The organism is Streptomyces sp. NPDC024632 (genome assembly GCF_055559175.1).
In genome coordinates, this window is record NZ_JBVHLD010000004.1 from 53,070 (window position 1) to 94,266 (window position 41,197).

Below are 41,197 nucleotides of genomic sequence, written 5' to 3' on the forward strand. Positions count from 1 at the left end.
CCCGCGCCTGTGGTGGTGTTTCCCCTGGTGACCACCCAGCCTTTCCTCCCCGTGGTCCCGGTCCTTTAGGTGACAAAGCCCCCGACGCCCCCCCGCCCCCCCCCTCGGTGGCCGCCCCCCCTCCCCGGGCCCGCCCGCCGCCCGAAACGGAAGGCCACCGCCGCAGCCATGCACGCCCAGTCCGAACAGCGCCGGACCGCGTCGGCGCTCACCTACGACCAGATGCTGGAAACCGTCCGTTACGACGGCGCCTACCCCACCCGCGAACGCGCAGAGCAGGCCGTCCACGCCGTGCTCGCGGCCCTGGGAAGCCAGCTCGGCGACGACCTGCGCACCGCGCTCGCCGCCCATCTGCCCCGTCAGGCCGCTGACGTCCTCACCGCCCAGGCGCCCACCGCGCAGCCCCGCACCGGCTGGAGCTTCGTCCAGGACATCGCGGCCCGCACCGGCGTCACCCCCGCCGTCGCCCGCTGGGACACCGGCGCCGTCCTGAGCACCGTCGCCGCCCTCCTGCCCGGCGACCTGCTCACCCGCACCATCAGCGAACTCCCCGCCGGCTACGCCCTGCTGTTCGGCCGCGCAGAACTCGCCCGAGCCGCCTGACCCCCCGTCGCGCCGTCCGGGCCGTGCCATTCGCAGAACAGGACGGTGGCGTCGTCCTCGAGGCGTCCGTGGTGGTACTCCATGACGGTGCGCATCAGGCGGCGCAGCGTCTCGTCGACGGGAAGGTTGTCCGCGTGGTGGCGGGTGATGAAGTCGGTGAAACGCTCCACACCGAATTCCCGGCCGTCGCTGTCGCGGGCCTCGGTGATGCCGTCGGTGAACAGCAGCAGCCGGTCTCCGGGCTCCAACTGCTCGGTGCGCTGCTCGACCGGCAGGTTGAATCCGCTGCCCATCGGCCCGGCCGGAGGGCAGTACAGGGTGCTGGACCACCGGCCCCCGCGGATCAGTACCGGCAGCAGGTGGCCCCGGTTGACCCAGCTGAACTTGCCGGTGTCCAGTTCCAGGTCCGCCAGGACGCCGGTGGCGTACCGGGTGTGTCCGAACTGCCCGACCAGCGTGTCTTCGATGGCTCTGCTGGCGTCGGGAATGGTGGCGCCGGCGCGGCGGTGGCTGCGGCAGGTGGACATCGCCAGAGCGGCGGTCAGTCCGGCGGAGGTGTCGTGCCCCATGGCGTCGAAGATCGCCAGGTGCAGGATGTCGTCCGCCAGCGCGTACTCGAAGGCGTCCCCGGCCACCTCGTAGGCCGGTTCCATGAAGGCGCTGACCGTGGCCCGCTGGTCGGAGAAGGTCCGTGGCGGCATCAGCGCCCATTGGAGTTCGGCGGGCACGCCCATCGGCCGGGTGCGGGTCAGCCGGGCGTGGGAGTCGCTGTTGGCCCGCTTGGAGACCAGCAGCAGTCCGGCCATCGACGCCAGCGCCAGCGCCACCTCACCGTCGGGCGTGCCCGTGTCGTCGGGGCCGGGCTCGACGTGCAGGACGCCCAGACGTTCCGTGCCGTCCCGCACCGGCATCCAGCACGCCCCGCCGGACGCCGGGGCGGTGACCTGTGTGATCTGGTAGGCGCGACCGGGCAAGGTGCCCTCGATCCGGTGCTCCTCGCCGCCCTCGCCGGCGTTCAGGCCGGTCCCGGTCACCTCGCGCAGTACCTCCTCCTGGAGATCCGCCACGAAGAGCCGGGCCCCGCCCGCGCCGGCCTGCTTGGCCGCGGTGTCCAGCAGACGCGGCAACCGCTCGAACGGCGCCGTATGGCTGGCCTCCAGCAACCCGGCCAGTGCGCGCGCCAGACCGTGCGCGGTCATGCCCACCGCTTCGGACCGGAACGCACCCTGCCGGCATCAGTCTCTTCCGCCATGACTCAATCCCCTCACAGCGCGGGACCACGAGGTCGCGCACATCGACCAGCACATGCCACCGGGGACCACAGGGCACACGCCCGAGGGAACGACACCAGCGCGACCACCCCACCCGGCCACTCCGCGGCGGCCGGGACGACGGTCCCCACAACCCTGCCACCCAGGCCCGTCCCCAACAAGCGGCTCCCGCCGGGAGCGGCGAGGACACGGCTCGGGCCTCCGCCGGGAGCACGCGGAATGCCGGGCCACGGCGCGTCGGAGTCGTTCAGGCAGCGAGTCGTTCAGGTAGGGAGTCGCTGAGGTCGGGAGTCGTTCAGCCGGTGGCCCGGTCGCGGGGCTCGGAGGAACTCAGCTCCTCGTTGATGCGCTGGGCCTCCGCGAGCTGGTCCTCGAGGATGACGATGCGGCACGCCGCCTCGACGGGGGTGCCCTGGTCGACGAGCTCGCGGGCGCGCGCGGCGATGCGCAGTTGGTAGCGGGAGTAGCGGCGGTGTCCGCCCGCGGAACGCAGCGGGGTGATCAGGCGGGCTTCGCCGATCGCGCGGAGGAAGCCTTGGGTGGTACCGAGTATCTCGGCTGCTCGGCCCATGGTGTACGCGGGGTAGTCGTCGTCGTCGAGTCGGCCGAACGAGTCGTCTGCTGTCATCTCGCCTCTCTGTGGAACGCGCTTGAGGGGCCTTGGTGCCGAACGGCACCAAGGCCCCGAAGGAACTGCTACACCATCTACCGGCTTACGTACTGCGCCGGCTCTCTGTGTCCGCATCGCCACCGGGAGGGGGTTGGCGGCTGATGCGGGGATCGCGGTTGCTTGACCGGAGACCACCTCACTATCGATGTCCTGCGGTACCCGGGCCCGAAAATCCGCCCGGGCGATCCTGATGGCGCTCGGCTCCTCCGTTCTTCCCTCGGGATCAACCCTCTGAATCATCTCTTGGCACTGCGGTACTGCTCGTGGCGGCCCCTGATCACCTCGGGCCACCCGGTCCGGCGGTCAGTCCCATCGCCCGTCTGGCAACAACCCCGGCTCTGGAACTCCACCACCGCACCGTCCTGCGTCCTGCACTTCGCGTACTGCTGCCCGGCAGTTCGTGTCTGCCGGGCCTTGCTGATCTCGGCTACGAGAGAAACCATAACCACGTCACCGCCGAATGTCTACTCCGGCCGACATAGATTCTGCGTGTCCCGAGAGGGAGATAACCTCCGGCGGCCACGCGGCACGCCTTATACCCGACCGCCCGCTCGTACGTCCGGTACTTCTGCGACAGCCACTCGTACGTGGGCGGAAAGTTGCCGTTTCGGGTGATACCGAACAGCATGATTACGCAGGAGACCGACCGCGTTCTCCGGAAAGGTCTGGTGCACCATGGGCCTTTACTTCGCGAACGAGATCGACGACCTCGTCGTGGACTCCCTGGCCGGTTTCGAACGGGCGCACGCCGACAGCGTCGCCTGGGACGAAGCGAACGGCTTCGTACGGGCGCTGACCCCGTCGCCCGCGCGACGCGTGGGCCTGGTGTCCGGTGGCGGCTCGGGGCACGAGCCGCTGCACATCGGCTATGTGGGCGCGGGCATGCTGGACGCCGCCTGTCCCGGCCGCGTCTTCGCCTCGCCGCACAACCGCCAGATCTTCGCCGCCTCGCTCGCCGTGGCGCGGGAGAACGGTGTGCTGCACCTGGTGAAGAACTACACCGGCGACAAGATCAACTTCGGTATCGCCGCCGAACGGCTCGCTCGTGAGGGCGTCGACTGCGCGCGGGTCCTGATCGACGACGACGCCGCCTCGGACTCCGCGGAGGTCGTGAACGGCCGCCGGGGCACCGGCGCGACGGTGCTGGTCGAGAAGATCCTCGGCGCGGCGGCGGACACCGGGATGGGCCTGAAGGACCTGGCCGCCCTGGGCGTGGACGTGGTGGGCCGCTGCCGCAGCATGGCCGTGGCCTCCGCCGCCCACACCGCTCCCGCCACCGGCCTGCCCGCCTTCGACCTGCCGGCCGGCGGTCTCGAGTACGGCGTCGGCATCCATGGTGAACGGGCCCGTCGCACGCTGCGCGAACGCCCGTTGCGCGACCTGGCCGCGGACATGGTCGGCACGCTGGCCGACCCCCTGGGCCTGGTCCCCGGCACGTCGGTGATCGTGCTGGTCAACGGCCTCGGCGGCATCACCAGGATGGAGCTGTACGCCGTCCTGCACGAGGTCACCAAGGTGCTCGACGGGCGCGGCGCGGCCGTCGAGCGCACGCTGGTCGGCGACTTCGTCACGGCCCTGGACATGCGCGGCTTCTCGCTGACGTTGCTGGTGGCCGACGCGGACACCCTCGCCTACTACGACGCGCCCGCCCACACCCCCGCCTGGCCCGCGACCGCACCGGTCGTATAGGAACCCCGCGACTCACGAGTTCCCCGGAGGCAGTCATGGCCGCACCGTCCCGCACCGCGTTCACCGATGCCTGGATACGCCGGTTCGCCGCCTCCGCGGAGGCCACCGAGCCCGAACTGACCGCACTGGACCAGCAGGTCGGCGACGGTGACTTCGGCGCGAACCTCGTCGCGGGCCTCCGGGCGACGCTGCGACGTCTCGACGACCCGATCGGCCCGGAGGCGTGGAAGGCCGCCTCGAACGGCGCACCGGAGCGGGTCAGGCCCCCCGAGGCGAGCTGCGCCGGCCCGCTGGACGCCGCCGCGGCCGCTTTCCTCGATGAGGTCGGCGGCACCAGCGGGCCCCTGTTCGGCCTGCTGTTCCATGAGATGGCGGCGGCGCTCGCGGTGAGCGAGGGGGGACCCGACGCCGGAGCGCTGGCCGCCGGTGTCGGCAACGGCCTCGCGGCCATTCAGCGGGTCGGAGAGGCGACCGTTGGCGACAAGACCCTGGTCGACGCGCTCGCCCCGGCCTCCGACGCGCTGACGGCGCAGCCGCCGGGGACCGACCCGGCCACCGCCGTGGCCCACGCGGCGCGGGCCGCGTGGGAAGGCGTCGGCAACACCGCCCGGCTGACGGCCAGGCGCGGCCGCGCGAGCTACCTCGGCGACCGGGCGGCCGGCGTCCCGGACCCGGGCGCGGTGGGGATCGCGCTGCTGTTCTCCTCCGCGCGCGGAACCGTCTCCCGGCTGGGCCCGCTGCTCGCGGCGGCGGGGGACGTACCGGAGGAACAGAGTGCCTGACCGGCCACGCGGCTGACGGACGACCGGCGGACCCGGCGGGTGACCCGCGGGCGGACGGGGCAGCGGGGGAGTGGGCCGGTCCGTCCGGAGGACACGGGGCGGGAGACCCGCCGGTCCGCGGCGGGTCGGATCAGACCGGCAGCCGCTGGGCCATCCGGCGCGTCGCCCACTCGAAGATGCCCGGCTCGTCGAGCGTCGCGACCCACAGGTCGACCCGCGCCGCGATGTCCTCGCCCGGCCAGGGGCCGACGCCGACGACGCGCAGGCCGCCGCGTACGGCCGCCTCCACCCCGCAGGCGGAGTCCTCGACCGCCAGTGTGTCGCCCGGCGCGGCGCCGCAGAGCCGGGCCGCGGTCAGGTAGACGTCCGGGTGGGGCTTGGGCCGGTTGTCCTCGTCGGCGACCACGATGTGGTCGAAGTGGTCCCGGAGCCCGGCGTGGTCGAGGCAGGTCTCCACGACGTCCAGGGGGCAGTTGCTGGCGACCGCGAGCGGGGCGAACTTGGCGGCCGTCTCCACCAGCTCCCGCGCGCCGCGCATGGTCTGCGGTTCGCGGGCCACCAGCGCGCGGAAGTGGTGCAGCAGGCCGGAGGTGAGCTGGACGCCGAGCTCGGGGCGGCCTGCTTCGTCGGCCATGAGCTGACCGCACTCGGTGAAGTGCAGGCCCTTCGCCCGTTCGGCGAAGCCCTCGGCGGGGGCGACCCCGACATCGTTCATGGCCAGTTCGCGGGCCTGCTGCCAATGGCGTTCGGTGTCCATGAGTGTGCCGTCGCAGTCGAAGACGATGGCCGCGGGTGTCCACGAAAGAATGGGATGAGAGTTCATCGGGGATTTCCTTTTCAGGAATGCCTGAATGTGCCGGCGATGCGACGTCGCATTCCTCGCGGCGGGGTCGGCATACCGGTGAAAGCAGACGGGCGCGGGCCCTCGGCGGACGCGGCCCCGTAAAAGGGCCGTCTGGGAGACCGCCAAGAACATATCGATCGTTACGTTATGGATGTCAACCCAACGTAGTCAAGTGAGTCCTCTGCGTAATCACCCGAGTCGCCGTATCCGAGTACGCCGAAAGCGGCGCGCTCGGCGCCGTTGTGGATGCGGAAGACGCAGGTCCGGTGGTGCGGGACGCACTCCACGCTGGCCCGCGGCGTGAACTCGGCGAACCGCGCCGCCACCAGACGGCCGCACGTCGGATGGAGTAGTACGCCGCCGCTGACCTCGGCGGCTGCCTGCCGCGCCGCCTCCAGGAGCACCATGCCGGGGACGTGGTCGGTCGGGTGGTCGAAGAAGAACGGGTGGCAGGGGTCGGCCGGGTCGATCTCGACCGTGCCGGCGCGGTGGGTGATCAGCACATCTCTGAGGTGGGCGACGGCCAGCGCGGCGGGCGCGGGGCGCCCGTCGGCCGTCGGCGTCGGCTGGCGTGCCGTGAGGCGTTCGGCGCGCAGCGCCGCGTATCCGTGAGCGCTCAGGAAACGGGCACCCCCGTTGGCCTGCGCGAACGCTCGGCCGTCGGCGAGGTAGGTGACGTCGAGCCGCAGGCCGGTGGTGACGCCGTCCGCCCCCTGGCGGCGACCGCCGACCGCGATCCGGCACGTCACCTCGGTGCAGCCGTGGCCCGCCCGCGGCGCGCGTCCGGGCCGCAGGTCGAACGACAGGTCGGTGATGAGCAGGTGGCTGGTGGGCGGGACCCCGTACCAGCGCAGGGGTATGTAGATGCCGAGTTGCCGCAGGGTCTCCACCAGGACCAGCGGGCTGTGCCGGTCGGTCCCGTCGAGGGGGAAGGTCGTATGCGATCGGGGCCAGGCGGCGGCGGCCTCGAACGCGTCGTCCGCCGTCGGCCGTACGTCGGTCAGGAGAACCTCGGCGACGGACGCGCGGTGCACTGTCTCGCGGGGGACCGTCCGGGACCAGGTCAGCGGACGGGCACGACCGCCGACCCCTGTCGGAGAATTCATACCATAAGGAGAACTCACGCCCTGGGGATTTGCACGCGCATTGCTTCGTGGATGTTGCGCGGAGGTAGTAGATTGCCTGCTGTTGGTGACGGCGCGGCAGGCGGAGTGAACGTGCAGGAGCGGGCGGAGACGACACGGCGGTTTCTGCTGGAGGCCGCGGCGCGTCTGTTCGACGAACGTGGTTATGCGGGGACGAGTATCAGCGACATCAGCGCGCTGTCCGGCCGCACCAGCGGAGCGATCTACTTTCATTTCGCCAACAAGGAGAAACTCGCGCTGGCCGTCGTCGAGGCGCACTTCGCGACCTGGCCGGAACTGGTCGACCGCGCCCGGACGGCCGACGCGCCCGCGCTGGAGAAACTCGTCGCGCTCAGCTTCACCGTGGCGCGCGCCTTCCGCGACGATGTCGTCGTGCGCGCCGGGTCCCGGCTGTGGATGGAGCGCAAGGCGATCGACGCGAGGCTGCCGACCCCGTTCAGTCCCTGGATCGAGACGGTGACCGCGTTGCTGGAGGAGGCAGGCCGCCGTGGGGAACTGGCCGACGGTGTCGCCCCGGCGGTCGCGGCCCCCGGTGTCGTCTACGCCTTCTTCGGCCTCCACACCGTCTCCGACGCGCTGGACGGCCGCGACCAGATCGAGGAGCGGCTGCACGACCTGTGGGTGCTGCTGCTGGGGGCGCTCCAGCGGGTGCCGGAGGCGGCGGGGCTGCTGGGGCGAGTCAGGAACGGGAAGGCCGAGCCGGTGGGGGAGCGGGTCGCCTCGCCCGCGTAGCGGCGGTGGAGCAGGCGGATTCCGCTGAGCCGGGCCATGGTTCTCCGCACGGTCCCGCGTCCCGCGTCACGCGGGGCCGGGGCCGCGCGTGCGGTGATGCGTCCGTTGGCCACGGCCGCCGCGCGGCGACGTCCCGACCGTGATCTGATGGAAAGGCGCTCTCGCCGCCGAGCGCGACCCGCGGGCGAAGAGGTCCGCCGACGGATCGGGCGTCTCGCCCCCCGATCACTTTCCAGCGCCTGAACGAGGCCGCTATGAACCAGCTCCACCACTTCCACATCGAACACGCCGGACACTCGATCAGCGTGGACGTCAGCGGCGGACACCACCGAGAGGTCGAACTCCTCGTCGACGGGCGGGAAGTGGGCCACCGGGAGGACGGGAACGCCGACCGGCTCACGCTCTCCGGGGAACTGCCGGAGGACCCGCCCCGGCCCTTCGCCGTCCGCGTGGAGGGGCGACCGCACCACCGATCCCAGCCTCCGACCTGCACGCTCGTGCTCGCCGGAGACGAATTCCCCGTCCCCGACCGGACCCCTGTGCGGCGTCCTGACCACCGCGTCCGCTGAGCCGGGGCAGGAGCAGGATTAAGGCCGGAGGGGGAGCAGGACCGGGGCCGGAGCGGGACCGGCGCCGGGGTCACGCGGGTCGTCCGGAAAGAACGGGCCCCTGTGGCAACAGTTCGGCGGCCATGAAGGAGATCACGGAGGCGAGGACGATGACCGGCACGGAGCCGGAGTGGCCGAGCATGATCGCGACCAGTACGACGCTGCTGACCGGCAGCCGCAGCGCCGATGTGGCCGCCGCCGCCATCCCGGCCGCCATCGCGGGTACCAGGCCGAGCCCCGGCAGCGGGGCGAGCAGCGCGCCCGCGGCTCCGCCCAGGAAGAGGGCCGGGAAGACCGGGCCGCCGCGCAGGCTCCCCAGGCACAGGACGTAGGCGGCCCCCTTGAAGACGAGCACCGCCACCAGCGCCCCCACCGACCAGGCATGCGGGTCCTTGGCCAACTGCGACAGCGTCGCCTGGCCCGACAGCGCCGCCTCGGACGGCGAGCGGCCGGTGCTGACCGCGAAGAGCGCGACGCACCCGCCGGCCGCCAGCGCGCAGAGCGTCGTGTGCGGCAGCAGTCGGCCGGACACGAAGACCGCCACGTACCGTCCGCCCACCACGAGTACGTGGACGGCCGCTCCGATGACCAGTCCCATCAGCAGCGACCAGACGACGTCGCCGGTGTCCAGCACGGGAGGGGCGGGCAGACCGACCGCCAGGCTCCCGGTCTTGAAGCCGGTCCACTGGCCGAACCCGCTGAAGATCACCGATCCGATGCCGCTGGCCAGCAGGGCCGGCAGCATCACGGCGAAGAGCTGCGGCCCGCCCACGCCCGCCACCTCCATCAGCAAGATGCCCGCCACCAGCGGGTTGCCGAAGATCGCGGAGATCGCCGCCGCGGAACCGGCGGCACCGAGCAGGGCGGTGCTCCGCGGTGAGGCCGGCGCGCGCGCCAGGTCACGGAAGACCAGGGCCAGCCCACCGCCGAGCGCGATCAGCGGGGCCTCGGGTCCCAGCACCGCCCCCAGCGGCAGGCTGAACAGCGCCGCGATGATCACACCGGGAATCGCTGCCCTCGTTGGCCCACCTGAGTGCAACCCGGCCGCCGGTACGTGTCCGCCGCGGCCGGGCAACCGGCCCGCCACCAGCGGGACGACCAGTCCCGCCAGCGCGAACGCCGGAAAGGGCCACCACCAGGGTGCGTGCGGCCACCCCAGATCCTTGGGCCAGTCCGTCCAGACCAACTGCTCCAACTCGTGCAGCGCCGCGAGGAACCAGAAGGCCAGCGCGGACACCGGAATGCCGATCAGGGCGCAGAAGAGCAGCGCTCGCCGGTAGGCGGGGTCGCGCAACATCGTCCGCAGCCGCTCGGCCTCGGGCGGCTGGGTTCCGGGGGAGGCCCCCGCGGTGGCGGCCTTCGACTCGGCGATAGGTCATCTCCATCGGTCGGCGCGCAGGCGGAACTGCACCCGGGGCAGCGCGAGACTACCCACCCCGACCCCGCCGCCCCCGGCGGCCACGGCCCCGTGACCTGGAATTCCCCTGAGTGGCGGTACGGACGGACCGCGCGGCGTCGTCATGGTGACGACGGGGGCGCCGGGGTCTTCGTCCGGTGCGCGTCACCGATGGTCTGCCACAGCCGCAGTGCACGTTCGTGGTGGCGGTGTGCCAGGTGGTGGGCTCCGGCGGCGGCGTCCAGGTCGCCGAGCAGTTGCCAGCACGCGGCTTCGTCGTGGCGGTCGCCGTGTCGTTGGAAGATTCCGGCCGCGCGCTCCAGCGCCGGGCCTGCCCGGTCCCGGTCGTGCCGGCCGGCGTGCACGCGGCCGACTTCCAGCAGTGTGTACGCGGCGCACCGCTCGTCGGCCAGTTCCTCGAAGGCGGCCAGCGCCTGCCCCAGGCAGCGCAGCGCCTCGTCCGGATCGCCGCGCCGGTCGTGCAGCCGGCTGAACCGCCGCAGCACGACCGCCACCCGATGCCCGTCGTCGAGCGCCCTGGCCTGGCGCAACGCCTCGCCGAACCAGGACTCCGCCTCGTCGAGTTCGTCCTGCATGAGCCGCATCACGCCCATCGAACACGACAGTTGGGCTTCGAGGTGGCGGTCGCCCTCACCGACCGCGATGGACAGGGCCCGCTCGATACGGGCGGCGGCTTCGTCGTAACGGCCCTGCACCCGGCTGATCGTGCTCAGCATGGCCATCGCCAACGCCTGGCCGCGCTTGTCCTCGCCGTTCTGGCACAGGGCGGCGGAGGACTCCAGGGCGCGGGTCGCCTCGTCGAACTCGTCGCGGTAGATGTTCAGTTGGCCAAGGCCGCGCAGCAGCACCGACGCACCGCGCGTATTGCCCGCGGCCTCGGCCGCTTCCCACGCGAGCAGGTGCCCGTGCTCCCAGTCCTGGTAGAGGCACCGGTGGTCGTAGTAGGTCGCGGGACCTGCCGCCAACTCCCAGGCCAATTCGTCCAGTCCCCAGTCCACGGCCAGCCGGACCGCGCCGAGCAGGGTGTCGCGTTCGGCGTCGAACCAGGCGACCGGGTCGGCCATCAGCCGGTCCACGACCGCGTCCGGCAGCGAACGGCGCGGCGCGGAACCGGGTTCGGCGACCAGCAGCCCTGCGGGCAGCCGCTCGGTGGCGCGCCCGGCCAGATCGAGCCAGGTGGCCAGCACGCGGACCATCGCGTCCCGCCTGTCCGCCTCCGGCAGCTGTGCGGCGAGCTCCACGGCACAGGTCCTGATCAGGTCGTGCAGCCGGTAGCGCGGCTGGCCGATGGCGTCGGTGGCGGTGAGACGGACCAGGCTGGCGTCGACGAGGGTGTCCAGCACGTCGTCGGCGTCGCGGCGGTCCAGCAGCGGGCCGACCACCCAGCCGGGCAGGGTGGACGCGCCGAGCAGCCCCAGTAGACCCAGCGCGCGTACCGCGTCGGGCGGGAGCAGTCGCACGCTCAGTTCGACGTTGGCTCGCACGCTGAGGTCCCCGATCCTCAGCTCGGCCAGTCGGCGGGACTCGTCCTCGATCCGTTCCCGCAGCACCCGCAGCGACCAGGCCGGGCGGCCGGTGAGCTTGGCGCCGGCGATCCGGATCGCCAGCGGCAGGTTGTCGCAGCAGGCGAGGATCGCGTCGGCCTCCGCCGGTTCCCGCTCGACCCGCCGCCGCCCGACGATGCCGGTGAACAACTCCCGCGCCTCCGCCAGGCTCAGCACGTCCAGGTCGATGTGCTGGGCGCCGGGAAGCTGCGTCAGCAGCATGCGACTGGTGATGAGCACCGCGCAGCCGTCGGCGCCCGGCAGCAGGGGCAGCACCTGACTGGCGTGACCGGCGTCGTCCAGTACCACCAGCATCCGGCGGTCCGCCAGTAACGACCGGTAGAGCGCGGCCCGTTCGGGCAGGCCGGTCGGGATCGCGCTGCCGCCGACCCCGAAGGCGCGCAGTGCCTCGGCCAGCATCAGCGCCGGGTCCCGTGGCGCGTCCGACGTTCCGGCGAGGTCGAGGTAGAGCTGGCCGTCGGGAAAGGAGGCGCTGGCCAGCCGCGCGGCGTGCGTCACCAGGGAGGATTTGCCGACACCGGGACCGCCCACGACGACGGCCACCGGGGCCCGGTCGGGCGCCGACACGTCCAACTGCCGTGCGACTTCCGCCAGCGCGTCGGCTCGGCCCACGAAGTCGTGCACGCCTAAGGGAAGTTGGCGTACCGGCAGCGCCATGGCCGGTTCGGCGGCGGCGCCGGGCCCGTCCGGTCCGGTGGCCGCGGGGCCGCTCGCCGGGGCGGGTGCCGCCAGGGACGGGTCGGCGGCCAGAATGCGCTGGTGCAGGGCTTGGAGCGGCGGGGTGGGATCGACGCCGAGTTCGTCCGCGAGCGTCCGGCGCAGCCGCTCGTACACCTGTAACGCCTCGCCCTGCCGCCTGCACCGGTACAGGGCGACCATCAAATGCTCGGCGACCTGCTCGTCGAAGGGGAACACCCCTAGCAAGGCGGTCAGTTCCTCGATGACCTCACGATGGCGCCCCAGGCCGACCTCGATGCTCAGGCAGAGCTTGTGCGTGGCCGCGCGCTTCTCGTTCAGCCGTGCCGCGTCCAGCTCCAGGACCCGGCTCGCCATGCCGACCAGGGCGTCACCGCGCCAGCAGGCCAGCGCGCGCCGCAGCGCGACGGCGGTCTCCAACGGTGAGGTGTGCCGCTCGGCGAGCTGCCGCTGGTGGTCGAATTCCAGCAGGTCCAACTGCTCCCGTTCCAGGTGGATCTGGTAGCCGCCGCGCCGGGTGCTGATCAGGGAACGCGACGCCCCGCACGCGGCCAGGTTGCGGCGCAGTCCGGACATGGCGTCCTGGACCTGGCGGACCGCGGTGGCGGGGACCTTCCCGTCCCACATCACGGCAACGAGCTGTTCCATGGTGACGAGGTTGTTCGCGTCGACCAGAAGCGCGGCAAGCATCTTCGCCTGCCGCGCTCCGTCGAGTCGGACTTCGCACCCCGCGACCTGGGCGTGCAACGGCCCCAGCACGCCGAATCTCATGCCCCCGGCACTCCACGATCAGTGCCGGACCCCCGTCTGACCCGGCATCAGAACCGATCCTAGCGCCGCCCCGTGGCCCGCAGGGGTGCAGGTTCAGCCATACGCCGCGAGGAAGCACGCGGACGTCAGAACGTCATAGTTCCTGTCATTGACGTCCTTTATCGTGGCGGCCAATGCGGGCACACAGGCGACAAAGGCGTTCTCCGCGTTGACGAAGGCGGCGACAGCGGTCGTGTTGCAGATGATGATCCGCGTCGTGGTGGCCGCGTAACCCCACTGCGTGAGCGTGCTGATGCAGGAGTTCGGGTTGGCGTCGGGCTTCACCTGCGCCGCGGGCGCGCCGGCAGGGGCCGTGGCGGCGGAGGCGGCAGGCGCCATCGCCAGACCACAGCCCGCGAGAGCGACCGCGGACAGCGCGGCGGCGGCGAGGCGGCGGCCGGAGAGCGGCTTTCTCATCTGTTACCCCGTTTCATGGGAAAAGGTGCTGATGGTACGGACGGTGTCCGTCACCAGACGGACGACGACCTTGGACAGGGGACTTCCTTCGACGGTGGGCTTTCGTCGACAGGGGGACTCAGGTGGCCACGTCGAAGACGAGCCACGCCTGGTATCCCGAGTCCTGGGACGTTCCATTGCACGGATAGCCGCGCAGGCCGTACTGGAGGGAGAGATCGGCGCACATGTTGGCGTGGTCTTCCTGGTACCGCCCGTTCTGGAGCACGACCTGGGTGATGCCGTGAGCCTGGCGGGTGACGAGCCGCCACTCCTGCCATCCCCCGGTGTAGCTGGTGTTGTAGCAGGGGAAACCGCGCAATCCGTATTCCTGGGAGTAGTCGAGGCAGTTGCTGCTGCCCACGTTCTCCAGGTTCGCCCAGCCGTTGGCGTTGATGACGACCTGCCACCGGTACGACGTGTCGTAGAGATCGCACGGAGCGTTGCGGACCCAGTCGACCGGATGCCCGTGATAGGTGGTCAACTCGCGGGAGTCCTGCATGCAGGTGTTGCCCGCGTCCGGCGACAACGATTCGAGCCGGTAGATGTGGCCGGTCTGCCACGACCAGGCGGGCGCGGCGTCGGCGGATCCCGTGGTGGCCAGGATCAGTCCCGCGGCCATCGCCACCGCGGCGGCGATACGAGGCAGGGGTTTTCTCATGTGGGCTCCTATCAGCCGGGTGACGGGACTCCCCGCCCACCGGCGCGGCGGGCTCACAAGCTAGGGAAACGGGTCCTTCCGACGTCCTTGACTCGTCCTAGCGCGAGGTCGTGGGGGCCATCGGGAAGCGTCGCTGATGTCGCCGCGTGCGGCGCGCCGGACCCGGACCCGGCGCCGGACCCCTGCCCGGTGCCGGACCCAGCCGCGGCCCCGGGCCTCAGGGTTCGACGAGGCCGGCCCGGATCGCGTACCGGGTGAGGTCGATCCGGTCGCGCATGCCGAGCTTCTGGAGGATGTTCGCCCGGTGCCGGTCGACGGTCTTCACGCTGATCACCAGCGTCTCGGCGATCTCCTTCGCCGAATTCCCCTCGGCGATCAGCTTGGTGACCTCCTCCTCCCGCGGCGTCAGGATGCTTTCCGGCAGCTTCTCGCCCTGCCTGGCCCGATGCAGGTAGTCCCGGATCAGCGCGGTGATCGCGCCGGGATAGAGGAACGGCTCGCCGCGCATCGCCGACCTGACCGCCTCCAGCAGATCCCGGTCGGCGACCGACTTGAGCACGTATCCCGACGCGCCGGCCCGGAGCGCCTCGAAGAAGTACTGCTCGTTGTCGTGCATCGAGAGCATCAGGATGCGTACACCGGGGGCTCGCCGGGAGATCTCACGGGCCGCTTGCAGGCCGGTCATCCGCGGCATCGCGATGTCCAGAATCGCCAGGTCGATCTCGGACCCGCGGATCATCTCCACCGCTTCCGCCCCGTCGGCGGCCTCGGCGACCACCGTCATGTCGGGCTCGGCGTCGAGAATCAGTCGCAGGCCCCGCCGGACCAGTGCGTGGTCGTCCGCCAGCATGATCCGGGTCTTGGTCGTGGACACGCTTACCCCCGCTTCCTCTGCGCCGCCGACGGAATCGGGCCGTCGGCGGGAACGGTCAGCCGGACCTCGGTGCCGGTGCCGGGCACGGCGGTGATGGACAGCCGCGCGTCGATCAGCAGCGCCCGTTCCCGCATTCCCCGGATGCCGGCGCCCTCCCGGCTCACCTCGCCGAGGCCGTCGTCGGCGACCCGCAGCACGACCGTGTCCGCCTCGGGCCGCAGCGACAGCTCGACCCGGCCGGCCCGGGCGTGCCGGGCCACGTTGGTCAGGCTCTCCTGGGCGATCCGGTAGATCACCAGTTCCTTCTCCGTGCTCAGCGCGGGCAGGTCCGGCTTCGCCCGCCGGACCACCGGCACCCCGCTGACCTGCGAGAATTCCGTCGCCAGCGCGTTCATCGCGCTGAGCAGCCCGAGATCCTCCAGCACGTCCGGGCGGAGCCTGCGGGCCACCCGTCCCACCTCGTCGAGGCTGGACCGCACCGTCTCCTGCACGGCGTGCAGGTCGTCGCGCAGGTCGTCCGGGGCCCGGTCCACGGCCCGCTTGAGGCCGAGCAGCACGACCGTGAGACTCTGCCCGATCTCGTCGTGCAGTTCCCGCGCGATCCGCTGCCGCTCCGCCTCCTGGGCGGCGAGCGCGTCCGCGCTACTGGCGCTGCGTTCGGCCCCCAGCCGGTCCAGCATCGCGTTGAAGGTCGCGATCAGGTCCGCCAGGTCACCGTTGCCGGAGTCCGCCAGCCGGTCCCCGCCGCGCAGCAGGTCCACCCGGCGCATCAGCGCGGTCAGCGCTTCGAGCGGGGCCAGGCTGGCCCGCAACAGCAGGGCGTTCACCGTCAGGATGAGCGCCAGTCCGACGATCAGCACCGGGATCTCGGCCAGCCGTACCCGTGAGGAGACAGTGGCCGGTGAGAGCGCGAGCACGAGCGTACCGATCGTGAAGACCAGGCCGTTCAGCACGACCAGGCGGCGGAACAACGCCTGGGCAGGTGCCCTGCGGCCGGGCTCGTCCCGGCGCCCGTCCTTGCCTCGGCGGTCGGCTTCTTCTCGGTGCCCGGGCTCCTCTCGGCGGCCGGGCTCGGGGATGGCTGCCCGGTCAGCGGAATTGGTCACCGTGCCAGCCTCGCTCGGGAGCGGCCCGTTTGTCCATCGGGTCGCTCACCCATCCACAACCCCTTTCACCTGCATGTTCCGCGCGGGCAGAGATGGGTGTCGGACCCCATGGCCGGGTCGGCCGAATTCCCGAAACGTAGAGGGGGACCAGCCTCCCTTGCTCGAATGACCCGAAGGAGCCCTCAGTGGAGATCACCCGCACCAGTGTTTTCGGCGTCGGCGTCGTCAACCACTTCTCGACCCGTGAAGGGCAGCGCTTCGGCGTACTTGTGCATCAGTCCGGACGCCGATCGCTGCTCTGCTACGGCGCGGGCGATCCGGACGTACCGGTCAACCAGATCGAACTGGACCTCGACGAGGCCGACCAGGTCGCCGAGGTGCTGCACAGCGTCTCGGTCGCCGACCGGCTGGCGAGCCTGGAACGCCGGCTCGCCGAGCTCCAGGGCGGGTTCGCGTGATCAGGACGTATCCGAAGGTTGGTCCAGGCCAGGGGAGTTGGTGGAATGCAGGCACAGCAGATCGCCGTGACCGTACCGACGGTGACCGTTCGGGACTCCGTGGCCCACGCGGTCCGGTTGATGGCGCTACGCCGGTTGCCCGGCATGATCGTGGTGGACGACAGGGGCCGACCGCGTACGGTGCTGCCGGGCACGCAGGTGCTGCGGATGGCGGTGCCCGACAGCTACCGGGCGGACCGGGCGTTGGCCCGGGCCATCGACGAGGCGCACGCGGATCACTACTGGGACGAACTCGGCGACCTGACCGTGGGCGACTGCCTGCACCAGGGGCTGGCCCGGGTGGTCACGGTCGGCCTGGACGGGACGCTGCTGGAAGTGGCCGCCCTGATGGCCGGGCAGCGCAGCCCGCTGGTGGCGGTGGTCGACCACGCCGGTGTGCTGGTCGGGGCGATCACGCTGGAGCGGGTGATCGCCGAATTCGCGGTGGCCCACCCGGACGTCTGATCGCGCCCGGACGTCTCATGGGGCCGGGACGGCTGATCGCGCCCGGACGTCTGCTCCCGCCGGGACGGCTGAGTCCGGCTGGACGTCTCATGGCGCCGGGACGGCTGATCCCGTTGTGCGGCGGCGCGAGCCGGTCGGGGGGTGACCGGTGAGCGCCGTCGTCGCGCTATCCATCTTCTCGGTGGCGTTCTTCTTCATCGCCACCGAGAAGGTCGACAAGGTCAAAGTCGTACTGGTCGCGGCCGCCGTGATGCTGGTGTTCGGCCTCGCGCCCGGAGCCGAGGTGTGGTTCTCCCAGCACGCCGGGGTCGACTGGGAGGTCATCCTCCTGCTGCTCGGGATGATGATCATCGTCGGGGTGCTGAAGCAGACCGGCCTCTTCGACTACCTCGCCATCTGGTCCGCGAAGCGGTCGGGCGGCCGGCCGTACCGGCTGATGGTCATGCTGATGCTGATCACCGCTGTCGCGTCGCCGTTCCTGGACAACGTCACCACGATCATGCTGGTCGCCCCGGTGACGGTGGTGGTCTGCAACCGGCTGCACATTCCCGCGCAGCCGTACCTGATCGCGGAGATCCTGGCCTCCAACATCGGCGGCGCCGCAACCCTGATCGGCGATCCGCCGAACATCATCATCGGCAGCCGCGCCGGGCTGACCTTCACGGACTTCCTGGTGCACATGGCCCCGATCGTCGTCGTGATCTTCGCGGTCTTCGTGCTCTTCACCCGGGTGCTGTTCCGCAAGTCGTTCCGGTACAACCCGGAGCACGTCAACGCTGTCCTGGCGTTGCAGGAGCGGCGGGCGATCACGGACGTACGGCTGCTGGTGCGCTGCCTGGCCGTACTCGCGCTGGTGGTGGTCGCCTTCTCGCTGCACTCCGTGCTGCACCTCGACCCGTCGGTGGTGGCGCTGGTCGGCGCCGGGCTGATGCTGCTGGTCTCCCGGATGGACGTCACCGAGGTGCTCAACGAGGTCGAGTGGCCCACCCTGGTCTTCTTCATGGGCCTGTTCGTGATGGTCGCCGGTCTGGGGCACACCGGGGTGATCAGTACGTTCGGCGATTGGGTGGTCGGCCAGGTGGACGGCAACTTCTTCGGCGCCGCGACCGCCCTGCTGTTCGGTTCGGCGATCCTGGGGGCCTTCTTCGACAACATCCCGTACGTCGCCTCCATGGCCCCGGTGGTCGAAGGGCTGGTCGCCGAGGCGCCCGACGAGCGCACCGGTCAGGCGATCTGGTGGGCCTTCGCCCTCGGCGCGGACTTCGGCGGCAACGGCACGGCGGTGGCGGCCAGCGCCAACGTGGTGGCGATCGGCATCGCCGCCCGCAGCGGCCACCGCATCTCGTTCTGGCAGTTCACCCGTTACGGCATCATCGTGACGACCATGAGCTGCGTGATCGCCTGGCTCTACATCTGGCTCCGCTACTTCCTCTGAGCGGGCCGAGGCTTCTCTGAGCAGGCCGCATTCCCTCCGAGCGAGCCCGCCGACCGGGCAGGACATCCCGTCCTGCCCGGTCGGCGCGCTGCCGTGCGGCCGACCGACCGCGGCCTCACCTCGCCCCGGCCTCACCTCGCCCCGGTGTCCCCGGCAGCCCCTCCCGCCATCCTCCGACGCCCCTGACGCATCACTGAACTCACTTCTTTTCAGGCTGAGTTAGGGAAATTTCTTTCACTTGCCCGGCTTATTGCGCGACTGTGTCGCCGAACCTACGATCGGTGGCGCGCGGAGACCCCGCCCCGTCCCACGGATGCTGCTTCCGGCTCGTTCCGCTCCCCCCGCCCACCGAAGGGACAACGACCTGTGAGAAAGCTCCGTCTGACCGCCGCCGCGTGTACCGCGGCCCTGGCCGCCCTGCTGGTACCGGGCGCCGCCACCGCGTCCGCGAGCACCACGGACTGGCCCAGCGGCTGCCAGTACTACACCGACTTCGACTTCATCTACGGCCAGCTCTCGATCTACAACAGCAAGGTCTGCAACGGCGTCAGCCAGCCCGCCTACGCCGTGATCGAGAAGGTCAGCAGTACGGGCACGATCACCGCGGTGGCGTACGGCGTCGGCATCGTCCGCTACACCTGCCAGGGCACCGCCGTGAACACCTTCCGCTTCGACGGTGACCTCAGCCACCAGGTGACCCTGACCCCGGGGGCGCTTCCCTGCGGCTGACCACCGCGCACCCGTCCGCCGCCTCCCCCTCCGGCCGACGGTGAAGACGGGTCCTGTCACGGCGGTGGCAGGACCCGTCCACCGGCGGGCGCCCGCGCGGAGCCGGTGATCCCATGGGCTCACAGGCCGTGGCAGACGTGCGGGGCCGCCGACGGCCTGCCATGATCCGCAGGAAGAGGCAGCGCGTCGCCGAATCCGCGTTGGCCGTCGCGCGGCGGGAGGCTCGAATGACACGCGGAGCGAGTGAAGGCGCCGTCGACGTGGTGGTCGTCGGCGCGGGTGTGGCGGGGCTGGCCTGCGCGCAGGACCTGGTGGCCGCGGGGCTGCGTGTGCGAGTGCTGGAAGCGTCGGACGCGGCGGGCGGCAGGATGCGTACCGACGTACGCGACGGGTTCCGCTTCGACCGCGGCTTCCAGGTGGTCAACACCTCCTACCCGCAGTTGCGCCGTCGCCTGCGGCTGAGCGAGCTGCGCCTGCGGCCGTTCACACCCGGCCTTCTGGTGCACACCCCCCAGGGGAAGCTCCGCCTGGGCGACCCGACGCGCCACCCGCGGATGGCGGCCGACCTGCGGCCCGGGCGGTTGGGCACGCTGCGTGATCTCGCCGGACTCGCCATGATGAGCGGCCGCGACCTGCTGGCGCCGCCCCGCGTCCTCAAACGCCAGACGGACCGCACGACCCGCACCGCGCTCGCGCAGGCGGGCATCGGCGACGAACTGGTCGAAACCCTGTTCCGCCCGTTCCTGTCGGGAGTCTTCCTGGAGGACGAGCTGGAGACCTCCAGCCGGTTCTTCCATCTGGTGTGGCGCTCCATGCTGCGCGGCACCCTGTGCCTGCCCGCTCGGGGAGTCGCCGCGGTGCCCGAGCTGATGGCGGCCACGCTGCCGGACGGCACCGTCGCCTTCGACGTCCCCGTGGAACGGCTCACCGACGACGGGGTGCTGACGGCCCGCGGTGACGAACTGGCCGCGCCCGCGGTGGTCGTCGCCGCCGGCCCGGCCGCCGCGGCCTCACTCGTACCCGGCCTGCGCGTACCGGCGACGCGATCGGTCACCACGTACTACCACGCGGCTCCTGAACGACCGCGGGCCGAACCGACGCTCATCGTGGACACCGCACGGCGCGTGCTCAACACCGTCGTGCTCAGCGAGGTCAGTCCCACCTACGCGCCGCCCGGCCGGGCCCTGGTCTCCACCTCCGTGCTCGGAGTCGACGAGACCGAGGGCGGCGAGGCGGAGGTGCGCCGGGTACTGGCCGAGCTCTACGAGACCGACACCACGACGTGGGAGCCGGTGGCCGCCTACCGCGTCGCCGAAGCGCTGCCCGCCATGCCGCCGCCGTGGCCGCTCAGCCGTACCACGCGGGTCTCGCCCGGCCGCTACGTCTGCGGCGATCACCGGGCCACCGGCTCGGTCCAGGGGGCGATGGCCTCCGGCGCCCGCGCGGCTCGCGAGCTGCTCGCCGATCGCTGAGACCGTTCGATCGCTGAGGTCGGTCGGGCGTTGAGGTCGTTCGGGCGGGCGAGTCGGGGCCTGAGGTGTGGGCGCGGGGCGGGCGGGCACGCGACCGTCTGAGTACGCGTCACCGGCGAGCAGATGCCGCGACGGCATTCTCGTCACTCGGGGCGCGACGTTTCCGATGGAGGAGCCGCGACATGAGGGACAACATCTGGGGCTATCAGCACACCACCGGCCATACGGCGGGGACCGACCTGATCGGTTACCAGGTCGAGGCGACGGACGGTCACATCGGCAAGGTCGACAAGCACTCCGACGACTTCGACTCGGCGTATCTGGTCGTCGATACCGGCGTGTGGATCTTCGGCAAGCACGTACTGCTCCCCGCGGGCACCGTACGGTCGATCGACACGGCGGACCAGAAGATCTTCGTCGATCTCACGAAGGACCAGATCAAGAGCTCCCCGGAGTTCGTCGTGGACGAGCACACCGGTGATACCCACTACCGCGAGCTGGTGGCTCGGTACTACGAGAACCACTACAACATCTGACCCGCCGTCGGGGCGGCGGGGCCGGGCGGGGTGACCGCGGCCGTCCATCCCCGGTCGAGCAGGAGCATCGCCTGGTCGATCGCGGCGACGGGATCGGGACGGGAACCGGCGAAGGCGAGGGTTTCCAGGGTGAAGCGGGCGTAGGCGGCGCAGAGCAGGTCGTCGTGGGGGCGGCCGGTCTGCTCGGCGAGGGCGACGGCCAGGGCGTTCTCGTGGCGCAGGGTCATCGCGCGGGCGTACTCGCGCAGGGCCGGGGTCTGCCGGACGAGCTCCTGGAGGTCGGCGAAGCGCGGGTCACGCGTGTGGGGCGAGGTGGCGAAGCCCGTGAAGTGCGCGCGCAGGGCCTCGGGGATCGTCCGGTCCGCGGGGCGGTCGGTCACCGCGGCGACCAGGCGGGCCTCGTTCCCGGCGTCCTCGTCGAAGACCAGGGCCTCCTTGCCGCCGGGGAAGTAGTTGAACACCGTCGACACCGACACATCGGCGGACTCGGCGATCTCGCGGACGCTCACCTGGTCGTATCCGCGCTCCAGGAACAGCCGCAGCGCGGCGTCGGCGATCGCCTGCCGGGTGGCGGCCTTCTTGCGTTCGCGCCTTCCGGCGGGGGCGGCCCGGTCGGTGGTGTCGTCCATGCGCCGACCGTACCCCGAAAGTTGCCATCGCACCATTATTGGAGTCGTTGTATGTTTGGAGGCATTCGAATAATGTGACGGCGCCGGACATGCCTGCGGCATCGGGCCGCGGCCCTCCGGCGTCGGCGAGAGGAACCACCCATGAACCCCACGAACCCCGTAGCACCGGCCCAGGCCAGGATCAGCGTCATCGGCGCGGGACCCGGCGGCCTGACCTGCGCCCGCATCCTCCAGCGGCGCGGCCTCGCCGTCACCGTCTACGACCGCGAAGCCGGTCCCGACGTCCGCGACCAGGGCGGCTCCCTGGACCTGCACGCCGACAACGGCCAGATCGCCCTGCGCGAGGCCGGTCTGCTGGAGGAGTTCTTCGCGCTGTCCCGGCCCGAGGGCCAGGAGATGCGGCTGCTGGACCCGGACGGCACGATCACCGCCCGGCACGTCCCGGAAGCCGACGAGCTGTTCAAGCCGGAGATCGACCGCGGGGTGCTGCGCGACCTGCTCCTGCGGTCGGTCGAACCGGGAACGATCCGCTGGGGAAAGGGACTTGAGTCCGTCGGCGGTCCCGCCGAGGGACCGCGGCTGCTGCGCTTCACCGACGGCACCACCGTGGAGACCGACCTGGTCATCGGCGCCGACGGCGCCTCGTCACGCGTACGCCCGGCCGTCTCGGCCGCCGTCCCCGCGTACACGGGGGTGAGCTTCCTGGAGGCCTGGTTCGACGACGTCGACGACAGCCACCCCGAGATCGCCGAACTGGTCGGCCAGGGCATGGCCCACGCGGGCGACGGCGAACGCGCGCTGGTGGCCCAGCGCAACGGCGGCGACCACATCCGCGTCTACATCGTCCAGCAGGTCCCGGCCGACTGGATCAGCCGCGGCGGCCTGGCCGCCGACGACACCGACGCCGTCCGCGCCCTGCTCCAGGAGCGGTTCGCCCACTGGTCGGCGCCCATGCGCCGGCTCATCACCGACAACGACGGCCCCTACGTCCAGCGGCCGATCTTCGCCCTGCCGGTCCCGCACACCTGGGAGCCGCACCCCACCGTGACACTCCTGGGCGACGCCGCCCACCTCATGCCGCCGCTGGGCGTCGGCGTCAACCTCGCCATGCTCGACGCCGGCGAACTCGCCGTCGCCCTGGCCACCGAGGCCACCGTCGCCGACGCCGTCCGCGCCTACGAGAGCACCATGCTCCCCCGCTCCACCGAGACCGCCGAACTCCTCGACGGCGCCGTCGCGGACCTCCTCACCCCCGACCTCCCCGACTTCGCCGACGCCCCCGCAAGGCCCTGATCCCGCAGGGACCTCTCACGGCCCTGAGCCGCGAGGGCGGATTCCGTCATACGAACCCCGGCGCTCCGTCGGTGGCGGGACGGAGCGCCGCGGGCCCCGGTCAGCAGCTCGTGAAGGCGACGCGGGCGTTGTCGTAGGAGCAGACGTCGAGAACGAGGCCGGGCACCCCCCTTGCGGGCCCGGCAGGCCCGTACTTCACCAGATAAGGAGCGCACCGTCAGCCCTTTGTGCAAACCGGACGCACCGTTACTCTCGGGCGCGGGAAGCGGGCGGGCGGGCGGCTGTGACGGCGGACACAGGAACTCGGCCGGTGCTGCGGAGAGTAATGAGTGTGACGCAAACAGAACCAGCGGAGCCGTTGCGTGGGCGGATCCGTGCCGGAGACCGTTCCGCGTTCGCCGAGCTGTACGAACAGAGCGCGCGGGCGGTCTACAACCATGCGCTGCGGCTGACCGGGAGTTGGCCGGAGGCCGAGGACGTGATGTCCGAGACCTTCCTGGCCGCCTGGCGCGGGCGGGAGACCGTGGAGCCGGAGGGCGGGTCCCTCACGCCATGGCTCCTGGGCATCGCCACGCACAAGGCGCACAACGCCAACCGCGGACGGTGGCGCAGGCTCGCCTTCCTCGCGCGCAGCCCGGAGCCCCGCGCTGTCGAGGACTTCGCGGAGGAGGCGATCGGCCGGATCGACGACGCGCGACGGCTGGCCGCCGTCCACGAGACGCTGCGCCGACTGCGCCGCCAGGACAGGGAGGTGATCGCCCTGTGCGTGGCGGCCGGGCTGGACTACCGGCAAGCCGCCGAGGCACTGGGCATCCCGGTCGGCACCGTGCGCTCGCGGCTCTCGCGCGCCCGCAAGCGACTGGCCGAGCTGAGCGCCGTACCGGCACGCGACACGGCGGGGGAACCGGACCGCGTTCCCGGAGAGAAAGACGGCGAGGCCGTGTTCGCGGCGCTCTTCTTGCAGGAGGAAACCCGATGAAGGCTGACAACGCGCCCGCCACCGTCCCGGCCGAGGCGGAAGAACTGCTGGCCGCCTCGGCCGCCTGGGACCACCTTTCGCCGAGCCGCCATCGGCACCTCAAGGACGTTCTGATGCGGCGGATCGACCAGGACCTCGCCTGCGGGACCCGTACGACGGCGACGGCGACGGCGACGGCGACGACGACGACGATGGTGGCGACGGCGGCGGCCCCACAGCGCCGCCGCCGGCAACCGCGTCCGATGATGGTGCTTCCCGTGGCGGCCGCACTGACCGCCGTGCTCGTCGTCACCGCGTCCGGCGGCGGACACGCCCCTGGGCACTTCCCCGCGGCCCCTCCGGCGCACTACAACAGCGCGTCCGCCACGCTCAGCCGCATCGCCGCCGTCGCCATGACGGGCAACGTGACGCCGGTGAAGGACGACCAGCTCGTGTATGTCGAGACGCTGACCCGGGGGAACAAGGGCGCGTTCGGCGGCCAGGTCCGGCTCGGCGCGCTGCACAAGCAGGAGTACTGGACCGTCCAGCGCCCCGGCCCCATGACGGAGGAGGGCTGGATCCGTGAATCGGGGAAGGACGCGGTGATGCCGGGGCTGGGGCCCATGGTGGCCACCTCGCCCGTGTACGCGGGACTTGACCACCCCACCTACAAGTGGCTGGCCACGCTGCCCACGGACCCCGAGGCGCTGCGCGCGCTGCTCTACGCCGAGACCGAGCCGTGGGGCACCTCCTCGCTGGACGAGACCGTCTTCTCGAACATCGGCGGGATGCTGAGCACGGCGATCATGCCCCCGGCCACCGCGTCCGCGCTGTACCAGGTCGTGGAGAAGATCCCCGGCGTCCGCGTGGTGCCCGACGCCGTCGACGCGGCGGGTCGACACGGCTTCGGCATCACTCGCCACGACCCCGGAGCCGCCACCCGCGACACGTGGATCTTCGACAAGGCCACGCTCACGTATCTGGGCTCGCGGTCCTACATGATCGGTCACCAGGGCGACGGCACCGCCGTCGAGACGTTGTACGGCGTGAATGCCGTCATGCGGCGCGGCGTGGTCGACCGCCCTGGTGAGGTCCCCGCGAGCGTCGAGGGCTGACGACGGGCGGGCCGGCCGCCGCAGCCGGACGGTGGTCGGACGAGTCGCCGTACGAAGTATTGCCGTACGAAGTGCCGGACGTAGTGCCGGACGTATTGCCGGATGAGACCGGCACGACAGTGGAGAGCGCACCATGAAACGCAGAGTCCTCGGCGGTACGGGTATGTCGGTGAGCGAATTCGCCCTCGGGACGATGATGCTCGGCGCGATGGGCAACACCGACCACGGCGAGTCCGTGGCGATGATCCACACCGCGCTGGACGCAGGCATCAACTTCATCGACACCGCGGACGTCTATTCGGCGGGCGAGAGCGAGGAGATCGTCGGCAAGGCGCTGAAGGGGCGGCGCGACGAGGTCGTCCTCGCCACCAAGTTCGGGCTGCCGATCGGATCGGACGACAACCGGCGGGGCGGATCGCGCAGGTGGATCACCCAGGCGGTGGAGGGGAGCCTGCGCCGTCTCGGCACCGACCGCATCGACCTCTACCAGATGCACCGCTGGGATCCGTTCACGGACCTCGACGAGACGCTTTCCGCGCTCTCGGACCTGATCCGGGCCGGGAAAGTACGGGCGATCGGCTCGTCGCTGTTCCACCCGGAGCAGACGGTCGAGGCGCAGTGGGCCGCCGAGCGCGGCCACCACCACCGCTTCCGGTCCGAGCAGCCGCCGTACAACGTCCTGCTGCGCGGCGTCGAGGCCACCACGCTGCCGACCGCCCAGCGATACGGCATGGGCGTCCTCACCTTCGGCCCGCTCGGATCCGGCTGGCTCTCCGGCCGCGCCGATCCCACCGCCGGTCACCGCAACGCGGGAGCCGCCACGCCCCTGTTCGACCAGGCGGAACCGGGGAACCGGGCCAAGGCGAAGGCCGTCGGAGAGCTCACCGAACTGGCCGCCGAAGCGGGGCTGAAACTCGCCCATCTGGCCACCGCGTTCGTGCTGACCCACCCGGCGGTCACCTCGGTCCTCCTCGGTCCGCGCACCCCCGCGCAGCTCACCGACCTGCTGGCCGGCGCCGATGTCGCACTCAGCGACGACGTACTGGACCGCATCGACGAGATCGTCCCGCCGGGGGTCAACCTCAACCAGAAGGACATCCTCTTCCTGCCCTCCACCCTCGGCGACAAGCACACCCGCCGACGCCCCCGCTGACGCCGCCCCAGGACGAGTTGCCCCCGACGACGGGCTCGGTCCCCTACAGGTGCGCGGGGACCAGCTTGGGGCTGTTTTTCCTCCGAGGATGACCGATGACCCCGGGGGCCCAGCGGCACACCGGGATGGGGTCCGTACGGGCAGTGACCTGTACGGGCCACGATCTTTCAGAGGGGGCCGCACCGGCACCGGGCTTGACATCGTGACGACGCGTTCGCGCGATCCTCGGGGGTAGACGACTGTCGTTGTGGCGACGGCAGTTGGGGGCGCGGATGAGCAGCGAGTACCGCCCAGACGGGGATGTGGACTGGGACGGTGAACGCCGTTGGTACGACCGCCTGTGGGTGCGTGTCGGGACGGCAGTGGCCTTCCTCGCGGTGATGTACGCCGCGCTGTGGTTCTGGCTGGGCTTCAACTTCGGCGGTTTCGCGGGCGGCTTGGGCGCCGCCACGGCGGGTTTGTGGCGGCAACGGACCTTCCGGCGACACCTCGCCCAGGAGGCCGGAATCCGGCCCCGGCAGATCCCGGTGATCGCCCGCCGCCTGCGCAAGGGACGCGTTCCCGCGGACCCGGCCGTACGGCACGCCATGACCGTCCTTCTGCGACGCCAACGCAAGGCGGCGCGCAGCGGCCTTCGGTGGCTGCCCTGGCTCGCCGGGTTCTATCTCGTCCTCGGCGCCATCTTCCTGATCGTGGGTACCACCGGCTTCGGTGTCTTCTGCCTGACGATCGGCGTCCTCCTCGCCGCCGCCCGGGCCGCCCACAGCCGCACAACCAGACGCCTCGACCGAGCCGAAGCCCGACTCATCCCCCCGCCGCCCCCTCCCGCCACCATGGCTCGCGGCTGACGGTGACACTCTCCGTCGCGCATAGTCGCCTTCAACGAGGTGCGTCGATCCGTCAGGGGTCGGGTGGGGAATTCTGGGATGCGGCCTCCGCTCGTCGGAGCTCTGGAGATGTGTCGGCGCCGCGTAATGCGGAGATTGGGAAGCGTTGTGCTCGAATTGCTAGATGTGGTCCTGGAAACAGTGTTTGCGGAAGAAGCTCCGGACGGCGTCGTGCCGGTTTTGGCTCAAGGTGAGAGTGATACGCCCATATTGCTCTCAAACGGTACCGGCTACGATTGTTGGCGTTGGGACCCTCGCACCGGTGAAATGCTCTGGAGGTTTGCGGGTGAGGATCTGATATCGACGGTTGCGGTGGCCACCCCGACGAATGGTGATGCCGTCGTCGCGGTGGCCACGGATATCGGGGTGGTGCGGGTTGATGCTGCAAGTGGCAGGACCGTGCCCGTTGGCGCGATGGCTGAGTTTGATGACACCGCTTGGGACGTCACCAGTGGGCCGCTGCCCGGTGGGCGAGCGTTCATCGCTGTTGCCGCGCAGTGTGAGCCGTTCATCCACTATTGGGACGCGACTACCGGCGAAGCGTTGAGCCCTCAACTGACGGGGCCGGATTATCCGCTGAAGACCATCACGTCACTGTCGCTCAAGGACGGCACGGTCCTCATCGCAGCGGAGGACGAGGCTGGAGTTGTGTATCGGTGGGTCGCCTCGACCGGCGAGCCATTCGGATCACATATTCATGGCTTTGGCGAATACAACATGAGGATGACCGCGCTGACGCATCCCGACGGCCGGGCTGTCCTGGCGTCACTCGACATGAATGGAAACTTGTCTCGGTATAACGGGGTGACTGGTGAGCCGCTGGGTCCTGCTTTGTCGATGGGCCCGGACGTCGGTGCCATCGCCGCGGGCTGTTTGAATGAGTCCGCGCTTCTGTTCGTGTCTTCCGGTGCGGGCCCTGTGCACATTCTCGATGCCTTCACGGGTGAAGCCGCCTATGCACCGATCCCGGGTAACAACCCAGCGGTTCTCGAGTGTTCTGACGGCGCTATCCTGTTGGCTACGGTTCACGCATCCGACGACTATGCAACGGTGAGCCGATTGACTCACCCTTCCGGCTAGCTCGGCCACTGTGGTCGGGCCGCCGAAGTCGGCGGAAGCGCCATGGGTCGGTGCTGGTCTTGGAGCCGCCCGGGAATGGATCTTCGCCCACCTGAGGCACCTGAGGTGAGCCGAGGAGGCTGCGCCGATCCGGTCGCGCGTCCGCTCGCCGGGCATCTTGCGGGTCCTCGTCCACGCCGCCGCCCGTGCGCTGTCGTCCGCTGGGCCCACGTGCGTCCCCAAGGTTCCACAGGCCGTCCAGTTCGCTTGCCTCCGGTGAGGCGCGTCCGGGCCGGCCTCTTCCTGTCTGCGGGGGCTTTCGGTTCGGAGGGGGTGGGTGCGGCGGGGTGGGATTGGATACGACCGGTGGTTCGTACCAGAGGGAGGGCGGGGGGTCGGGGGGAATCGCGGGGGAGTTGGGGTCGACGGGGGCGGCGGCGCGGGCTGTGCGGGTGGGGCGGGGGGAAATTTGCTGGTCACCTCGGGGTAATACCAGTGGTTTGCTTAGGTTATCGAGCTGTAATACCAGAGGGTTGACCACTGGTTGATACCAGATCTAGCTTGAGGCAACTCACCCCGCTACACATGGCTCAGAGGTGGACGAAACTCTCATGAACGTTACTTCTCATTCACACCGCCGACGCATGGCCGTTGCGGGGGTGGCTGTAGTTGGAGCCCTCATGCTGGCCTCGTGCTCGTCGGACACATCCGACGCGACCTCCGGCTCGACCGGCGGCTCCGGCGGCGGCAAGGCCAAGGACAAGCCGATCGTGGCGCTGCTGCTCCCGGAGAACGCGACCGCCCGGTACGAGGCGCGGGACAAGCCGACCTTCGAGAAGCAGCTCGCGGAGAGCTGCCCCAAGTGTCAGCTCCGCTACTACAACGCGGCCGGGGACGCGAGCAAGCAGCTCAGCCAGGCCGAGTCCGCGCTGACCGAAGGGGCCAGCGTGCTGGTGATCGACCCCGTCGACTCCAAGGCCGCCGGGGCCGTGGTCGCCAGCGCCCGCAGGCAGGGCGCGAAGGTCATGAGCTACGACCGCGTCATCTACAACGCGGCCGTGGACTACGGGGTGAAGTTCGACAACGTCCAGCAGGGCGCCGTCGGCATGCAGTCCCTGCTCGACAAGCTGAAGAAGGACGGCAAGACCTCCGGCAACGTCGTCATGATGAACGGCGACCCCGTCGACTCGGGCGCCAAGCCGGAGAAGGACGGCGCGCACAGCGTCATCGACAAGTCCGGCTTCACCGTCGCCGCCGAGTACGACACCAAGGGCTGGTCGGCGGCCAACGCGCAGAACCAGATGCAGCAGGCCATCACCAAGCTCGGCGCGTCCAAGATCGCCGGTGTCTACGCGGGCAACGACGGCATGGCCACCGGTGTCGTCGCCGCGCTGAAGAGCGCGGGCATCAAGCCGATGCCGCCCGTCACGGGCCTCGACACGCAGCTCGACGCCATCCAGAACATGGTCGCGGGCGACCTGTACGAGAGCACGTACCTGCCGGTCGAGACCGAGGCGCGGATCGGCGCCAAGGCCGCCGCCGCCCTCGCCACCGGGCAGAAGCCCTCCGGCGAACTGCTCAACGGCACCATCGACGACGGCGCGGGCAAGGTGCCCGCCTACCTGCTCGAATCCATCGCCGTGACGATGGAGAACATGAAGGAAATCCTGCTCGACAGCGGTTATCTGACCGTCGATCAGATCTGCACGGCCAACTACAAGAAGGCGTGCGTCGAGGCGGGACTCATCAAGTGACCTCCTTCTCCACCGGCGATGCCGCCCAGGTCGTCGCAGTCGACCTGGGCGGCACCACCGCCCGCGCGGCGCTCGTCGACCGCGGCGGAACCGTGACCGCCAGGCTCAAGGAGCCCGTCCGGCACGACGCGGCGCACGAGCAGGTCGCCGATCTCATGACGCGGATCGCGGCCGGTACGGACGCCGTCTCGGCGGTCGTCGGACTGCCGGGACGGGTGGACCACGTCGAGGGCCGTCTGCACGTGGCGCGCAATCTGCCGTCCACCGACCTTGGCCGCCTGTCGGCCGCGTACCTCTCCGAGGCCACCGGACTCGCCGTCGAGCTGGCGGGTGACGCCGAGTTGGCCGCGATCGGCGAGGCGTACTTCGGCGCCGGGTCCACCGCGGGGACGACGGCCTATCTGACCCTCTCGACGGGGATCGGCGCGGCGGTGGTGAGCGACGGCCGCGTGCTGTCCGGACGCGTGTCGGGGTTCCAGATCGGATTCCTGCACCTGCTCGGCGCCGGGCGCCCCATGATCGAGGACCTCGGCTCGGGACAGCGCGTACGCGAGGCCGGGCGTGAACTGGGCAGGGACGTCGACTACCGCGCCCTGACCGACCTCGCCTCAAGCGACGGCGCCCCCGGCGCCGACCCCGTACCGACCGCGCCCCACCCCGGCGCCCTGGCCGCCGCCGCCCTCACCGACATCGCCGACGCGGCGGCCGCCGCCGCGATCCTCCTGTGCCACGTCGTCTCACCCGACGTACTGGTCGTCGGCGGCGGCCTCGCCCGCGCGGCCGGCGCCCAGCTCCTCGACGAGCTCGACCGCCGCATCAGCGACACCGCGCGCTCGCACGTCTCCTGGGACGTCGACGTACGCGCCGCCGTGTGCGGCGACGACGCCGGTCTCGTCGGCGCCGGCGCGTGGCACCTCGCCCAACCGATCGCGGTCGCCACCGCGGCGGACCGACTCGGCATGAAAGGAGACCGCCGATGACAACGACCGTTGACAGGGCGGCCGACCGGGCGGGAGAACGCCCGCCGCCCGTGCTGGAACTCGAACACATCAGCAAGAGCTTCGGCGCCGTTCAGGCGCTCAGCGACGTCAGCATGACCGTCGCCGCGGGAGAGGTCGTCGCGCTCGTCGGCGACAACGGCGCGGGCAAGTCCACCCTGATCAAGACGATCGCCGGTACGCACCCCCGCGACGGCGGCACCATGGCGGTGAACGGCGAGCCGGTCTCCCCGCGCAAGCCCACGGACTCCACCCGCCTCGGCATCGCGACGGTGTACCAGGACCTCGCGCTGTGCGACAACCTCGACATCGTCGCCAACCTCTTCCTCGGCCGCGAGAAGCACCACGGCGGCTTCCTGAGCGCGCTCGACATGGAAGAGGTCGCCGTCGGGCTGCTCAAGCGGCTCTCGGTCAAGATCAAGGACCTGCGCGCGCCCGTCTCCTCGCTCTCCGGCGGGCAGCGCCAGTCGGTGGCCATCGCGCGGTCCCTGCTCGGCGATCCGCGGCTGGTCATCCTGGACGAGCCGACCGCGGCGCTCGGCGTCGAGCAGACCGCCGAAGTGCTCGAACTCATCGAGCGGCTGCGGAGCGAGGGGCACGCCGTCCTCATGGTGAGCCACAACCTGGCCGACGTCTTCGACGTGGCGGACCGCATCGTCTGCCTGCGGCTCGGGCGCAGCGTCACCGAGTTCCCCGTCGAGGGGACCACAGAAGAACAGGTCGTCGCCGCCATCACCGGCGTCGCCGACAGCAGTGCCCAAAAGCGCCGGACGCTGCGCCGCGACCGGGCTCAGGAAGGATGACCGTGACCACCAACACCGCAACCGCCCCCGCCGGGCAGAGCGTGCTGCCGCCAGGACCGCCGGCGCAGGAGAACTGGGTGCGCGAGCGCGTCCAGCGCCTGCGTACCGGCGACTTCGGGGCGCTGCCCGTCATCCTCGGCCTCGTCGTCATCTCGCTGGTCTTCCAGATCGCCAACCAGCGGTTCCTCTCGCCGCAGAACCTCTCCAACCTGAGCCTGCAGATCGCCTCGACCGGCGTCATCGCGCTGGGCATCGTGTTCGTCCTGATCATCGGCGAGATCGACCTGTCCGCCGGATCGGTGAGCGGGATCACCTCCGCCTCCATGGTGGTGCTGAGCATCAACCAGGGCTGGCCGCCGGTGCTCGCGATCGTCCTGGCCGTCGTGTTCGGCGCCGCGATCGGCCTGTTCCACGGCTTCATCTTCACCAAGCTCGGCGTTCCGTCGTTCGTGCTGACCCTGGGCGGCCTGCTCGCCTGGCAGGGCGGCCAACTCCTCGTCCTGGGCAACCAGGGCACGATCAACATCCCCTACGACGGCACCATCGCCTCGCTCGCCAACACCACGCTCCCCGCGTGGATCGGATACGTGATCGCCGCTGTCTACGCGGGCGCGGCCTTCGGCGGGACGGTCCTCACCGCCAGACGGCGACGCGAACGCGGCCTGACCGTACGGCCGCTCACCGGGGGCCTGGTGCGCGCCGGAGTGATCACGGTCCTGATCGTCGCGGCGACGACCGTCTTCGCGCGGTGGCACGGCATACCCCTGTCGCTGATCATCTTCGTCGGACTCGTGGTCCTGGTCGACCTGCTGCTGCGCGGCACGACCTTCGGCCGCAAGCTGTTCGCCGTCGGCGGCAACGCCGAGGCGGCCCGGCGCGCGGGCATCCAGGTCGGCACCGTCAAGGTCATCGCCTTCACGATCGCCTCGTCGCTCGCCGCCTTCGGCGGTGTGCTCGCGGCCTCACGCCTGTTCGCGGTCAACCAGGCCAGCGGCGGCAGCGACATCCTGCTCAACGCGATCGCCGCCGCGGTCATCGGCGGCACCAGCCTGTTCGGCGGACGCGGCACCGCGTACTCCGCACTGCTCGGCATGCTCGTCATCGGAGCGGTGTCCAACGGCATGGATCTGCTGAACCAGACCTCCGCCGTCAAGTACGTGATCACCGGCGCCGTACTCGTGGCCGCCGTGGTGATCGATTCCCTGGCACGACGAGGAAGGGCGGCCAGCGGCCGATGAGTGTCAACGCGTTTCTGCGCCAGGGGTTCATCCCCTTCGACGAGGGCGTGCTGAGCCAGACCAGCCGGCTCACCGAGGTCGCACCGGTGCTGCGCGAGCGGGCGCTCGCCGCGGCGGGTGCGGTCGGCCGCCCCGACCAGGCCACGTTCATCGGCATCGGCGCGAGCCTCGCGGCGCTCGCCGCACCGGTCGCCCACCTGTCGGCGCGCGGCATCCCCAGCGTCCGGCTCAACGCGGCGCAGGCGGGGCCGTTCGACGAGACCACCACCCTCGTCGCACTGTCCCAGTCGGGCCGCAGCCGCGAGACGGTCGACGTGATGCGCGCGGCCACCGGCCGCAAGCTCGCGGTCGTCAACGTCACCGACTCGCCGATGGCCGCCGCCGCCGACTCGGTGCTGACCCTCGGCGACCTGCCCGACAGCCTCGCCTCGACGATCGGGTTCACCGCCTCGGCGATGGCCGTCTCCATGCTCGCCGAGACCTGGACCGACGGCGAACCGTCGCCGACGTGGCTCAGCCTGGGGGAGCGGCTCGCCGGGTTCCTCGACGCGACCTCCGCGCAGGCCGAGGAGATCGCGGACCGGCTGTCGGCCGCGTCGATCATCGACCTGGTGGCGCCCGCGGACCAGTACGGTGTCGCCGAGAGCGGCGCGCTGCTGCTGCGCGAGGTGACGCGGGTCCCCGCGGCGTCGTTCGAGACGCGGCAGTACCTGCACGGGCTGATGGAGTCCACCCACCCCTCGACGCTGCACATCGTTCTCGACGGTCCCGACGACGGGCAGATCCTGCGCGCCCTCGGCTCGCTCGGCCGTCAGATCGTCGAACTGCGGACGGGCGCTCCCGTCGTCCACGGCGAGCGGACCCTGGTCGTGCCGGTCGAGGCGCACAACCCCCTGGAGATACCGGTGTTCGTGGCGGCGCTGCTGCAACAGGTGGCGCTGCGCTCGGCGCGGGCGCGGGGGATCGATCCGGACGAGTTCCTCTTCCTCGACACCGGAACCAAACTCGACGACGGCGAATAGCCCGGCCGGGCGGCCGTACGAGGGCGGTACGGCCGCCCTCGCACCGTGCGACACGGGCTGCTGATTACGTTCATTCCCACCAACTCCACGAGACACAATCGGGGTCATGTCTACTTCGCCAGCACTGCACCGCAAGGTGGCGCAGCACCTCAGGGAACGCATCGAATCGGGTGTGATCGAGCCCGGTTCGAGACTGCCTTCCGAGCGGGTTCTCGCTGAGCAGTTCGACGTCAGCCGGGTCACCGTCCGTCAGGCACTGAAGGATCTGGAGGCGGCCGGCCTGGTCACCGTCGTCATGGGCGCCCGGTGGGTGCGCGGGCAGACGCCCGCCCCGGCCCCGGCCCGGCCCGCGGACCAGGACGAGGCGGAGTCGATCGAGGAGGGCGCCACCGGCCTGGTGAGCTTCTCCGACCTCGCGGAGGCGAACGGCCTGACCTCCAGCTCGAAAGTGCTGAAGTGCCTGACCCGCGCCAGCTCGCTCGACGAGGCGGACCTGCTGGGTGTCGCCCCTGGCGCACCCATCGTCGACCTGGTCCGGCTGCGGTATCTCGACGGCATCCCGACCCTGATCGACTTCTCGCTCATCCCTGAGCAGTTGGCGCCGGGCCTCGGCGACCACGATTTCACCACCGCTTCCCTGTACTCCACGCTCTCCGACGAGTACGGCCTGCACGCGGTCAGAGCCGACTGCGTCATCGAGGCGCGCGGGGCCACCGCCGACATCGCAGAGAACCTCGGCCTTGCTCCGGGCGACCCCGTCCTGGGGATCGTCCAGACCACGTTCGACGAGAACCGCCGGGTCGTGCAGTGGTGCCGCAGCGTCTACCGCGGTGACCGTTACCGCTTCCGCGCCGCCCTCCAGGGCCAGGCCGGCCGCGCGCACCGCCATCAATCCGCCGCAGAGCCGACCGGCCGCGGCCCAGCCCCCCATATAGCGAGGTTGTATCCATGAGAATTTCCGCACGCGGCGCCGTCGTCGCCGGCGCCTGGGTGAAGGGCGACGTCGAGGTCGACGGCGGACGGCTGGTACGCACCGGCCTGCCCTCGACCGGCACGGGGTACGTCCTGCCCGGCCTGGTCGACCTCCAGGTCAACGGTTACGGCGGGGTCGACTTCAACGCGGCCACGGCCGAGGAGTTCGAGCGGGCGCTCGCCGCCCTCACCCGCGACGGCGTTTTCCACGTACAGCCCACCGTCATCACCGACTCCGAGGAGAACGTGGTCCGGCAGCTCGGCGTGCTGGACAAGCTCCAGGCCTCCTCGCCTCCCGGCGCGAAGGTCGTCGGCGTGCACGCCGAGGGCCCGTTCCTGTCGCCGCACCACCGGGGCGTGCACCGGCCCGAGTACCTCCGCGACCCCGACATCGGCATCGTGCGACGCTTCCTCGACGCCGGGCCGCTGCGTACGATCACCGTCGCTCCCGAACTGCCGGGCGCGCCGGAGCTGATCGCCTGGGCCGCGGGCCAGGGGGTCATCGTGCAGGCCGGGCACTCGGGCGCCGACGCGGCGACCGCGTACGCCGGTTTCGACGCGGGAGCCCGCGCGGTCACGCACCTGTTCAACGGGATGATCGCGTTCAGCCACCGCGCGCCCGGCATCGCGGGCGCCACGCTCAACCGGGAGGAGGTCGCCATCCAGCTCATCGCCGACGACATCCATCTCGCGCGGGAGACCTCGCTGTTCGCGCTCAAGGCCGCCGAGCACCGCATCATGCTCGTCACCGACGCCGCGTCGCCCGCGGGGGCCGGTGACGGTGTCTTCACCGTGGGCGGTTTCACCGTCGAGGTCACCGACGGGGTGCCGCGCCTGCCCGACGGCACCCTCGCCGGCAGTACGGTGACGCTGCTCCAGCAGGTACGCAAGCTGGTCGAGCACGACTGGCCGGTCGACCGGGCGGTGAACCTGGCCAGCCGAGCGCCCGCCCGCTTCTACGGGCTCACCGGCGCGGGGGAACTCACCCTCGGCGGCCCGGCCGACCTGATCGTCACCGACGAGAACGTCGCCGTCGAGCGCGTCCTGGTCGCCGGAGAGGAGTTCGCGGCGTGAACATCCTTCCTCGCGGCCTGATCGTCTCGCTCACCCCGTCGCCCCAGTCGCCCTGGCAGAACATCGACGATGTCGTCCGGCTCGCCGCCGCCGCGCAGGCCGGTGGCGCCGTCGCCGTGAAAATGGACGGCCCGGACGCCGTACGCGCGGTGAAGCGCGCGCTCCCCGGCTTCCCCGTGCTCGCCGTGAGCATCGACGGCTCGCACGGCGGGGTCGTCCGCATCACGCCGACGCTCGACCACGCCGCCGCCCTGGTGGACGCCGGGGCCGACGTCGTGGAACTGGAAGCGGACGCGGCGGCGCGCCGACACGACGGCCAGGACCTGGCCGAACTCGTCGCGTCCTTCGTCGCGCTGGGCAAACCGGTCAAGGCGGGCGTGCCGGGGATCGACGACGCACGCACCGCCGTGGAGGCGGGCGCCGCGATCGTCAGTTCGTCCACGATGGGCTACCCCGCCAAGGCGAACTCCGGGCCCCTGCCCGACCTGGGACTTGTGGCCACCCTCGTCGCCGGCGCCGGGGTGCCGGTCGTCGCCGAGCGCGGCTACTCCACGCCGGACGACGTACGCGCGGCCCTGGCCGCGGGCGCGCACGCCGTCGTGGTCGGCTCCGCCATCGTCGACCCCGTCTGGCTGACCGCCCGCTTCGCGGGCGTGGCCTAGGGCCCGTCCGGCCCCACGCTCCTCGCCTTCGCGGTCCTGACGCCCAAGCCGACCAGCCCCGTTGCCGCCGGGTGACGGCGTCTCCTGTCGAGGCGGGCGCGGCATCGCACGGCGGGTAGGGTGCTTCGGACCGAATCCGCGCGGGGCTGGCAGAATCGGGGTGTGAGCGCCGAGCGGAGGACGCGGGACCCTGGCGGGGCGGTTGTCGTGACGGGAAGCTCGGGCCGGGTCGGATCGGCCCTGGCCGCGGCCTTCGACGCGGCGGGCCGGGAGGTCCGCGGCGTGGACAGGGTGGCCGGCCGCTGGACGAGCGTCGTCGCCGACCTGCGGGACCCGCGCGAGCGGCGGGCCGCGCTGCGGTCTGCCGACGTCCTGGTCCACACCGCCGCGCTGCACGCCCCGCACGTCGGGCGCGTGGCCGATGAGGAGTTCCGCGCCGTGAACGTCGGCATGACCGCGGAACTCCTCGACGACGCCGCGCGCCTCGGTGTCCGGCGCGTTCTCTACATCAGCAGTACCAGTGTCTACGGCCACGCCCTGGTGCCCGCCGACCGCGCCGTCTGGGTGGACGAGCACCTCACGCCGCTTCCCCGGGACATCTACGACGAGACCAAACTGGCCGCGGAACGGCTGGTCGCCGCCTGCGGCGTCTCCGCGGTCACGCTGCGCATCGCGCGGTGCTTTCCGGAGCCGCTGCCCGTACGCGCCCGCCATCTGCTCCACCGGGCGGTCGACGTGGCCGACGTCGCGGCGGCGGGGGTCCTGGCCGTGACGCGCCCTGAGGTGACCGGCACGTTCAACGTCTCCGGGCCGCACGTGTTCCAGCGTGAGGACTGCGTCGCTCTCCACCGCGACGCGGGCGCGGTCCTCGCCGGTCGGGCTCCTGACGTGGTCGAGGCGTTCCGCGACCGGGGGTGGCCGGTGCCGGATCGTCTGGACCGCGTGTACGACTCCACCGCGGCAACGAACGCCTTCGGCTACCGCCCTGTTCGCGGCGTCCGGGAACTCTTGCGGGACGCCCGCGCGGTCTGACGGCACGCCGTCCGATCGACGGCATGCGGATCGTGGCGGATGTGACGCGGGCCGAAGCGGACGCGACGACCTCGGCGACGCTGACCCCTGATCGAGGCCCGGACCCGCGGATGGCGGCTCCCGGGCGGGTTCGCGCATTACCCTGGCGGCTGTCCGACAGTGGGATTCGCAGACTTCACCTTATCGGGGGACCGCGTGCCAGTTCACCAACAGCGCACCGGGGCAACGGACTTGGACGAGCTGCGGCGGCGGGCCGTCGCGGCGCCACGGCGGGAGGAGGGGCTGGTCGTCTGCGAGAACCTGGTGCGGATCTACCAGACCGAGGGCGTCGAGGTGCAGGCGCTCCAGGGCCTCGATCTCGCCGTGGCCCAGGGCGAGATGATCGCGGTGGTCGGGGCGTCCGGCTCCGGGAAATCCACCCTGCTGGGCATACTCTCCGGCCAGGACGTGCCCACCGCGGGCGCCGCCACGGTCGCCGGACACGACCTGCTGACGATGAAGCGCCGCGAGCGGCTCAGCTACCGGCGGGGCACCGTGGGCTTCGTCTGGCAGCAGACCTCGCGCAATCTGCTGCCCTACCTCTCGGCGGCCGAGAACGTGATGCTTCCGATGACGTACACCGGGATCAAACGCTCCCAACGCCGGGCGCGGGCCGAGGAATTGCTCGACCTGCTGTCCGTCGGACACTGCCGGGACCGTACGCCCGACACGCTCTCCGGCGGCGAGCAGCAGCGGGTCGCAATCGCCGTGGCCAACGCCAACGAGCCGCAGGTGCTGTTCGCCGACGAACCCACCGGCGAACTCGACACCGCCACCAGCGACGAGGTGTTCGCGGCACTGCGCCGGGCCAACGAGGACCTGGGCGTCACCGTGATCGTGGTGACCCACGACGCCCTGGTGTCCGAGCAGGTCCAGCGCACGGTGCGGATCCGCAACGGCCGCACCTCAACCGAGGTGCTGCGCCGGGTCACCACCGGCGAGGACGGCGTCGAGGTGCTCACCGCCGAGGAGTTCGCGGTACTGGACGCCAGCGGGCGGCTGCAACTGCCCGGCCAGTTCACCGAGCGCCTGCACATGCGCAAACGGGTGCGGCTGGCCCTGGAGACCGACCACATCGGCGTATGGCCGGACGAGGCCGCGCGGCGGGCGAAGTCCGCGGCGGAGAGCGCCGCGGGCGCAGGAGACACGGAGGGCGACACGGAGTCCACCGAGAGCGCCCCGTAAGCCCTGCGCTCGACGGCCGAACCCTGAGCCGCGGCCGTTCACGTGAGCCGCAGCACGGCCCCCAGTCGCCGCCGACGCGCGAGGACGGTCTCGGCCGCGGCGGCGACCAGGATCAGCGCTGTCACGGCGACGACGAGGGCGAGCGTCAGCGAGTAGTCGGTGCGCAGGGCCGGTTGGGCCGGGCCGCCGGTGAACTGCCGCAGGTCCAACGCCGGTGCCATGAGCCGCGGTTCGAGCAGCCCGAGCAGCGTGCCGCCCACCGCGGAGGCGACCGCCAGCGGCAGCAGTTGCAGGAAGTGCAGCACCCCGGCCTCCTTGCCGCCGAGCCCGAGCGTGCGCAGGAACGAGGCGGTGCGACCGCGCTCGTGCGCGGTGAGGGTCAGTTCCAGGGCGAGCGTGAGCAGGCCGGCCAGCGCGGCCAGGATCGACGTGACGGCGTAGGCCGTGTCGAGTCCCCGCGTCAGCCCGTCCGCGCGCAGGGCGCTCAGCGTTTCGGAGCGGACGCGGATCCGGGCCAGCGGCCCGAGCGTCTGAGCCGCCGCCGACCGCAGCGCGGCGGGCGCGGCGGGGGCGGTCCCGTCGGGAGCGCCGCCCTTGAGCAGCATGACGGTGCTCCCCGAGGACTGCTCGGGCATCAGGTGCTCGGCGCCCGCCGTGGTGATCAGCAGCGGCGTCCCGGCGGGAATCCGCGCCGTGACCGGCCCGAGGAGGGGGTCGTGCAGGTCCGCGCCGGTGAGGGTGCCGACCGGCGTGAGAACCAGGTCCACCGGCCGCCGCCCGAGGATCGAGACGCTGGAGGTGAAGCCACCGGTGCGCTCGCGCGCCCGCAGGTCGGGCGAGAGGAAGGACGGCAGCGGGACGCGCGCGTCGATCCTGGTTCCCGCCGGGGTGGCCAGCCCGGACAGCAGGGCGTTGGCCAGCGGCGACTTCGGTGCGACGGCCGCCAGTTGCCGGGGGTCCACGGTGATCACGGCGACCTGCGTGATCAGCGCGCCGTCGACCTGTCCCACCAGGTCGAGGGTGTGCAGATGCTGGACGACGGTCCGTATGCCCTTGCCTGCGCCGGTCCCCGGCGCGGCGGTCCCGGTCGTGGCCCCGTTCGCGGTCCCGGCCACGATCGCGCTCGCGTCCGCGCCGGTGGTCCAGTCCGCGCCCGCGGCCAGGCCGTCGCCGATCGTGCGCTGTACGAGTCCGCCGAACACGGCCGTTCCCAAGGTCAGGACCAGGACGAACAGCGCCAGCCCGGTCGCCGGGGCGTCGTGGGCGGCCCGTGCCGCCCCGATGAAGCCGACCGCTCCCCGGGCGCGCCGGGTCCGCCGCAGCACCACGCGCAGCGCGAGCGGGGAGATCCGCAGCAGGAGCAGCACGACGGCCAGCGCCACCAGCACCGGCACCGCGCCCAGAATCCCGTCGGGCCCCTGCGAACGCAGCGCGACCACGCCCGCCGCCGTCGCGAGCAGCACCGTCAGCTCCAGGACCACGCGGCGGCCGGTGACAGCGCGGCGGCGCGAGCGCCGCGGTCGGCCGGGCCTGCGCGGCTCGCGGACCGCGAGCCACGTCATCAGCGGCACCGTCATCATCACGACCGCGGCGGCGAGTGCGGCGGGCACCGGCTGCGGCGATCCTGACGTGCCGCCGGGAGCCAGGGCCCGACCGGCCGCCCAGCCGAGCGCAGCGCCGATCAGCACCACCGGCCAGGCCACGGCGCAGCGCAGCAGCACCAGCCGCGCGGTGGACGCGCCCCGCGCGCGCTGCAACCGCAGGTGCGCCCGCCGTCGGCGCAGCAACAGCCGTACGGCGACGGCCACGGTCGCCAGCGCGACCGCGGCCAGCGCGTCGACGGCGTACATCGCCAGCGCCCTGGCCTGATGGTCCTGAGCGGTGAACTCGGCGAGCAGCGGCGTCAGGAAGTCGGTCACCAGCAGGGACCCGGTGGCCTGACCGCGTACGTGGCAGCTGATGTCGCCGGAGATCCAGTCGGTTCCCTGGCACAGGGCGGCACTCAGGTCCGCGCCGTAGTGCGACAGCGGCCCGGCCAGCGCGCGGGCCTGGTCGAGCGCCGCTCCCGACAGGTCGGCCCGCAACTGCCAGGTCACCCGGGGCCCGACGACCCCGGCCCCTGCGAGCAGGTCGGCGGCGTCGAGGCCGACGAGGCCGCTGACGGCGAGCACCGTGCCGGGGGGGGGGGGGGGGGGGGGGGGGGGGGGGGGGGGTGGCGACGGCCGCCCAGCCCCGAAGCCAGCGGCCGCAGCCGTGGGGTGGTG

The 41,197-nt window shown here is 71.5% G+C and carries 39 protein-coding genes; 27 read left to right on the plus strand and 12 right to left on the minus strand.

The genetic code is table 11. The annotated features are described in order from the left end of the window. Window positions 1-168: 168 nt before the first annotated feature. Window positions 169-603, plus strand: a complete 435-nt coding sequence (locus ACZ37P_RS09975) for a DUF2267 domain-containing protein (RefSeq protein ID WP_467345922.1) — start codon at window positions 169-171, stop codon at window positions 601-603. On the opposite strand, the gene ACZ37P_RS09980 is transcribed toward ACZ37P_RS09975, so the two are convergent. Next, a complete protein-coding gene (locus tag ACZ37P_RS09980; RefSeq protein WP_391046133.1) occupies window positions 558-1,802 on the minus strand; it encodes a PP2C family protein-serine/threonine phosphatase in 1,245 nt (414 codons plus the stop codon). The two genes, ACZ37P_RS09975 and ACZ37P_RS09980, sit on opposite strands and share 46 nt — an antisense overlap. Window positions 1,803-2,169: 367 nt before the next feature. Next, window positions 2,170-2,502 (minus strand): MerR family transcriptional regulator, encoded by a 333-nt coding sequence (locus tag ACZ37P_RS09985; protein WP_355342602.1) that lies wholly within the window; start codon window positions 2,500-2,502, stop codon window positions 2,170-2,172. 717 nt (window positions 2,503-3,219) lie between these two features. Here ACZ37P_RS09985 and ACZ37P_RS09990 point away from each other — a divergent pair. Then, window positions 3,220-4,233, plus strand: coding sequence for a dihydroxyacetone kinase subunit DhaK (locus tag ACZ37P_RS09990; RefSeq protein ID WP_355342599.1), 1,014 nt, complete (start codon window positions 3,220-3,222; stop codon window positions 4,231-4,233). A 35-nt stretch (window positions 4,234-4,268) separates the two neighbouring features. Next, a complete protein-coding gene (locus tag ACZ37P_RS09995) occupies window positions 4,269-5,015 on the plus strand; it encodes a DAK2 domain-containing protein (RefSeq protein ID WP_355342596.1) in 747 nt (248 codons plus the stop codon). Between the two features lie 130 nt (window positions 5,016-5,145). Here ACZ37P_RS09995 and ACZ37P_RS10000 read toward each other — a convergent pair whose 3' ends face one another. Beyond that, window positions 5,146-5,838: an HAD family hydrolase gene (locus tag ACZ37P_RS10000; protein WP_355342593.1), complete on the minus strand. Its 693-nt coding sequence runs from the start codon at window positions 5,836-5,838 to the stop codon at window positions 5,146-5,148. A 161-nt stretch (window positions 5,839-5,999) separates the two neighbouring features. Then, entirely contained in the window at window positions 6,000-6,965 is a 966-nt protein-coding gene (locus tag ACZ37P_RS10005) for a ScbA/BarX family gamma-butyrolactone biosynthesis protein (protein ID WP_467345925.1), read from the minus strand. Window positions 6,966-7,076: 111 nt separating this feature from the next. Here ACZ37P_RS10005 and ACZ37P_RS10010 point away from each other — a divergent pair, with 111 nt between their 5' ends. Together ACZ37P_RS10010 and ACZ37P_RS10015 are read left to right on the plus strand one after the other, a co-directional pair. Further along, window positions 7,077-7,736, plus strand: a complete 660-nt coding sequence (locus tag ACZ37P_RS10010; RefSeq protein WP_355342587.1) for a ScbR family autoregulator-binding transcription factor — start codon at window positions 7,077-7,079, stop codon at window positions 7,734-7,736. 254 nt (window positions 7,737-7,990) lie between these two features. Further along, the gene (locus tag ACZ37P_RS10015) at window positions 7,991-8,305 is read left to right on the plus strand and encodes a hypothetical protein (protein ID WP_401308727.1); all 315 of its coding nucleotides are present in this window, start codon (window positions 7,991-7,993) and stop codon (window positions 8,303-8,305) included. A gap of 70 nt (window positions 8,306-8,375) precedes the next feature. Here ACZ37P_RS10015 and ACZ37P_RS10020 read toward each other — a convergent pair whose 3' ends face one another. From ACZ37P_RS10020 to ACZ37P_RS10045, 6 genes are all read right to left on the minus strand, one after another. Further along, a complete protein-coding gene (locus ACZ37P_RS10020) occupies window positions 8,376-9,641 on the minus strand; it encodes a chloride channel protein (protein ID WP_355342581.1) in 1,266 nt (421 codons plus the stop codon). A gap of 221 nt (window positions 9,642-9,862) precedes the next feature. Beyond that, on the minus strand, window positions 9,863-12,793 hold the full coding sequence (locus ACZ37P_RS10025; RefSeq protein ID WP_467345927.1) for an AfsR/SARP family transcriptional regulator: 2,931 nt from the start codon (window positions 12,791-12,793) through the stop codon (window positions 9,863-9,865). Window positions 12,794-12,886: 93 nt separating this feature from the next. Beyond that, a complete protein-coding gene (locus ACZ37P_RS10030; RefSeq protein ID WP_355342575.1) occupies window positions 12,887-13,249 on the minus strand; it encodes a hypothetical protein in 363 nt (120 codons plus the stop codon). Window positions 13,250-13,367: 118 nt separating this feature from the next. Continuing rightward, the gene (locus tag ACZ37P_RS10035) at window positions 13,368-13,946 is read right to left on the minus strand and encodes a hypothetical protein (protein ID WP_467345928.1); all 579 of its coding nucleotides are present in this window, start codon (window positions 13,944-13,946) and stop codon (window positions 13,368-13,370) included. Window positions 13,947-14,163: 217 nt separating this feature from the next. Further along, window positions 14,164-14,796, minus strand: a complete 633-nt coding sequence (locus ACZ37P_RS10040) for a response regulator (protein ID WP_188280250.1) — start codon at window positions 14,794-14,796, stop codon at window positions 14,164-14,166. 26 nt (window positions 14,797-14,822) lie between these two features. Then, on the minus strand, window positions 14,823-15,791 hold the full coding sequence (locus tag ACZ37P_RS10045; protein WP_467346211.1) for a HAMP domain-containing sensor histidine kinase: 969 nt from the start codon (window positions 15,789-15,791) through the stop codon (window positions 14,823-14,825). A 320-nt stretch (window positions 15,792-16,111) separates the two neighbouring features. Here ACZ37P_RS10045 and ACZ37P_RS10050 point away from each other — a divergent pair, with 320 nt between their 5' ends. The 6 genes from ACZ37P_RS10050 to ACZ37P_RS10075 all read left to right on the plus strand — a co-directional run bounded on the left by ACZ37P_RS10050 (window position 16,112) and on the right by ACZ37P_RS10075 (window position 21,060). After that, on the plus strand, window positions 16,112-16,384 hold the full coding sequence (locus ACZ37P_RS10050; protein WP_188280217.1) for a cation:proton antiporter regulatory subunit: 273 nt from the start codon (window positions 16,112-16,114) through the stop codon (window positions 16,382-16,384). 45 nt (window positions 16,385-16,429) lie between these two features. Further along, window positions 16,430-16,888 carry a CBS domain-containing protein gene (locus ACZ37P_RS10055; RefSeq protein WP_355342569.1) on the plus strand — a complete coding sequence of 153 codons (459 nt, stop codon included), beginning with the start codon at window positions 16,430-16,432 and terminating at the stop codon, window positions 16,886-16,888. Between the two features lie 148 nt (window positions 16,889-17,036). Then, window positions 17,037-18,323: an ArsB/NhaD family transporter gene (locus ACZ37P_RS10060; protein WP_467345930.1), complete on the plus strand. Its 1,287-nt coding sequence runs from the start codon at window positions 17,037-17,039 to the stop codon at window positions 18,321-18,323. Window positions 18,324-18,689: 366 nt separating this feature from the next. Further along, on the plus strand, window positions 18,690-19,052 hold the full coding sequence (locus tag ACZ37P_RS10065) for a hypothetical protein (protein ID WP_355342563.1): 363 nt from the start codon (window positions 18,690-18,692) through the stop codon (window positions 19,050-19,052). 227 nt (window positions 19,053-19,279) lie between these two features. Continuing rightward, window positions 19,280-20,524 carry an NAD(P)/FAD-dependent oxidoreductase gene (locus ACZ37P_RS10070; RefSeq protein ID WP_467345932.1) on the plus strand — a complete coding sequence of 415 codons (1,245 nt, stop codon included), beginning with the start codon at window positions 19,280-19,282 and terminating at the stop codon, window positions 20,522-20,524. A gap of 182 nt (window positions 20,525-20,706) precedes the next feature. Next, a complete protein-coding gene (locus ACZ37P_RS10075; protein ID WP_355342557.1) occupies window positions 20,707-21,060 on the plus strand; it encodes a PRC-barrel domain-containing protein in 354 nt (117 codons plus the stop codon). Here the strand turns inward: ACZ37P_RS10075 and ACZ37P_RS10080 are convergent. Further along, on the minus strand, window positions 21,048-21,689 hold the full coding sequence (locus ACZ37P_RS10080; RefSeq protein WP_467345935.1) for a TetR/AcrR family transcriptional regulator: 642 nt from the start codon (window positions 21,687-21,689) through the stop codon (window positions 21,048-21,050). The two genes, ACZ37P_RS10075 and ACZ37P_RS10080, sit on opposite strands and share 13 nt — an antisense overlap. 141 nt (window positions 21,690-21,830) lie before the next feature. Between ACZ37P_RS10080 and ACZ37P_RS10085 the strand changes: the two genes are divergently transcribed. The 16 genes from ACZ37P_RS10085 to ACZ37P_RS10160 all read left to right on the plus strand — a co-directional run bounded on the left by ACZ37P_RS10085 (window position 21,831) and on the right by ACZ37P_RS10160 (window position 38,933). After that, complete coding sequence (locus tag ACZ37P_RS10085) at window positions 21,831-22,982, plus strand: FAD-dependent oxidoreductase (RefSeq protein ID WP_467345937.1); 1,152 nt, start codon at window positions 21,831-21,833, stop codon at window positions 22,980-22,982. A 325-nt stretch (window positions 22,983-23,307) separates the two neighbouring features. Continuing rightward, window positions 23,308-23,961 carry an RNA polymerase sigma factor gene (locus tag ACZ37P_RS10090; RefSeq protein WP_355342550.1) on the plus strand — a complete coding sequence of 218 codons (654 nt, stop codon included), beginning with the start codon at window positions 23,308-23,310 and terminating at the stop codon, window positions 23,959-23,961. Continuing rightward, window positions 23,958-25,055, plus strand: coding sequence for a CU044_5270 family protein (locus ACZ37P_RS10095; protein ID WP_467345939.1), 1,098 nt, complete (start codon window positions 23,958-23,960; stop codon window positions 25,053-25,055). The genes ACZ37P_RS10090 and ACZ37P_RS10095 overlap by 4 nt, the downstream gene beginning before the upstream one ends. A 133-nt stretch (window positions 25,056-25,188) precedes the next feature. Then, on the plus strand, window positions 25,189-26,208 hold the full coding sequence (locus ACZ37P_RS10100; protein ID WP_355342545.1) for an aldo/keto reductase: 1,020 nt from the start codon (window positions 25,189-25,191) through the stop codon (window positions 26,206-26,208). A 272-nt stretch (window positions 26,209-26,480) separates the two neighbouring features. Further along, window positions 26,481-27,056: a hypothetical protein gene (locus ACZ37P_RS10105; RefSeq protein ID WP_467345941.1), complete on the plus strand. Its 576-nt coding sequence runs from the start codon at window positions 26,481-26,483 to the stop codon at window positions 27,054-27,056. A 147-nt stretch (window positions 27,057-27,203) separates the two neighbouring features. Then, window positions 27,204-28,175 (plus strand): outer membrane protein assembly factor BamB family protein, encoded by a 972-nt coding sequence (locus ACZ37P_RS10110; protein ID WP_467345943.1) that lies wholly within the window; start codon window positions 27,204-27,206, stop codon window positions 28,173-28,175. 659 nt (window positions 28,176-28,834) lie between these two features. Beyond that, complete coding sequence (locus tag ACZ37P_RS10115) at window positions 28,835-29,908, plus strand: substrate-binding domain-containing protein (RefSeq protein WP_366823751.1); 1,074 nt, start codon at window positions 28,835-28,837, stop codon at window positions 29,906-29,908. Continuing rightward, entirely contained in the window at window positions 29,905-30,888 is a 984-nt protein-coding gene (locus ACZ37P_RS10120) for an ROK family protein (protein ID WP_467345945.1), read from the plus strand. Before ACZ37P_RS10115 ends, ACZ37P_RS10120 begins: the two co-directional genes overlap by 4 nt. Continuing rightward, complete coding sequence (locus ACZ37P_RS10125; RefSeq protein ID WP_188280229.1) at window positions 30,885-31,709, plus strand: ATP-binding cassette domain-containing protein; 825 nt, start codon at window positions 30,885-30,887, stop codon at window positions 31,707-31,709. Before ACZ37P_RS10120 ends, ACZ37P_RS10125 begins: the two co-directional genes overlap by 4 nt. Then, a complete protein-coding gene (locus ACZ37P_RS10130) occupies window positions 31,706-32,947 on the plus strand; it encodes a sugar ABC transporter permease (RefSeq protein ID WP_391046090.1) in 1,242 nt (413 codons plus the stop codon). Before ACZ37P_RS10125 ends, ACZ37P_RS10130 begins: the two co-directional genes overlap by 4 nt. Next, the gene (locus ACZ37P_RS10135) at window positions 32,944-33,969 is read left to right on the plus strand and encodes an SIS domain-containing protein (RefSeq protein ID WP_355342528.1); all 1,026 of its coding nucleotides are present in this window, start codon (window positions 32,944-32,946) and stop codon (window positions 33,967-33,969) included. Before ACZ37P_RS10130 ends, ACZ37P_RS10135 begins: the two co-directional genes overlap by 4 nt. A gap of 106 nt (window positions 33,970-34,075) precedes the next feature. Further along, on the plus strand, window positions 34,076-34,921 hold the full coding sequence (locus ACZ37P_RS10140; protein ID WP_355342525.1) for a GntR family transcriptional regulator: 846 nt from the start codon (window positions 34,076-34,078) through the stop codon (window positions 34,919-34,921). After that, entirely contained in the window at window positions 34,918-36,015 is a 1,098-nt protein-coding gene (nagA, locus tag ACZ37P_RS10145; protein ID WP_401719063.1) for an N-acetylglucosamine-6-phosphate deacetylase, read from the plus strand. Before ACZ37P_RS10140 ends, nagA begins: the two co-directional genes overlap by 4 nt. Continuing rightward, on the plus strand, window positions 36,012-36,677 hold the full coding sequence (locus tag ACZ37P_RS10150; protein ID WP_391046085.1) for an N-acetylmannosamine-6-phosphate 2-epimerase: 666 nt from the start codon (window positions 36,012-36,014) through the stop codon (window positions 36,675-36,677). The genes nagA and ACZ37P_RS10150 overlap by 4 nt, the downstream gene beginning before the upstream one ends. 207 nt (window positions 36,678-36,884) lie before the next feature. Continuing rightward, on the plus strand, window positions 36,885-37,709 hold the full coding sequence (locus tag ACZ37P_RS10155; protein ID WP_467345949.1) for an NAD-dependent epimerase/dehydratase family protein: 825 nt from the start codon (window positions 36,885-36,887) through the stop codon (window positions 37,707-37,709). A gap of 231 nt (window positions 37,710-37,940) precedes the next feature. Continuing rightward, window positions 37,941-38,933 (plus strand): ABC transporter ATP-binding protein, encoded by a 993-nt coding sequence (locus ACZ37P_RS10160; RefSeq protein ID WP_401719734.1) that lies wholly within the window; start codon window positions 37,941-37,943, stop codon window positions 38,931-38,933. Window positions 38,934-38,971: 38 nt separating this feature from the next. Here ACZ37P_RS10160 and ACZ37P_RS10165 read toward each other — a convergent pair whose 3' ends face one another. Further along, the gene (locus tag ACZ37P_RS10165) at window positions 38,972-41,104 is read right to left on the minus strand and encodes a hypothetical protein (RefSeq protein WP_467345950.1); all 2,133 of its coding nucleotides are present in this window, start codon (window positions 41,102-41,104) and stop codon (window positions 38,972-38,974) included. Window positions 41,105-41,197: the final 93 nt, after the last annotated feature.

Excerpts from the sequence above, each read along its gene's own strand:
- ACZ37P_RS09975 (WP_467345922.1), top strand. The coding sequence starts at position 169 with ATGCACGCCCAGTCCGAACAGCGCCGGACCGCGTCGGCGCTCACCTAC.
- ACZ37P_RS09980 (WP_391046133.1), bottom strand. The coding sequence starts at position 1,802 with ATGACCGCGCACGGTCTGGCGCGCGCACTGGCCGGGTTGCTGGAGGCC.
- ACZ37P_RS09985 (WP_355342602.1), bottom strand. The coding sequence starts at position 2,502 with ATGACAGCAGACGACTCGTTCGGCCGACTCGACGACGACGACTACCCC.
- ACZ37P_RS09990 (WP_355342599.1), top strand. The coding sequence starts at position 3,220 with ATGGGCCTTTACTTCGCGAACGAGATCGACGACCTCGTCGTGGACTCC.
- ACZ37P_RS09995 (WP_355342596.1), top strand. The coding sequence starts at position 4,269 with ATGGCCGCACCGTCCCGCACCGCGTTCACCGATGCCTGGATACGCCGG.
- ACZ37P_RS10000 (WP_355342593.1), bottom strand. The coding sequence starts at position 5,838 with ATGAACTCTCATCCCATTCTTTCGTGGACACCCGCGGCCATCGTCTTC.
- ACZ37P_RS10005 (WP_467345925.1), bottom strand. The coding sequence starts at position 6,965 with ATGAATTCTCCGACAGGGGTCGGCGGTCGTGCCCGTCCGCTGACCTGG.
- ACZ37P_RS10015 (WP_401308727.1), top strand. The coding sequence starts at position 7,991 with ATGAACCAGCTCCACCACTTCCACATCGAACACGCCGGACACTCGATC.
- ACZ37P_RS10020 (WP_355342581.1), bottom strand. The coding sequence starts at position 9,641 with ATGTTGCGCGACCCCGCCTACCGGCGAGCGCTGCTCTTCTGCGCCCTG.
- ACZ37P_RS10025 (WP_467345927.1), bottom strand. The coding sequence starts at position 12,793 with ATGAGATTCGGCGTGCTGGGGCCGTTGCACGCCCAGGTCGCGGGGTGC.
- ACZ37P_RS10030 (WP_355342575.1), bottom strand. The coding sequence starts at position 13,249 with ATGAGAAAGCCGCTCTCCGGCCGCCGCCTCGCCGCCGCCGCGCTGTCC.
- ACZ37P_RS10035 (WP_467345928.1), bottom strand. The coding sequence starts at position 13,946 with ATGAGAAAACCCCTGCCTCGTATCGCCGCCGCGGTGGCGATGGCCGCG.
- ACZ37P_RS10040 (WP_188280250.1), bottom strand. The coding sequence starts at position 14,796 with ATGCTGGCGGACGACCACGCACTGGTCCGGCGGGGCCTGCGACTGATT.
- ACZ37P_RS10055 (WP_355342569.1), top strand. The coding sequence starts at position 16,430 with ATGCAGGCACAGCAGATCGCCGTGACCGTACCGACGGTGACCGTTCGG.
- ACZ37P_RS10070 (WP_467345932.1), top strand. The coding sequence starts at position 19,280 with ATGACACGCGGAGCGAGTGAAGGCGCCGTCGACGTGGTGGTCGTCGGC.
- ACZ37P_RS10075 (WP_355342557.1), top strand. The coding sequence starts at position 20,707 with ATGAGGGACAACATCTGGGGCTATCAGCACACCACCGGCCATACGGCG.
- ACZ37P_RS10080 (WP_467345935.1), bottom strand. The coding sequence starts at position 21,689 with ATGGACGACACCACCGACCGGGCCGCCCCCGCCGGAAGGCGCGAACGC.
- ACZ37P_RS10085 (WP_467345937.1), top strand. The coding sequence starts at position 21,831 with ATGAACCCCACGAACCCCGTAGCACCGGCCCAGGCCAGGATCAGCGTC.
- ACZ37P_RS10090 (WP_355342550.1), top strand. The coding sequence starts at position 23,308 with ATGAGTGTGACGCAAACAGAACCAGCGGAGCCGTTGCGTGGGCGGATC.
- ACZ37P_RS10095 (WP_467345939.1), top strand. The coding sequence starts at position 23,958 with ATGAAGGCTGACAACGCGCCCGCCACCGTCCCGGCCGAGGCGGAAGAA.
- ACZ37P_RS10100 (WP_355342545.1), top strand. The coding sequence starts at position 25,189 with ATGAAACGCAGAGTCCTCGGCGGTACGGGTATGTCGGTGAGCGAATTC.
- ACZ37P_RS10105 (WP_467345941.1), top strand. The coding sequence starts at position 26,481 with ATGAGCAGCGAGTACCGCCCAGACGGGGATGTGGACTGGGACGGTGAA.
- ACZ37P_RS10115 (WP_366823751.1), top strand. The coding sequence starts at position 28,835 with ATGCTGGCCTCGTGCTCGTCGGACACATCCGACGCGACCTCCGGCTCG.
- ACZ37P_RS10125 (WP_188280229.1), top strand. The coding sequence starts at position 30,885 with ATGACAACGACCGTTGACAGGGCGGCCGACCGGGCGGGAGAACGCCCG.
- ACZ37P_RS10130 (WP_391046090.1), top strand. The coding sequence starts at position 31,706 with ATGACCGTGACCACCAACACCGCAACCGCCCCCGCCGGGCAGAGCGTG.
- ACZ37P_RS10135 (WP_355342528.1), top strand. The coding sequence starts at position 32,944 with ATGAGTGTCAACGCGTTTCTGCGCCAGGGGTTCATCCCCTTCGACGAG.
- ACZ37P_RS10140 (WP_355342525.1), top strand. The coding sequence starts at position 34,076 with ATGTCTACTTCGCCAGCACTGCACCGCAAGGTGGCGCAGCACCTCAGG.
- nagA (WP_401719063.1), top strand. The coding sequence starts at position 34,918 with ATGAGAATTTCCGCACGCGGCGCCGTCGTCGCCGGCGCCTGGGTGAAG.